The 49,410-nt window shown below is 73.6% G+C and carries 48 protein-coding genes and 1 tRNA gene (1 of these 49 cut by a window edge); 20 read left to right on the forward strand and 29 right to left on the reverse strand.

The genetic code is table 11. The features are described 5' to 3' along the window. On the forward strand, nt 1–1,240 hold the 3' portion of the coding sequence (locus ACILQ5_RS11875) for an amidohydrolase (RefSeq protein ID WP_395658206.1). The gene continues 275 nt to the left of window position 1, outside the view; only the last 1,240 of its 1,515 coding nucleotides appear in the window; the start codon falls outside the window, past its left edge; the stop codon is at nt 1,238–1,240. 201 nt (nt 1,241–1,441) lie between these two features. Here ACILQ5_RS11875 and ACILQ5_RS11880 read toward each other — a convergent pair whose 3' ends face one another. After that, nucleotides 1,442–2,341 carry an SGNH/GDSL hydrolase family protein gene (locus ACILQ5_RS11880; protein ID WP_395658207.1) on the reverse strand — a complete coding sequence of 300 codons (900 nt, stop codon included), beginning with the start codon at nt 2,339–2,341 and terminating at the stop codon, nt 1,442–1,444. Nucleotides 2,342–2,397: 56 nt separating this feature from the next. Here ACILQ5_RS11880 and ACILQ5_RS11885 point away from each other — a divergent pair, with 56 nt between their 5' ends. Continuing rightward, entirely contained in the window at nt 2,398–3,360 is a 963-nt protein-coding gene (locus ACILQ5_RS11885) for a cation diffusion facilitator family transporter (RefSeq protein WP_395658208.1), read from the forward strand. Nucleotides 3,361–3,385: 25 nt separating this feature from the next. On the opposite strand, the gene ACILQ5_RS11890 is transcribed toward ACILQ5_RS11885, so the two are convergent. Next, nucleotides 3,386–4,042, reverse strand: coding sequence for a response regulator (locus tag ACILQ5_RS11890; RefSeq protein ID WP_395658209.1), 657 nt, complete (start codon nt 4,040–4,042; stop codon nt 3,386–3,388). Continuing rightward, nucleotides 4,024–5,277 carry a sensor domain-containing protein gene (locus tag ACILQ5_RS11895; RefSeq protein WP_395658210.1) on the reverse strand — a complete coding sequence of 418 codons (1,254 nt, stop codon included), beginning with the start codon at nt 5,275–5,277 and terminating at the stop codon, nt 4,024–4,026. Before ACILQ5_RS11895 ends, ACILQ5_RS11890 begins: the two co-directional genes overlap by 19 nt. Nucleotides 5,278–5,384: 107 nt before the next feature. Here ACILQ5_RS11895 and ACILQ5_RS11900 point away from each other — a divergent pair, with 107 nt between their 5' ends. Next, nucleotides 5,385–6,128: an ABC transporter ATP-binding protein gene (locus ACILQ5_RS11900; RefSeq protein ID WP_395658211.1), complete on the forward strand. Its 744-nt coding sequence runs from the start codon at nt 5,385–5,387 to the stop codon at nt 6,126–6,128. Between the two features lie 2 nt (nt 6,129–6,130). Further along, nucleotides 6,131–7,978: an FtsX-like permease family protein gene (locus tag ACILQ5_RS11905; protein WP_395658212.1), complete on the forward strand. Its 1,848-nt coding sequence runs from the start codon at nt 6,131–6,133 to the stop codon at nt 7,976–7,978. Nucleotides 7,979–7,985: 7 nt separating this feature from the next. On the opposite strand, the gene ACILQ5_RS11910 is transcribed toward ACILQ5_RS11905, so the two are convergent. Genes ACILQ5_RS11910 through ACILQ5_RS11920 form a run of 3 tightly spaced genes read right to left on the reverse strand, consistent with a single transcriptional unit; the run spans nt 7,986 to nt 9,737 of the window. Then, nucleotides 7,986–8,507 carry a DinB family protein gene (locus tag ACILQ5_RS11910; protein WP_395658213.1) on the reverse strand — a complete coding sequence of 174 codons (522 nt, stop codon included), beginning with the start codon at nt 8,505–8,507 and terminating at the stop codon, nt 7,986–7,988. After that, nucleotides 8,497–8,757, reverse strand: coding sequence for a DUF3072 domain-containing protein (locus ACILQ5_RS11915; protein WP_395658214.1), 261 nt, complete (start codon nt 8,755–8,757; stop codon nt 8,497–8,499). The genes ACILQ5_RS11910 and ACILQ5_RS11915 overlap by 11 nt, the downstream gene beginning before the upstream one ends. Then, a complete protein-coding gene (locus ACILQ5_RS11920) occupies nt 8,754–9,737 on the reverse strand; it encodes a helix-turn-helix transcriptional regulator (protein WP_395658215.1) in 984 nt (327 codons plus the stop codon). The genes ACILQ5_RS11915 and ACILQ5_RS11920 overlap by 4 nt, the downstream gene beginning before the upstream one ends. Here ACILQ5_RS11920 and ACILQ5_RS11925 point away from each other — a divergent pair, their 5' ends adjacent. Beyond that, entirely contained in the window at nt 9,738–10,304 is a 567-nt protein-coding gene (locus tag ACILQ5_RS11925; protein ID WP_395658216.1) for a DUF664 domain-containing protein, read from the forward strand. 52 nt (nt 10,305–10,356) lie between these two features. Continuing rightward, nucleotides 10,357–12,507 (forward strand): RNA polymerase recycling motor ATPase HelR, encoded by a 2,151-nt coding sequence (gene helR, locus ACILQ5_RS11930; protein WP_395658217.1) that lies wholly within the window; start codon nt 10,357–10,359, stop codon nt 12,505–12,507. A 127-nt stretch (nt 12,508–12,634) separates the two neighbouring features. Here helR and ACILQ5_RS11935 read toward each other — a convergent pair whose 3' ends face one another. Beyond that, a complete protein-coding gene (locus ACILQ5_RS11935) occupies nt 12,635–13,276 on the reverse strand; it encodes a fasciclin domain-containing protein (protein ID WP_395658218.1) in 642 nt (213 codons plus the stop codon). Between the two features lie 145 nt (nt 13,277–13,421). After that, nucleotides 13,422–14,603, reverse strand: coding sequence for a PucR family transcriptional regulator (locus tag ACILQ5_RS11940; RefSeq protein WP_395658219.1), 1,182 nt, complete (start codon nt 14,601–14,603; stop codon nt 13,422–13,424). A 93-nt stretch (nt 14,604–14,696) separates the two neighbouring features. On the opposite strand from ACILQ5_RS11940, the gene ACILQ5_RS11945 reads away from it, so the two are divergent. Together ACILQ5_RS11945 and ACILQ5_RS11950 are read left to right on the forward strand one after the other, a co-directional pair. Beyond that, nucleotides 14,697–15,824, forward strand: a complete 1,128-nt coding sequence (locus tag ACILQ5_RS11945) for a ferredoxin reductase (RefSeq protein ID WP_395658220.1) — start codon at nt 14,697–14,699, stop codon at nt 15,822–15,824. Nucleotides 15,825–15,839: 15 nt separating this feature from the next. Further along, a complete protein-coding gene (locus tag ACILQ5_RS11950) occupies nt 15,840–17,081 on the forward strand; it encodes a fatty acid desaturase family protein (protein ID WP_395658221.1) in 1,242 nt (413 codons plus the stop codon). Between the two features lie 125 nt (nt 17,082–17,206). Here the strand turns inward: ACILQ5_RS11950 and ACILQ5_RS11955 are convergent, their stop codons facing one another. The 4 genes from ACILQ5_RS11955 to ACILQ5_RS11970 are packed head-to-tail and all read right to left on the reverse strand — an operon-like array spanning nt 17,207 to nt 20,681. Further along, nucleotides 17,207–17,926: an ABC transporter permease gene (locus tag ACILQ5_RS11955; RefSeq protein WP_395658222.1), complete on the reverse strand. Its 720-nt coding sequence runs from the start codon at nt 17,924–17,926 to the stop codon at nt 17,207–17,209. Next, nucleotides 17,923–18,837 (reverse strand): ABC transporter ATP-binding protein, encoded by a 915-nt coding sequence (locus ACILQ5_RS11960; protein WP_395658223.1) that lies wholly within the window; start codon nt 18,835–18,837, stop codon nt 17,923–17,925. The genes ACILQ5_RS11955 and ACILQ5_RS11960 overlap by 4 nt, the downstream gene beginning before the upstream one ends. Before the next feature lie 10 nt (nt 18,838–18,847). Beyond that, entirely contained in the window at nt 18,848–19,765 is a 918-nt protein-coding gene (locus tag ACILQ5_RS11965) for an ABC transporter permease subunit (RefSeq protein WP_395658224.1), read from the reverse strand. After that, entirely contained in the window at nt 19,749–20,681 is a 933-nt protein-coding gene (locus tag ACILQ5_RS11970; RefSeq protein WP_395658225.1) for an ABC transporter ATP-binding protein, read from the reverse strand. Before ACILQ5_RS11970 ends, ACILQ5_RS11965 begins: the two co-directional genes overlap by 17 nt. 69 nt (nt 20,682–20,750) lie before the next feature. Between ACILQ5_RS11970 and ACILQ5_RS11975 the strand changes: the two genes are divergently transcribed. Both ACILQ5_RS11975 and ACILQ5_RS11980 read left to right on the forward strand, forming a co-directional pair. Beyond that, nucleotides 20,751–21,146, forward strand: coding sequence for a hypothetical protein (locus ACILQ5_RS11975; protein WP_395658226.1), 396 nt, complete (start codon nt 20,751–20,753; stop codon nt 21,144–21,146). A gap of 82 nt (nt 21,147–21,228) precedes the next feature. After that, on the forward strand, nt 21,229–23,382 hold the full coding sequence (locus ACILQ5_RS11980) for a DUF4185 domain-containing protein (protein WP_395658227.1): 2,154 nt from the start codon (nt 21,229–21,231) through the stop codon (nt 23,380–23,382). 22 nt (nt 23,383–23,404) lie between these two features. Here ACILQ5_RS11980 and pgm read toward each other — a convergent pair whose 3' ends face one another. Continuing rightward, nucleotides 23,405–25,045: a phosphoglucomutase (alpha-D-glucose-1,6-bisphosphate-dependent) gene (gene pgm, locus ACILQ5_RS11985; RefSeq protein ID WP_395658228.1), complete on the reverse strand. Its 1,641-nt coding sequence runs from the start codon at nt 25,043–25,045 to the stop codon at nt 23,405–23,407. A gap of 129 nt (nt 25,046–25,174) precedes the next feature. On the opposite strand from pgm, the gene ACILQ5_RS11990 reads away from it, so the two are divergent. Further along, the gene (locus ACILQ5_RS11990; protein WP_395658229.1) at nt 25,175–25,873 is read left to right on the forward strand and encodes a VC0807 family protein; all 699 of its coding nucleotides are present in this window, start codon (nt 25,175–25,177) and stop codon (nt 25,871–25,873) included. A 230-nt stretch (nt 25,874–26,103) separates the two neighbouring features. On the opposite strand, the gene ACILQ5_RS11995 is transcribed toward ACILQ5_RS11990, so the two are convergent. Beyond that, a complete protein-coding gene (locus ACILQ5_RS11995) occupies nt 26,104–26,928 on the reverse strand; it encodes an oxidoreductase (protein ID WP_395658230.1) in 825 nt (274 codons plus the stop codon). A 68-nt stretch (nt 26,929–26,996) separates the two neighbouring features. On the opposite strand from ACILQ5_RS11995, the gene ACILQ5_RS12000 reads away from it, so the two are divergent. Next, on the forward strand, nt 26,997–28,415 hold the full coding sequence (locus ACILQ5_RS12000; protein ID WP_395658231.1) for a hypothetical protein: 1,419 nt from the start codon (nt 26,997–26,999) through the stop codon (nt 28,413–28,415). Between the two features lie 45 nt (nt 28,416–28,460). On the opposite strand, the gene ACILQ5_RS12005 is transcribed toward ACILQ5_RS12000, so the two are convergent. The 4 genes from ACILQ5_RS12005 to ACILQ5_RS12020 all read right to left on the reverse strand — a co-directional run bounded on the left by ACILQ5_RS12005 (nt 28,461) and on the right by ACILQ5_RS12020 (nt 32,658). Further along, complete coding sequence (locus ACILQ5_RS12005) at nt 28,461–29,402, reverse strand: oxidoreductase (protein WP_395658232.1); 942 nt, start codon at nt 29,400–29,402, stop codon at nt 28,461–28,463. Then, on the reverse strand, nt 29,399–30,214 hold the full coding sequence (locus tag ACILQ5_RS12010; protein ID WP_395658233.1) for a maleylpyruvate isomerase family mycothiol-dependent enzyme: 816 nt from the start codon (nt 30,212–30,214) through the stop codon (nt 29,399–29,401). Before ACILQ5_RS12010 ends, ACILQ5_RS12005 begins: the two co-directional genes overlap by 4 nt. Before the next feature lie 32 nt (nt 30,215–30,246). Then, entirely contained in the window at nt 30,247–31,965 is a 1,719-nt protein-coding gene (locus ACILQ5_RS12015) for a SpoIIE family protein phosphatase (RefSeq protein WP_395658234.1), read from the reverse strand. An 87-nt stretch (nt 31,966–32,052) separates the two neighbouring features. Continuing rightward, nucleotides 32,053–32,658 carry a LysE/ArgO family amino acid transporter gene (locus tag ACILQ5_RS12020; RefSeq protein ID WP_395658235.1) on the reverse strand — a complete coding sequence of 202 codons (606 nt, stop codon included), beginning with the start codon at nt 32,656–32,658 and terminating at the stop codon, nt 32,053–32,055. Nucleotides 32,659–32,728: 70 nt separating this feature from the next. Here ACILQ5_RS12020 and ACILQ5_RS12025 point away from each other — a divergent pair, with 70 nt between their 5' ends. Both ACILQ5_RS12025 and ACILQ5_RS12030 read left to right on the forward strand, forming a co-directional pair. Further along, complete coding sequence (locus ACILQ5_RS12025) at nt 32,729–33,592, forward strand: LysR family transcriptional regulator ArgP (RefSeq protein ID WP_395658236.1); 864 nt, start codon at nt 32,729–32,731, stop codon at nt 33,590–33,592. Between the two features lie 116 nt (nt 33,593–33,708). Beyond that, on the forward strand, nt 33,709–34,350 hold the full coding sequence (locus ACILQ5_RS12030; RefSeq protein ID WP_395658237.1) for a hypothetical protein: 642 nt from the start codon (nt 33,709–33,711) through the stop codon (nt 34,348–34,350). A gap of 53 nt (nt 34,351–34,403) precedes the next feature. On the opposite strand, the gene ACILQ5_RS12035 is transcribed toward ACILQ5_RS12030, so the two are convergent. Then, nucleotides 34,404–36,260, reverse strand: a complete 1,857-nt coding sequence (locus ACILQ5_RS12035) for an acyl-CoA dehydrogenase (RefSeq protein WP_395658238.1) — start codon at nt 36,258–36,260, stop codon at nt 34,404–34,406. A 167-nt stretch (nt 36,261–36,427) separates the two neighbouring features. Next, nucleotides 36,428–37,015 (reverse strand): DUF2231 domain-containing protein, encoded by a 588-nt coding sequence (locus tag ACILQ5_RS12040; RefSeq protein ID WP_395658239.1) that lies wholly within the window; start codon nt 37,013–37,015, stop codon nt 36,428–36,430. A gap of 199 nt (nt 37,016–37,214) precedes the next feature. Here ACILQ5_RS12040 and ACILQ5_RS12045 point away from each other — a divergent pair, with 199 nt between their 5' ends. The 3 genes from ACILQ5_RS12045 to ACILQ5_RS12055 are packed head-to-tail and all read left to right on the forward strand — an operon-like array spanning nt 37,215 to nt 39,115. Next, complete coding sequence (locus ACILQ5_RS12045; protein WP_395658240.1) at nt 37,215–38,117, forward strand: sulfite exporter TauE/SafE family protein; 903 nt, start codon at nt 37,215–37,217, stop codon at nt 38,115–38,117. Nucleotides 38,118–38,147: 30 nt separating this feature from the next. Continuing rightward, complete coding sequence (locus tag ACILQ5_RS12050) at nt 38,148–38,606, forward strand: RrF2 family transcriptional regulator (protein WP_395658241.1); 459 nt, start codon at nt 38,148–38,150, stop codon at nt 38,604–38,606. A gap of 50 nt (nt 38,607–38,656) precedes the next feature. Continuing rightward, nucleotides 38,657–39,115 carry a nuclear transport factor 2 family protein gene (locus ACILQ5_RS12055; protein ID WP_395658242.1) on the forward strand — a complete coding sequence of 153 codons (459 nt, stop codon included), beginning with the start codon at nt 38,657–38,659 and terminating at the stop codon, nt 39,113–39,115. A 67-nt stretch (nt 39,116–39,182) separates the two neighbouring features. On the opposite strand, the gene ACILQ5_RS12060 is transcribed toward ACILQ5_RS12055, so the two are convergent. From ACILQ5_RS12060 to ACILQ5_RS12080, 5 genes are all read right to left on the reverse strand, one after another. Next, nucleotides 39,183–39,827: a DUF2461 domain-containing protein gene (locus ACILQ5_RS12060; protein WP_395658259.1), complete on the reverse strand. Its 645-nt coding sequence runs from the start codon at nt 39,825–39,827 to the stop codon at nt 39,183–39,185. A gap of 162 nt (nt 39,828–39,989) precedes the next feature. After that, the gene (locus ACILQ5_RS12065) at nt 39,990–41,078 is read right to left on the reverse strand and encodes a hypothetical protein (protein WP_395658243.1); all 1,089 of its coding nucleotides are present in this window, start codon (nt 41,076–41,078) and stop codon (nt 39,990–39,992) included. After that, complete coding sequence (locus ACILQ5_RS12070) at nt 41,078–42,394, reverse strand: hypothetical protein (protein ID WP_395658244.1); 1,317 nt, start codon at nt 42,392–42,394, stop codon at nt 41,078–41,080. Before ACILQ5_RS12070 ends, ACILQ5_RS12065 begins: the two co-directional genes overlap by 1 nt. Nucleotides 42,395–42,900: 506 nt before the next feature. Further along, nucleotides 42,901–42,976, reverse strand: a tRNA-Gly gene (locus ACILQ5_RS12075). A gap of 14 nt (nt 42,977–42,990) precedes the next feature. Then, entirely contained in the window at nt 42,991–43,752 is a 762-nt protein-coding gene (locus tag ACILQ5_RS12080; RefSeq protein ID WP_395658245.1) for an SGNH/GDSL hydrolase family protein, read from the reverse strand. Nucleotides 43,753–43,814: 62 nt separating this feature from the next. Here ACILQ5_RS12080 and dcd point away from each other — a divergent pair, with 62 nt between their 5' ends. Next, nucleotides 43,815–44,390 carry a dCTP deaminase gene (gene dcd / locus ACILQ5_RS12085; RefSeq protein ID WP_395658246.1) on the forward strand — a complete coding sequence of 192 codons (576 nt, stop codon included), beginning with the start codon at nt 43,815–43,817 and terminating at the stop codon, nt 44,388–44,390. A gap of 36 nt (nt 44,391–44,426) precedes the next feature. Here dcd and ACILQ5_RS12090 read toward each other — a convergent pair whose 3' ends face one another. The 3 genes from ACILQ5_RS12090 to ACILQ5_RS12100 form a co-directional block, all read right to left on the reverse strand. After that, a complete protein-coding gene (locus tag ACILQ5_RS12090) occupies nt 44,427–44,582 on the reverse strand; it encodes a hypothetical protein (protein WP_395658247.1) in 156 nt (51 codons plus the stop codon). A gap of 41 nt (nt 44,583–44,623) precedes the next feature. Continuing rightward, nucleotides 44,624–45,445 carry a DUF4097 family beta strand repeat-containing protein gene (locus tag ACILQ5_RS12095; RefSeq protein WP_395658248.1) on the reverse strand — a complete coding sequence of 274 codons (822 nt, stop codon included), beginning with the start codon at nt 45,443–45,445 and terminating at the stop codon, nt 44,624–44,626. 180 nt (nt 45,446–45,625) lie between these two features. Further along, nucleotides 45,626–46,162: a pilus assembly protein HicB gene (locus tag ACILQ5_RS12100; RefSeq protein WP_395658249.1), complete on the reverse strand. Its 537-nt coding sequence runs from the start codon at nt 46,160–46,162 to the stop codon at nt 45,626–45,628. 163 nt (nt 46,163–46,325) lie between these two features. Here ACILQ5_RS12100 and ACILQ5_RS12105 point away from each other — a divergent pair, with 163 nt between their 5' ends. Both ACILQ5_RS12105 and ACILQ5_RS12110 read left to right on the forward strand, forming a co-directional pair. Next, entirely contained in the window at nt 46,326–48,071 is a 1,746-nt protein-coding gene (locus ACILQ5_RS12105; protein WP_395658250.1) for a sodium:solute symporter family protein, read from the forward strand. 10 nt (nt 48,072–48,081) lie between these two features. Then, nucleotides 48,082–48,345, forward strand: coding sequence for a hypothetical protein (locus ACILQ5_RS12110; RefSeq protein WP_395658251.1), 264 nt, complete (start codon nt 48,082–48,084; stop codon nt 48,343–48,345). On the opposite strand, the gene ACILQ5_RS12115 is transcribed toward ACILQ5_RS12110, so the two are convergent. Beyond that, nucleotides 48,342–49,298 (reverse strand): PASTA domain-containing protein, encoded by a 957-nt coding sequence (locus ACILQ5_RS12115; RefSeq protein WP_395658252.1) that lies wholly within the window; start codon nt 49,296–49,298, stop codon nt 48,342–48,344. The genes ACILQ5_RS12110 and ACILQ5_RS12115 overlap by 4 nt on opposite strands. Nucleotides 49,299–49,410: the final 112 nt, after the last annotated feature.

Here is a 49,410-nt window from a genome sequence, read left to right on the forward strand (position 1 = left end):
GGTCGCCGAGCGGATCGCCACCTTCCCCGACCTGCCGGTGATCGGCTGGGGCCACCGCTCCGGCGGCTGGGACCGGGAGGTGACCGTGTCCGAGCTGGACGCGGTCTCCGACGGCACGGCGGTCGTCCTGATCAGCGGGGACGGCCACCACGCGTGGCTGAACACGACCGCCCTCATGCACTTCGCCATGCCGGTGCGCGACTCGGTGGTGCGCGAGACCGAGTGGTTCGCGGCGTACCCGCGCCTGGTGACGCTCGTCGGCAACGACGGCACGTCGCCGGAGGCCTACCGCCGGATGCTCGAGGTGGCCGCGGCGCAGGGGATCACCGGGCTGGTCGACTTCGAGTTCGGCGCCAGCCGCGAGGAGTGGGCCGAGCGGTGGGCGCAGGGGTGCGACCTGCTGCGCGTGCGGTGGGCGACCTACGCCGACACCCTCGACGACGTGGTCGGCGCCGGCCTGCGGACCGGCGACCCGCTGGACGGCGACCCGCGGCTGACGATGGGCCCGCTGAAGATCATCAGCGACGGCTCGCTCAACACCCGGACCGCCTGGTGCTGCGAGCCGTACGGCGACGCGCACCGGCTGGAGTACCCCGCCGGCCAGGCCAACCTCTCCGGCGTCGAGCTCCGCGACCTGCTGGCCCGGGCGCACGCCGGCGGGCTCGAGGTCGCCACCCACGCGATCGGCGACGCTGCGGTGCGCGAGGCGCTGGCGGCGTACGCCGAGACCGGTGCGCGCGGGTCGGTCGAGCACGCCCAGATGGCGCGGCGCGAGGACGTGCGCCGGATGGCGGAGCTCGGGATCCGGGCCAGCGTGCAGCCCGCGCACCTGCTCGACGACCGGGACCTCACCGACCGGATCTGGGGGGAGCGGTCCGCGCGGTGCTTCGCGTTCCGCTGGATGCTCGAGGACGGCGTCGAGCTCGCCCTCGGCTCCGACGCCCCGGTGTCGCAGCTGGACCCGTGGCTGGCGATCGCCGCCGCGGTGCACCGCAGCGCGGACGACCGCGACCCGTGGCACGGGGAGCAGGCACTCACCGTGCGCGAGGCGCTGGCCGCGTCGGTCGACGGCCAGCCGACGGTCCGGGCGGGCTCGCGCGGCGACCTCGTGCTGCTCGACCGCGACCCGCTGCTCCGCGACCTCGACCCGGCCGACACCGCGACCCTCTCCACCGCGCTGCGTGCGATGCCGGTCGCTGGCACCGTCGTCGACGGCGTGCTGGTCCACGACGCCCGCTGACCGCCGTCCGCCCGGGGCGTCATACGAGGTGGCTGCGGGGGCGACCGGTTCGCATGACGTCGCGCGGTGGGCCCGGGGACGCCATACGAGGTGGCGGTGGCGGCGACCGGGTCGTATGACGTTGCGCGGTGGGCCCTGGGGACGTCATGCGAGGTGGCTGTGGGGGCGACCGGTTCGTATGACGCGGCGCGGCGCCGGCCGTCAGCCGCGGAGGGTGTCGAGCACCAGCTCGGCGACGGCCTGCTGCTCGACGGCGAGCGGGTGGTACGCGAGCGCGGTGTCGGCGCTGGTGACCCGGCCGTTGATCCAGGGCTCCTCGCCGCAGATGTCGTGGCCGGCGCTCGGCGTCCAGACGTCGACGTACTCGGCGTCGGACCGCTCCGCGCCGGTGCGGACCGCCTCGGTCAGCCGCTCGTTGATCTCGCGGGCGAAGGGGTAGTCGCCGGCGGCCAGCGGCAACAGGTCGCAGGTGCCGGACTCGGGGATGATCTGCGGGTAGCCGATGACGAGGACCCGCGCGTGCGGGGACCGCTCGCGCACCGCCCGGACCACCTCGGCGATGTTCGCAGCGATGTCGGTGAAGGTCGTCTCGATGCGGTCGCCGTCGCGCGACGCGAACGAGTCGCGGCACGGGCTGCCGGCGGGGTCGGTCGCCGCCACCTGCATGCAGCGCCCGAGCACGCCGCCGAACAGCCGGTCGTCGTTGCCGCCGAGCCCCACGGTGACCAGGTCGGTGCCGCGGTCCAGGGCGTCGAGCTGGGGTGGCACCGAGCCGGTCCGCCCGGTCTGCGGCGTCGTCGTGTTGCCCGTCGTCGCACCGCTGCAGCTGACGTCGGTGAGCGTCGTCCCGGGCATCGCCTCCGCGACCAGCGCGGGGTAGTTGACCCCCGAGCGCAGGCAGATCGTGCTGGTGTCCGTCGGCGGGACGAGGGGCGCAGCCGTGTAGGAGTCACCGAGGGCGACGTACTCGTCGTAGGCCGTCGGCGCGCCGGTGGGGGAGCCCGTGACGTGCGCGGGCGCCGCCTGCGGGCGGTCGGAGCCCGAAAAGCACCCCGCGAGCACGAGGACCAGCGCCGGGACGGCGAGCAGCAGCCGAGACATGCCGTCGACGGTACGTCGGTGGTGTGGCTCACCCCGGTACGGGTACGTGTGACCCCGTGACCGCGAGCGAGCCGATCCCGGAGGAGCCGGTCGAGGACCAGTCCCTGCTGACCGTCGTCGTGGCGCTGGTCGCCAACGGCCTGCTGGCCGTGGCGAAGTCGGTGGCCGCGCTGCTGACCGGATCGGCCTCGATGGTCGCCGAGGCGGCGCACTCCTGGGCCGACACCGGCAACGAGGTGTTCCTCCTGGTCGCCGAGCGCAAGGGCAGCCGGCCGCGGGACGCCGACCACCCGCGGGGCTACGGGCGAGAGACCTACATCTGGTCGCTGGTGGCGGCATTCGGGCTCTTCTCCGCCGGTGCCATCGTCTCGATCTGGCACGGCATCACCGAGCTGCTGGCCGAGCCGTCGGAGGAGACGAGCTTCCTGGTCAACTACGTCGTCCTCGGCATCGCGCTCGTCCTGGAGGGCAGCTCGTTCTTCCAGGCGAGCCGCCAGGTGCACGGCGCCGCGCAGCGGTTCGGGCTGCACCCGCTGCGGTACGTCGCCCGCACGTCGAACCCGACGCTGCGTGCGGTGTTCTTCGAGGACTTCGGCGCCCTGCTCGGCATCCTGATCGCCGCCGCCGCCATCGGCCTCCACCAGCTCACGGGCGACGCCGCCTGGGACGCGATCGGCTCCATCGCGATCGGCGTCCTGCTCGCCTTCGTCGCGGTCTACCTGATGCGCCGCAACATGGAGTACCTGCTCGGGGAGGGGCTCTCGCCCGAGCTCCAGTCGCGCGTGGTCGCCCACCTGCTCGAGCACCACGCTATCGACCGGATCACGTACCTCCACGTCGAGTACGTCGGCCCGCAGCGGCTGTTCGTCGTCGCCGCCGTCGACCTGACCGGGGACGACGCCGAGCCCGACCTCGCCGTCCGGCTGCGGCAGGTCGAGGCCGACATCGAGAAGGACGACCTCATCGAGGACGCGGTCCTCACCCTGGCGCTGCCCGACGAGCCGGCCCTGGTGCCGTAGCCCGTCCCCCGGACCGACCCGCTGGTCAGCCCCGCAGGTAGGTCAGCACAGCGGACACCCGGCGGTCCGAGCCCGGGTCGAGCCGGAGCTTGGCGAAGATGCTGCCCACGTGCTTGCGGACCGCGGCCTCGCTGACGACCAGCTCCTCGGCGATCGACCCGTTGGTGCGCCCCTCCGCCATCAGCGCGAGCACCTCACGCTCGCGGGCCGACAGCGACGCGAGCGGGCCGTCGTGCCGGCGCCGCCCGAGCAGCTGCCGCACCACCTGGGGGTCGACGACGGTCTCGCCGGCGGCGACCCGGTCGAGGCTGTCGAGGAACTCGCGGACGTGTCCGACCCGGTCCTTGAGCAGGTAGCCGACGCCGCCGCCCGGGGTCGAGTCGAGCAGCTCGGGCACGTACGCCTCGGCGACGTACGCCGACAGCACCATGATCGCGGTCTCCGGGTGCTCCGCGCGGATCCGGGCGGCGGCTCGCAGGCCCTCGGCGGTCTGGGTCGGCGGCATCCGGATGTCGGTGACCACCGCGGCGGGGCGCTCGCGGTCGACGTAGGCGAGCAGGGCGTCGGCGTCGCCGACCGCCGCCACGACGTCGTGCCCGGCGCGCTCGAGGATCCCGACCAGGCCCTCGCGCAGCAGCGCGGCGTCCTCGGCGAGCACGATCCTCAGTCGTCGCACGGGCACTCCATCCGCACCTCGGTCGGCCCGCCGTCCGGGCTGGTCACCGTGAGCTCGCCGCCGAGGGCGTCGAGCCGCACGCTCAGGCCGGCGAGGCCGGTGCCGGACGAGCGGTCGATGCGCGCGCCGCCGGTGCCGTCGTCGACGACCGTGACGACGAGGGTGTCCCCCTGCCGCCAGCCGTGCACCTCGGCGTGCCGGGCGCGGGCGTGCCGGGCGACGTTGGTGAGCGCCTCGCTGACGACGAAGTACGCCGCCGCCTCGACCGGCGCCGGCAGCCGGGCGTCGAGGTGGATGTCCACCGTCACCGGCACCGGCGAGCGGTCCGCGACCTCGTGGACCGCGGCCGCGAGACCGTGGTCGACGAGCACCCGCGGGTGGATCCCGCGCACCGTGCTCCGCAGGTCGTCGAGCGCCGCCTCCGCCTGGTGGTGCGCCTGCCGGACGAGGACCAGTCCCGGGCCGTCGGGGACGTCGAGCTCGGCACGGCCGAGCGTCATCGTGAGGGCGACCAGCTGCTGCTGGACGCCGTCGTGGAGGTCCCGCTCGATGCGCCGGCGCTCGGTCTCGAAGGCGTCGACCAGGTCGACCCGCGACCGCCGCAGGTCCGCCACGGCGGCGGCCAGCTCGGCCTCGCGCGGGTCGAGCAGCAGACGCGCGAGCGCCGCCTGCGCGACCGCCGCGATCCCCAGCAGGTAGGCCGCGAGCACCAGCGCGACGAGCCCGACGGGCACCGCGAGCCAGGCCTCGGCCCCGGGGTCGATCTGCCAGCCGAGCATCTCCAGCCGGTCGACCCGGGCGATCCAGGGCGCCAGGAGCAGCACGGCCGGCACCGTGAGGGCGAACATCAGCAGGAGCGCGTCCACCGGCCACAGCACGACGGACACCAGGAACGCGTAGCCGACCTCCCGCCACGACACCGGCAGCCGGCGACCGGCCCGCAGCCGCTCCCGCCAGGTCATCCCGGACGGCGCGGTGCCCTGCACCAGCCGCAGCCGCACCCGCTCCAGGACGCCGAGCAGGCCCGCGAGCACCGGCACGGTCGCCAGCACCAGCAGTCCCACGACGACCACGAGGGTCGCGACGCCGACGGCGAGCGTGAACCCCAGCACGAGCAGGGTCACCAGCCCGATCGGCACCGTGGTCAGCAGGTAGGCGAGGGCTCCCCACGGCCACCGCGACCCGAGGTAGTGCCGGGGCCGGCCGCGCAGGGCGGCCCAGGCGTCCGGCGTACGGGTCATGCCACCGACCCTAGGACGGCCGGGCCCGGGTCGGGGTAGCGCACGCGCTACCCCGGTGTCGCGCAGCGGCCACTGCGGTCCGGGCGGCGAGCGGCTGGAGTGGAGGCATGACCACCACCGCCCTCCGACCCGCCGCGGTCGCGCTCGACGGCATCACCCGCACCTACTCCTCCCGCGCCGGCGACGTGCACGCCCTGCGCGGGGTGACGCACGCGTTCTCGCGCGGCAGCTTCACCGCGATCATGGGGCCCTCGGGCTCCGGCAAGTCGACGCTCCTCCAGGTCGCGGCCGGCCTCGACCGTCCCACCCGTGGCGAGGTCGTCATCGGCGGCCTGCCGCTCGGCCCGATGAACCAGACCGGCCTCACGAAGCTGCGGCGCACGGCGATGGGCTTCGTCTTCCAGTCCTACAACCTGCTCGACGCGCTCACGGCGTACGAGAACGTCGCCCTGCCGGCGCGGCTGGCCGGGCAGCGCGTCGACCGCGCGGCGGTCCTGGGTGCTCTGCAGCGGGTCGGCCTCGAGGACAAGGCGAAGCGGCGGCCGCCCGAGCTCTCCGGTGGCCAGCAGCAGCGCGTCGCGATCGCGCGGGCGCTGCACCTGCGTCCGGAGGTGCTGTTCGCCGACGAGCCGACCGGGGCGCTCGACCGCGCCTCGGGACGCCAGGTGCTCGAGCTGCTGCGCGCCGCTGCCGACGAGCACGGCCGGACGGTGGTGATGGTGACCCACGACCCGCTCGCGGCGTCCTACGCCCACAGCACGCTGTTCCTGGCCGACGGCCTCGTCGTCGGCCGCCTCGACCGTGCCGACGCCACCAGCATCGCCGCCGCGATGAGCGAGCTCGAGTCATGATGATGCTGTCGCTCAGCCGCCGGACGGTGCGCCGCTCCTGGCCGCCGTACGTCGGAGCGTTCGTCGCCCTCGCCTGCGGCGTCGCCCTCATCACCACGACCGTCATGCTCATCGCGGCCGTCGACGTCTCGTCGCGGCGGGACGGGGTCTCCGCCGCCGAGCGGCTGCAGCTCGACGACCTCTCCGCGATGCTCGGGATGATGTCCGGCGTCTCGCTGTTCATGGCGGTCTTCGTGGTCGCCAGCACCTTCGGGTTCGTGGTCGCCGCTCGCCAGCGCGAGCTCGGGCTGCTCCGGCTGGTCGGCGCCACCCCGCGCCAGGTCCGGCGGATGGTGCTCGGCGAGGCGGGCGTGGTGGCCGCGATCGCGGTGGTCGCCGGATCGCTCCTGGGCACCCTCGCGACCCCCGCGTTCGTCGCCTTCCTGAACGCGAAGGGCCTGCTCGCGGTCGACCTGACCATGCCGACGCCGTGGCTCGCGTGGGGCGTGGCCGCCGGGTGCGGTGGGGGCGTCGCGCTGCTCGGCTCCTGGCGGGCGTCCCGACGGGCGGCCCGGGTGTCGCCGGTCGCCGCCCTCCGCGAGGCGGGCCTGGAGCGGCGCCGTCCGTCGGTGCTCGCGATGGTCGTCGGCACCGTGTGCCTGGCCGGCCCGGTCGTGCTGTTCGCCCTCGCCGACGAGATCAGCCCGCTGTTCGCGCTCGTCACCGGCATCCTGCTGCCCGAGGTCGTCGTCGTCGGCGTCGTCTGCTTCGGCCGCGTGGTCTTCCCGTGGCTGGCCGGCCAGCTCGCGCGGCCGTTCGCGCGCCGCGACGTCGCCGCCCGGCTCGCGGGCGACCACGTCCGGACCGGCGCGCGGGTCCCGGCCGCGCTGGCGGCCCCGATCCTCGCGATCTCGGCGATCGCGGGGTCGATGATCGTGACGCTGAGCTTCACCGCCGACTGGACCACGGCGCTCGACCGCGCCCACCTCCAGGCGCCGCTGGTCGTCGAGACCGGAGGCGACCGCGCAGTCGCGCAGCGCCTGACCGCCTCCGACGTCCGGTACGCCGACCCGCGGGTCGGTGTGGGTGAGCACGAGGTCGTCGACGTGCGGCTCGCGGAGCAGTCGCGCGGCCTCACCGCCGTCCGCGGCGACCTCGGCGACCTCGGCGACGACCGGGTCGCCGTCACCGAGACCTACGCGTCGGACTCGGGGCGCGGCCTGGGCGACGTGGTCCCGCTGCACGTCGACGGCCAGCGGGTGCGGGCCGAGGTCGCCGCCGTCGTGAGCGACGCGCCGGACCTGTACGCCGACGTGCTGGTGCCCCGCGCCCTGGCCGGTCACCGTGCCGACCGCGCGGTGCCCGACGTGGTCTTCGTCGACCCCGGCGGCGTCGACCTGGACGCGCTGCTGGCCGGCACCGACGCGACCGTCCTCACCGCCGACGCCTGGATCGACGGGGTCGACGAGCAGACCCGGGCCAACAACCGGCTCGGCCTGTGGGTGCTGCTCGGTCCCGCCGGTCTCTACGCCGCGATCGCCATCGTGAACGCGGTGCTCATCGGCGTCTCCCAACGACGCACCCAGCTGCGCACGATCGCCCTGCTCGGCGCGACCGACGACCAGCTGCGGCGCACCGCGCTCTGGGAGGCGGGCCTCGTCGGGGCCGCGGCGCTGCTGGTCGGCGGCGTGGTGACCGGGTCCGTGGCCTGGCTGATCCGCTACGCGACCACCCGCGACGTCGCCGACGTCGCGATGACGGTGCCGTGGCTCCCGTTGGCCGCCATCGGCGCGGTCTGCACCGCGCTCCTGGCCGCCCTGGTCGGGTCGGTCGCCGGACGCCGCGCCGGACCGGCCGGCGCGCCGACCTGACCGGGGGTCAGCGGCCGGTCACGCCGTCGACCTGCTCGCGCAGGATGTCGGCGTGCCCGACGTGGCGGGCCAGCTCGCTGGTCTTGTGCGCCAGGACCCAGCGCAGCGTCTTCCGCTCGCCGTCGACCGGGACGACCGTCAGCGTCTCGGGGGAGCCGGCGGCCGCGATGTACCGGTCCGCCTCCTCGACCGCCGCGCGGTAGTCGGCGACCACCTCGGCCGCGCTGCGCTCGGGCGGCACCACCATCGAGAAGTCGACGTCGGCGTACGCCGGGTCGCCGCCGACGTGGTGGGCGAACCACCAGCGCTCGCCGGCGGCGCAGTGCTGCACCAGCCCGAGCAGGGTCGTCTCCGAGACCACCAGCCGGCGGCGCAGCTGCTCCTCGTCGAGCCCCTCGACCTTCTTCAGCAGGCAGGCCCGGGCGAAGTCGAGGAAGGCCAGCGCCGTCGCGAGCTCCCCGTCGTCGGCCCGTGGGGTCGGCTGCCGCTGGCTCTCCAGTGCGGCACCGGCCGACGACTCAGGCGCCACGGCCGGTCGCCTGCTGGAGCCGGTCGATGTGCTCGGAGGCCTCGGCCTTGCTGAGGTCGGCGGGCAGCTGCTCGCCGGCCTCGCGGGCCAGGGTGTCGAGGTAGCTGCGCTGGGCGCCGGTCATCGGCTCGTCGCCGGTGACCCAGTCCTCGGGGTCCTTGGCGGTCCCGGCCGCCTGGTCGGGCTGCTCGGGCGTCGGGGCACCGAGGACCTCGACGGCCTCGTCGTTCGAATATGTGTTCGATGTCATGGCCCGCCCGTACCCGCCTCGTCCGTCGGCATGCGTGCCGGTCCGGCCGCGTCCCGGAGGCGCCGCGCGAGGTCGGTCACCGCCGCGGCCAGCTCGGGGGAGTCGACGACCTGGAAGGGGACGGGGATGGCAGCGAGCCGGCGGGCGTACCAGTCCGGGTCCTCGGTGGACGCGACCATCCGGGTGCGATCGACCGGCACCGCCTCGAGCCGGGCCAGGCTCGGTGGCACCCAGCGGCGCACCCAGCCCGGCGGCGCGTCCACGAGCACCTCGACCGGGAACCGCCAGCCCTGGGAGAGGTGCTCCTCGAGCACGCTGCGGGCGTCGAGGTCGGCGGGGGGCGCGAAGGTCTCCGGCAGCGACCAGACGTCGACGACCCGGTCGACGCGCAGCACCCGCCGGGCGTCCCGGCTGCGTGACCAGCACAGCAGGTACCACCGGCTGTGCCGCAGCACGACCGCCCACGGCTCGACGTCCATCTCCGAGGTGTGCTCGCCGGCCCGGTAGGACAGCCGGAGCAGCCGGCCCGAGGCGCACGCCGCCAGCAGCCGGTCCAGGTGCTGGTGTGTCGTGACCTCCGCGGCGGCGGGGGGCAGCCGCGGCGCGACCCGGTCCGGCAGCACCCGCAGGATCTTGGCGAGCGCGCCGCCGACCACGTCGGCCGGGTCGGCGGCGCCGCCGTGCCCCTCGAGCGTGGCCATCACCAGGCCCGCCGCCTCGGCCGCGGTGAACATCAGCGGCGGCAGCCGGAGCCCGCGGCCGATCCGGTAGCCGCCGTACGGCCCGCTGACCGACTCGATCGGCAGCTCGGCCTCGCGGAGGATCGCGACGTAGCGCCGCGCCGCCCGGCCGGTGACGCCGAGCGCGGCGCCGAGCTCGTCGGCGGTGATGCCCGGACGTGCCTGGATCAGCTCGAGAGCGGTCAGCGCTCGAGCGGTCGGGGAAGCAGATCGTCCGGGAATGCTCCTAGTGTCGCGCACATGGAGATCAGGATCGGACACGAACCCCCGCTCGCCGGCACCGAGGTCGAGGCCCTCGTCGGCTCGCTGAACCGGATGCGCGGCTACCTGCTGTGGAAGTGCGGCGGCCTCGACGCCGACGGCATCCGGGCGACCCTCGGCCCCTCGGCCCTGACCCTCGGCGGCCTGCTCAAGCACCTGGCGGTCGTCGAGGCGACGACCTTCGCCTGGAAGCTGCACGGCCGGCGGCCGTTCGCGCCCTTCGAGGACGCCGACTGGGACGACGAGGGCTGGCACCTCCGGGTCGAGGCCGACGACACCCCGGGGTCGCTGGAGGCGCTCTTCGTCGCGTCGGTGGCGCAGGGCCAGGCGCTCGTCGACGAGGCGCTCGCGACCGGCGGCCTCGACTTCGTCGCCGAGGTGCAGGACGAGGAGGGCCGGCACCCCAGCCTGCGCCGGGTCGTCCTCGACATCATCGAGGAGTACGGGCGGCACGTCGGCCATGCCGACCTGCTCCGCGAGTCCGTCGACGGACTCGTCGGCGAGGACCCCGCTCCGGGAACCTTCCCCGGCACCTACAACGTATAGCCGACCGGGGGGCTTGCGGCAAGACCCCGGTCCTGCCTCACCATGGCCCGTCGTGACCCCTCGGAACGCCCCACGGAACGCCCCCCGCGACCCCACCGTCTTCGACCTGTCCGCGCACCCGGCCAAGGCCGGGCCCGCCCGCCTTGCCGAGGACGAGCGGCACTTCGCGGCGCTGGCGGAGACCCTCGACGACGCGGTCACCGACCTCACCGAGCGGCTCGCCGCGGCCCGCCGGGCGCCGGGCGGGCAGTGGCAGCAGGCGCTCGAGAGGGACCAGGAGGTGCACCGGCTCTCGGCGCGGCTGCGGACGCTGCAGCGCTACGAGCTCGACCTCTGCCTGGGCCGGATGGTGCCGGCCGACGGGTCGGGCCCGGTGTACGTCGGTCGCCTCGGTCTCGCCGACCGCAGCGGGCACCGGCTCCTCGTCGACTGGCGCTCACCGGCGGCCGAGCCGTTCTTCGCCGCGACCCACGCCGACCCGCACGGGCTGGCCAGCCGGCGCCGGTACCGGTGGACCGGCGGGCGGATCACCGACTACTGGGACGAGGCGTTCACCGAGGACGCGGGCGACGGGCACCTCGCACTGGACGACGACACCGCGTTCCTGGCCGGCCTGGCGAGCAGCCGGTCGCCGCGGATGCGCGACGTGCTCGGCACCCTCCAGGCCGACCAGGACGCGATCATCCGCGCCGGGTCCCGCGGCGCGCTGGTCGTCGACGGCGGGCCGGGGACGGGCAAGACGGTCGTGGCGCTGCACCGCGCGGCGTACCTCCTGCACGCCGACCCGCGGTTGTCCGGGGGCCGCGGCGGCGTCCTGTTCGTCGGACCGCACCGGCCCTACCTGTCCTACGTCGCCGACGTCCTCCCGAGCCTGGGCGAGGAGGGGGTGCAGACGTGCACGCTGCGCGACCTGCTCCCGGAGGGCGCGACGGCCGGCCCCGAGCCGGACCCCGAGGTGGCGCGGCTGAAGTCGAGCGCCGCGATGGTCGGCGCGATCGAGCCCGCGGTCGCGCTCTACGAGGAGCCGCCGACCCGGGGGCTGGTGGTCGAGACCCCGTGGGCCGACCTCTGGCTCGGCGCCGAGGACTGGGCCGAGGCGTTCGCGGCCGCGGACCCGGGCACCCCGCACAACGAGGCCCGGGATGAGGTGTGGGAGGCGCTCGTGGCGATCCTGGTCGACCGGTGCGAGGCCGACGTCCCGCGCGACCAGCTCGCCCGCTCGCTCGCCGGCAACGCGGCGCTGGTCGACGCCTTCGGCGGCGCGTGGCCGCGGATCCACGCGAGCGACCTGGTCGGGGACCTGTGGTCGGTGCCGGCGTACCTGCGCCGGTGCGCGCCCTGGCTGGTGCCGGAGGAGGTGCGCCGGCTGCAGCGCGACGACCCGCAGGCGTGGACGGTGTCGGACCTGCCGCTGCTCGACGCGGCCCGGCTGCGGCTCGGCGACCCCGAGGCGTCGGGCCGCCGGCGCCGGCGGGAGGCGGCGCTCGCCGCGCAGCGCGAGGAGATGGCGGCGGTCGTGGACCACCTGGTCGCGACCGACGACTCCGAGATGATGGTGATGTCGATGCTGCGGCGCGACGACCTGGGGGCGGCGCTGGTCGACGACGCCGGCGTCGAGGTCGCGGACGTCGACGTGCTCGCCGGGCCGTTCGCCCACGTCGTGGTCGACGAGGCGCAGGAGCTCACGGACGCCGAGTGGCAGATGCTGCTGGTGCGCTGCCCGTCGCGCAGCCTCACCGTCGTGGGCGACCGGGCCCAGGCCCGGCACGGCTTCCGCGAGTCCTGGCAGGAGCGGCTGCGACGGGTCGGGGTCGACGAGGTCCGCGAGCGGACCCTGACCGTCAACTACCGCACGCCGGAGGAGGTGATGGCCGCCGCGGAGCCGGTCATCCGCGCGGCCGTCCCGGACGCGAACGTGCCGACGTCGGTCCGCAGCAGCGGGATCCCGGTCGGCCGCGGGTCGGTCGCCGACCTCGAGCACCTGGTCGCGACCTGGCTGGCGCAGGAGTCGGAAGGGACCGCCTGCGTCGTCGGCGCTCCCGGGTTCGCGGAGCGCCCGCGGGTGCGGTCGCTGGCGCCGGAGCTGGTGAAGGGCCTCGAGTTCGACCTCGTCGTGCTCGTCGAGCCCGAGCGGTGGTCGGCGGTGGACCGCTACGTCGCGATGACCCGCGCGACCCGGCAGCTGGTCCTGCTGGACCGCTGACCGGGGCCGGCCGAGGGGGCGAGGCTGGGGGCGACGCGCGGCCCACCCGCGCCGACGCCCCCGGGCCGCAGCTGCGACCCAGGGGCGCCGGTCGGTCGGTGCCGGTGCCGTGCCGGTCAGGTGCCGGTCAGAGGTCGACGGGCAGCAGCACCCGGTCGATCGCGTGCGCGATCTGCGGGTTCCCCTTGTTGATGTCGACGGCGATCACCCGCGGGTTGCGCAGGTCGGGGTCCTTGTCGACGAGCGTGACCTGCTTCTTCTTCACCTGCACGGTCACCTTCCCGCCCTGGGCGGTCGTCAGCTTGGCCCCGTCCGCCTTCAGCACCTTGGCGCTGCCGAGCGTCTTGCCCGGGACCACGTGGTAGAGCAGCACGGTCTCGACCGTGTCGACGCCGGCCGCGCCGGCGATGGCGTTGAACGTGTCCTCCTCGGTCGCCGGCGTCGAACCGGTGAGCGCCTTCGCGAGCCTCTGGAAGGCCCGGTCGGTCGGGGCGAACGCCGTGAGGCGGACGCTCCCGTCCGCGAGGACGGCCACCGGGCTGTCCGGCTTGGCGGTCAGCACCGTGGTGACCGCCGCGTCGAGGATGTCGAAGTCCTTCCAGTTGTCGTCGTAGTCGTGCCCGTCCGCCGCCAGCACGTCCGCGAGACTGGTGTTCCCGCGGTGGGGGGCTGGCGCGGCGTCGGCCGAGGTCGTGGCGCCGATGAGTCCTCCAGCGGCGAGGAGCGTGGTCGTGGCGAGTACGGCGATGCTGCGCGTGGTCGTGCTCATGGTGGTGTTCCCTCCCAGGGATCGTTCGCGACGCGGGCACGTCGTGGACATGTGGACGCCAGCCGTTCGGACCACGGCGGCCGAGGGATTGGTGGAACATTCAACCGTCTGGACCAGTGGGTCAATCGAACCCACCGGGCGCGGTTCAGCCCAGGGCGACCGTCAGGGCGAGCACCGTGTCGGGGTCGTCGAGCGCGTCGCCGTACCGCTCGCGCAGCTGGCCCATCCGGTAGCGCACCGTCTGCGGGTGCACGAAGAGCGCGGCCGCGACGTCGTCGCGCCGGCCCTGGTGCAGGAGCCAGCAGCGCAGCGTGTCGGTGAGCTTCTCGACCGTCGCCGGTCGCAGGCCGTCGAGCGGCGCGAGCACCTGGGCCCGCAGGTCGGCGCGGGCGTCCTCGTCCGCGTCCAGCACCAGCTCGACCAGGTGGGCCTCGGTGTCCAGCTCGAGGCCGGCCGCGCGGGCGCGGAGCGCCCGGTCGTACGACGCCCGCACCTCCAGCCACGGCCGGGGAGGTCCCGCGGTCGACCCCCGGTCCGCGAGCACGCGGAGCAGCGGGGCCCGGCGGTGCCCGTGCGCGTCCGGGACCAGCAGCAGCACCCCCTCGTCGAGCTCGGGCGGGTCCGCGGCCTGCAGCGTCCGCGGCGACACCGCGGCCAGCACCGGGCGGACCTGGGACTCCGGGACGATGACCGCGGTCAGGGTGCGAGGCGGCTCCCAGCCGGCGCGCTCGGTCGCCGCGAGCACCGCGTCCGCCGGCGACCCGGTCAGCAGGTGCTGGGTGACCCGTTCGAGCAGCCGCTGCCGCACCCGGCCGGTCGTCGTCAGCTCGTCGGTGTGCCCCGCGACGCTGGCCGCGGAGAGCTCGTCGATGTAGGCGAAGACCAGCTCCGCGAAGCCGACCAGCGTCTCCGCCTCCACCCCCGCGGCGACCGCGGTCGTCGACATGTCGCGCCACGCGACGCGGGCACCGATGCGGTACGCCGCCAGCAGCGCCTCGGTCGTCCGGCCGCTGCGGGCCTCGCCCCGGCCGAGCTGGTAGGCGCCCTCGACGGCCGGGGCGGTCGGCGTCCCGGGGTCGGAGCCGCGGCGCCCGCTGGCCAGCGCGAGGAACCCGCCGAGGGCGAGCTGCACGGCGTTGCGGATGGTCTCGCCCATGGGGCCGGCCAGTGCGTCCTCGTAGGAGGGCACCTCGGCGATGATCGCGGTGACGACGTCGTCGGCGACCTGGGGCAGCTGGTCGCGCATCTGCGAGAAGGCGCCGGCGGGCAGCCGGACGCCGTGACCGGCGGTCCGGCGGGTGGTCCGGCGGGTGGTGCTGCGGGCCATGCCGACTCCTTTTGTGCGTTGCGAACAAAGGTAGCGCTGATCTTCACGTCCCCTGGTCATGATGTCACCCCCGGGGAGCAGCACACTGGAAGCATGAGCATCGCTGTTCCGTCCCGCCGGGCCCCCGCCCGTGGCCCCGGCCTCGGGCACAACCTGCGGCAGAGCCTGCGCCGGTTCGCCGACGCGGCCGTCACGCCGCTCCAGCTCGACGACGTGCTCGACGTCTTCCACCCGCTGCGCCGCGGCGCCGAGCTCCGCGGCCGGATCGTCGACGTGCGGCCCGAGACGGTCGAGGCGACCACGCTCGTCGTCAAGCCCGGGCGTGACTGGGCGGGCCACGTGCCGGGCCAGTACGTCCGGATGGGTGTCGACGTCGAGGGCGTCCGGCTCTGGCGCACCTACTCCCTGACCCACGGCCCGCGCGCCGACGGCTGTATCAGCGTGACCGTCAAGGCGATCCCGGACGGCGTCGTCTCGAACCACCTCGTGCACCGCGCCCGCCCGGGCCAGATGCTGCAGCTCGCGCAGGCCCAGGGCGAGTTCGTGCTCCCGCAGCCGATCCCGCAGAAGCTGCTGCTGGTGACCGCCGGCTCCGGCATCACCCCGGTGATCGGGATGCTGCGCAACCTGTTCTCCCGCGCCACGCCGTACGCCGGCGACATCGTGCTGCTGCACTCCGCGATGACCCGAGACGCGGTGATCTTCGGCCCCGAGCTGCGCTCCTACGCCGCCCGCGGCCTGCTCCGGCTGGTCGAGATGCACACCGACACCCACGGCCTGCTCGACGTCGCCGAGCTCGACGCCGTGGTCCCCGACCTCGACGAGCGCACGGCGTACGCCTGCGGGCCGGCCGGCCTGCTCGACGCCCTCCAGGACCACTACGACGAGCTCGGGCTGGTGCTCACGACCGAGCGCTTCCGCCCGGCCGCCCCCGTCGTCGCCGGCGAGGGGGGGACCGTCACGTTCGCGGACGGCACCGTCGTCGAGGGCGACGGCGCGACCCCGATCCTGGACGCCGCGGAGAACGCCGGCGTCCTCATGCCCAGCGGCTGCCGGATGGGCATCTGCATGAGCTGCGTGCTGCCGATGAAGGAGGGCGCCGTGCGCGACCTCCGCAACGGCGCGCTCACCGTCGCCGTGCCGGGCGAGACCGGCCCCAGCGGCGTACCGATCCAGACCTGCATCAACGCGGCCGCCGGGCCGTGCCACCTCGATCACTGACCGCGAGGAGACACCATGACCGCCATCACCAAGAAGCCCGAGAACCCGACCGCCCACCTGACCCCCGAGGACGTCGAGCAGCTCGGCATCGAGCTGGACGCGATCCGCCAGGACGTCCTCGACGACCGCGGCGAGCGCGACGCCGCCTACATCCGCCGCGTCGTCGACGTGCAGCGCCGCCTCGACCTGGCCTCCCGCGCGGTGCTGCTCGGCTCCGCGCTGCCGCCGCTGTGGGTGCTCGGCACCGTCGGCCTGTCCGTGGCCAAGATCCTCGAGAACATGGAGATCGGCCACAACGTCATGCACGGCCAGTGGGACTGGATGCGCGACCCCAAGATCCACTCGACCACCTGGGAGTGGGACAACGCGTCGACGGCCGAGGGCTGGAAGCACGCGCACAACGAGATCCACCACACCTATACGAACATCGTCGGCAAGGACAACGACCTCGGCTACGGCATCATGCGCGTCGACGAGGACCAGCGCTGGGTCCCCGCCTACCTGCTGCAGCCGGTCTGGAACTTCATCAACGCCTGCTTCTTCGAGTACGGCATCGCGGCGTACGACCTCGAGCTCGGCCGCAACCTGCGGCTGCCGAAGGAGAAGCGCTCGGAGGAGTTCAAGTCCTCGGTGCGCAAGACGCTCGGCAAGATCCGCAAGCAGGCCACCAAGGACTACGTCGTCAACCCGGCGCTCGCGATCCCCTTCGGCGGGTTCCTGCCGACGCTCGCCGCGAACTTCACCGCCAACCTGGTGCGCAACGTCTGGTCGCACTCGGTGATCATGTGCGGCCACTTCCCCGAGGGCGTCGAGACCTTCGAGAAGCGGGCGATCCCGGAGAAGGAGACCCGCGGCGAGTGGTACCTGCGCCAGATGCTCGGCTCGGCGAACATCTCCGGCTCGAAGGCGATGCACCTGATGAGCGGCAACCTGTCGCACCAGATCGAGCACCACCTGTTCCCGGACCTCCCGTCGAACCGGTACGCCGAGGTCGCCCCGCGCGTCCAGGCGCTGTTCGAGAAGTACGACCTGAACTACCACTCGGCCCCGCTGCCGCAGCAGGTCTACTCGGCCTGGCACAAGGTGGTCCGGCTCTCGCTCCCCAACGGCTGGCTCCCGACGACCACCGTCAAGAACCTGCCCTCGCAGACCAAGCTGCTCTGGGCGATGTCGACCAAGGGCCCCAAGGTCCGCCGGGCCGCCCAGGCACGGCTGCAGCAGCAGGCCCGTCGGCAGGCGGCGGCCGCGGCTGCCTGAGACACGCCGGGTCTCACCGGCTGACCGGTGACTCCCGCACGACTCGCCGCAGCACACCGGCGTGTCCTGCGGGTTCGCCCGGGCAGCTTCGGCGATGGTCTGCCGCGACAGGTCCGCCGAGGCTCCTACTCGTCGCCGGTGAGGTTGAACGACCGCAGCCGGTGGCCGGTGAGCCAGGTGCCACCGACGATAGCGACCAGGCCGGCGACCAGCGCGTAGGTCAGCGGCAGCCCGGAGACCAGCGAGGTGCCGGCGACCCGGTCGACGACCTCGGCCGACCAGCGGGTGACGCTGAGCCAGCGCACGCCGTCGAGCAGCCCGCCGAGGAGCCCCTCCCACACCAGCAGGTAGACCAGCCCGATCACGACGGCATGCCGGGTGAGCACCGACAGCAGCGCGAACAGCGCGCAGTACGCCGCGCCGCCGAGCGCCGAGCCGAGCGCGAAGCCGATCGCCAGGGACGGCTCGGAGGTCCGCACCACGAGCCCGGCGACCAGGAGCGGCAGCGTCCCGAAGGCGAGCACGCACGCGACCGCGACCACGAGCTTGCTGACGACGATCGTGGAGCGGGGCACCGGCTTGGCGAGCAGGTAGGAGATCGAGCCGTCGTCGATCTCCGGAGCGAGCAGCCCGGAGGTCGCGAGCAGCGCCACGAGCGGCACCACCACGACCAGGCCGAGCCCGTAGAGCGTGTGCCGGGCGCCCTCGTCGTCCTGCCCGACCAGCGCCCGGGCGAGCACCGAGAGCCCGAGCAGGATCAGCGGCAGCACGAACAGCAGCACCCCGCGCCAGCGGCCGAAGATGCTGCGCACGCCCAGCCGCACGATGGTCCGCGACACGATCACGGCGCCACCAGGTAGGAGAAGACGCTCTCGAGCGACTCGTCGGCCGGGGTCACCTCGTGCAGGCGTACGCCGTGGTCGCGGGCCAGCCGCGGCAGCACCTCGCTGAACCGGCCGAAGTCGGAGGCCTCGAGCTCGATGCCGCCCTCGGCCCGCAGCCGGGCGCCCCGCACCGAGCGGTCGGCGAGCAGCACGGACGCCATCAGCCGGTCGTCCGCGGTGCGCAGCACGAAGCGGTTCGGCCGGTCGGTCATCAGCCGCCGGATCGCGCCGAAGTCGCCCGAGGCCGCGTGCCGGCCGGCGACCACGACCTCGATCTGGCGGGCGACCTGCTCGACCTCCTCGAGGATGTGGGAGCTGAAGAGCACCGTGCGGCCCTCGGCGCCCATGGTCCGGATCAGCTCCATCAGGTGGATCCGCTGCCGCGGGTCCATCCCGTTGAACGGCTCGTCGAGCAGCAGCACCCCGGGGTCGTGGACCAGCGCCGAGGCCATCTTGATCCGCTGCCGCATCCCCTTGGAGTAGGTCGAGATCTCCCGGTCCTGGGCGTCGGTCATCTCGATCATCGCGATGGCGCGCTGGGACGCGGCGCCCGGGTCGGGCAGCCCCTGGAGCTCGGCGTTGGCGACGACGAACTCCCGGCCGGTGAGGTAGTCGAAGAGCGCCTCGCGCTCGGGGACCAGGCCGACCTTGCGGTAGACCTGCTCGTTGCGCCACAGCGGGTCACCGTCCAGGGTCACCGACCCGGCCGAGGGCGCCAGGAACCCCGACATCAGCGCGATCAGGGTGGACTTGCCGGCGCCGTTCGGGCCGAGCAGGCCGGTCACGCCGGGCCCGATCGTCATCGTCACGTCGTTGACGGCGACGACGTTGCGGAACCAGCGCGAGACGTGGTCGATGCGGATCTCGCTCATCGGGCGGACCTCACGGCGAGACCCTGCGGTAGCGGGCCATCAGCGCGGCGACCGAGCCGGCGACCACCAGCACCGTCGCGACGACGTACAGCAGCCCCATGGCGGTGCCCTCGGGTGGCGTCGCGGTGGCGGCGGGGGAGTCGAAGAGGAAGACCTGCACGCCGTTGACGAGCGTGTACGGCGAGAAGATCCCGGCCACCTGGCCGACGGTCGCGTGGCCGGCGTCGTAGGAGATGCCCTGGACCGCGACGACGACGGTGTAGCTGACCAGCAGCACGACGATCACCGCGGTGACCGCGAGCCCGCGCCGCACCGTCAGCGCCGAGACCAGCGCCGCGAGCCCGGCCAGGCAGGCGGCGAGCAGGGCCGCGCCGACGACCGCGCCCAGGAACCGGCCGGTCTCCCGGCCGATCGGCAGGTCGGCGAGCAACCCGCCCACGTAGAGCAGCAGCAGCGGCGCGGCGACGAGCACGAAGGTGGCGACGGCGAGCGAGGCGAAGCGGACCAGGACGTAGACCCACCGCCGCATCGGCCGCGCCAGGTAGAGCGTGATGGTCCGGAACCGGAGGTCCCGCGAGACCAGCGCCGGCGCCTGCGCAGCCACGAAGACCGAGATCAGCAGCTGCGTCGTGAGCGGGTAGGTCGAGTAGGGCACGATCTGCTCGTCGAGCCCGAGCAGGTTCTTCGCCTGCACGAGGACCCCGACCAGGATCAGCGCCGGCAGCAGCATCAGCCCGAGCAGCACCATCGGCAGGACCTTCGAGCGCGCCGAGCGGCCGAGCCCGTAGGTGTTGCGCAGCCCGGTCGTGAAGAAGGACCGCGCGACCGCCCGCTCGCCGAGCCGCGGGCCGCCGTACGGCCGGTAGCCGAGGTCGTGGATGACACCGGTGGGCGCGCCGGTCGTCGTCGGCTCAGACGGGCTGGACATGGCCGGCACCCCCCTCGCGGAAGACGTCCTCGATGCGGTGGTGCCGCTCCTGCATCCGCACCAGCCCGAGGCCGAGGTCGACGGTGAGGTCGCGGACGACGTCGGGTGTGGTCTCGTCGCGGACCTCGACCTCGATCAGCGTGCCGCCGGCCGGGCGGGCGGTGAGCCCGGCGTCGACGAGCGCCTGGCCGAGCAGCCGGTCGGCGTCGGGACGGCCCTGCACCTCGACGAGCAGGCTGCCGGTCGCGTGCAGGAAGTCGGTGGTCGCCGAGGAGCGCAGCAGCCGGCCGGCGTCGAGGACCACCACGTGGTCGCTCACCCGCTCGAGCTCGCCCAGGAGGTGGGAGGTGACCAGCACCGCGATGCCGAACTCCTCGCCGATCCGGCGCACCAGGGCGAGCATGTCGTCGCGCGCGGAGGGGTCGAGCCCGTTCGTCGGCTCGTCGAGCAGCACCAGCCGCGGGTCGTGGACCAGCGCCTGGGCCAGCTTGACCCGCTGCTTCATGCCGGTGGAGTAGCCGCCGATCGGACGGTAGCGCTCCTCGGCGAGCCCGACGTGGCGCAGCACGTCGGAGGTGCGCTCCCGCGCCGCGGAGTAGGGCAGCCCGGACATCTGGCCGAGGTGGACGACCAGGTCGCTGGCCGACACGTCGGCGGGCAGGCAGTCGTGCTCGGGCATGTAGCCGACCACCGCCCGGATCTGGGCGCCCTCGGTCGCGACGTCGTGGCCGAGCACGGTCGCGCTGCCGCTGGTGGCCGGCACCAGCCCGAGCAGGATCTTGATCAGGGTGGACTTGCCGGCGCCGTTCGCGCCCACGAGTCCTGTCACGCCCTCGCCGACGGACACATCGAGGTGGTCCAGCGCCGTGACGCGCGGGTAGGCCTTCGTCAGCCCCGCGGTCTCGATGACGGCCACGCCCCCAACCTAGGCCGTGGCACCCAGCCGCCGCGGCGGGCGCGCGCGGGTCTCCGGCATCCTGGACCCATGCGATTCACCGAGCACGAGCTGACCGTCGCGCTGACCGGGGTCGCCAAGAGCGTGCTCGCGACCCAGGACAAGGACGTCAAGAAGGGCCGGCGCACCGAGGACGAGGCGTGGGAGGCGCTCACCCGCTACCAGCGGTTCCAGCTGCTCGACGGCCTCGGCTCCCAGCTGCTGCCGGCACTCGTCTCGCTGCCCGACGTGCCGGTCGAGCCGGGCACCCGGCCGACGTACACGGACGAGGAGGTCACCGCGGCCGTCGAGGAGCGGCTGGCCGACGAGCGCGGGCTGCGTCGCACGGCGCTGCTCGCCGCGCGGGTCGCACTGGTCAGGCTGGCGCTCGAGTGCCTGCCGCCGCGCACCGACCCCGACGCCCTCACCGTGCCGGACCACCTCTGAGCGTTTTCCCACACCTCGGCGCTTCGTGGGTGCCCGCGACCGGGACGCGAGAGACTGCCGTCGGGCGAGGGGAGGAGGGCCGGTGGCCGGACCGCGGGGAGCAGGTCGCTGGACCCTGCTCGTCTGCCTGGGCGTCGCGCTGGTCCACGTCGTCGTCCTCGTGACGCTGACCGCCCGCTCGGGTGACGGCCCGCATCAGGCTCCGGTCCTCGTCGCCGCTCCCGCCGTCGTGGCGGAGGCGCTCGCGAACGAGGCGTCGGCGTTCCCGGGTGACCCGTTCGACGCGGACTGGACGGCCGACACCGACCGCGCGAAGGAGGCCGTCCGGGACGGCGACGCGGTCGCCTCCGTCGTCGTCGACCTCCCGGGGACCGACGACGTGGTCATGGTCAACGGCGGCGCTGACCCCGCCCTCAACGACGCGCTCGTCGAGCGGATCACCTCGATCGAGAAGTCCCGCGGCCGCACCGTCGAGGTCCGCGAGCTGACCCGCCCGGGCACGGCGGGGGCCGAGGACGACATCCGGACCTACGTGCTCCTGTGCGGGCTCCTCGGCTTCGGCTTCGTGCTGGCGGTCTCGATGGTCCGCGGACCGGTCGCGGGCTCGGCCACGGCCGGCGCCCGGCGGCTGCTCGCGCTGGCCGGGGTCTCGGTCGGTGGCGCCACCGTGCTCCAGCTGCTCCCGGCGGTGCAGCTCCCCGGCGACTCGGTGTCGGTGGTGGCGATCGGGGCCGGCTACGCGTTCACCCTCGGCGCGATCACGCTGGCGGTCGAGGCGCTCGCCGGCCTGGTCGGGCTGGCGATCGTCGCGGCGACGTACTTCGTCCTGGCGACGCCGCTGCTCACCGACACCAGTCCCTACCTGCTCCCCCCGCCGTGGCCGACCGTCACCCCGTGGCTGATGACCGGGGCGACCCAGCAGGCGCTGGCCGGGGTGACCTACCTCGACCCGAGCCACGCCGTGCGACCCGTCCTCGAGCTCGCCGCGATCGCGCTGGTCGCCCTGGTCGCGGTCGTCATCGCCTGGGTGCTGCGCCGGCGCGCCGATCCGGCGACGGATCCCGCCGACATGCCGGTGCGGCACTGGCGGCTGTGGGTGGTCGGGTCGATCCTGCCGCTGGCGGCCGCGATGGCGCTGGTCGTCGCGCTGGTGCCGACCGGAGCCACCGGGGCCCGGCCGGTCCCCAGCGTGGCGTCGCAGACGACCTGCATCGCGGACGCCGCGCCCACGGTCAGCGTGGACGAGCTGAACCAGCAGATCGCGACCCTGCAGGGCAGCCCCGCGTTCCGGGGCGCCGACGTGGGGGCCGACGTCCACCTCCAGGACGGCCGGTTCCTGCTGGTGTTCGGCGACACCCTGCGCAGCTCGACCTTCGACGGCCCGCGGTTCGTGCGGAACTCGATGATGCTCTGGGACGTCGACTGCGTCTCGGTCGTGCTGCCGCCGTCGAAGGGCGCGCTGATCCCCGACCGCCTCGACGGCGTCGGCTACTGGCCGATGTCGTCGGCCGTGATCCACCGGCCCGGCTACGACCTGGTCCTGGTGTCGACGCAGCGGGTGGCCACCACCGGATCGGGCTCCTTCGACTTCGCCAACCTCGGCCCGTCCCTCGCGGTCTTCGTGGTGCCCGTCGGCGAGACCCCGCAGCTGATCGGCACCAAGGACTTCGGCCGGGACGACGTCAACAGCGCGCGTCCCGAGTGGGGCGCCGCGCTCGCTCTCGACGACGGCTGGCTCTACGCCTACGGGACGGCCCGGCCCGCCGACGGCAGCACCCTGGGCTTCTCGCTCCGGGTCGCCCGGGTCCGCCCCGACGACGCCCTCGACCAGTCGAAGTGGCGCTACTGGGACGGCTCGAGCTGGCACGCCGACGCCGACTACGCGGTGGACGTCATCCCCGCCTCCGTCGGTGTCTCCCAGACCCTGAGCGTCTTCCACCAGGACGACCGGTGGTACGCCGTCAGCAAGCTCGGCGGGGACCTCGGGGACCAGCTGGCGTTCTGGACGGCGCCCGGGCCCACCGGACCCTTCACGCTGGCCGGCCCGGTCGCCACCCTCCCGTCGGACCCGGCGTCGGGCGAGGTCACCTACATGCCGCTCGCCCACCCCGAGCTGCTCCCGCTGCCGGGGACGATGGTCGTCTCCTACAGCCGCAACAACACCGACTTCTCGAAGATCCAGGCGGACCCGACCCTCTACCGGCCCACGCTGATCCGGGTGCCGATGCCCGAGTGACCCGACAGTCGGACGTCCCGACTCAGCCGAGCGCCGCGCCGACGACCGCCCGGGCCTCCTCCTGCACCTGGGCGAGGTGCTCGGGCCCGCGGAACGACTCCGCGTAGATCTTGTAGACGTCCTCGGTGCCGGAGGGCCGGGCGGCGAACCACGCCGACGCGGTGACGACCTTGAGCCCGCCGATCTTCGCGCCGTTGCCGGGCGCCTCGGTCAGCTTGGCGGTGATCTCCTCGCCGGCCAGCGAGGTCGCGGCGACGTCGTCCGGCGAGAGGGCCGCCAGCTTCGCCTTCTCCTCCCGCGAGGCGGGGGCGTCGATCCGGGCGTAGGCCGGCTCGCCGTGCTCGGCCACCAGGTCGGCGTACCGCGCGCTCGGCGAGGAGCCCGTGGTCGCCAGGATCTCCGAGGCGAGCAGCGCCAGGATGATCCCGTCCTTGTCGGTCGTCCAGACCGAGCCGTCGCGGCGCAGGAACGACGCGCCCGCCGACTCCTCGCCGCCGAAGCCGAACGAGCCGTCGATCAGGCCGGGCACGAACCACTTGAAGCCGACCGGGACCTCGACCATCTCGCGGCCGATCGCCTGCGCGACCCGGTCGATCATCGAGGACGAGACCAGCGTCTTGCCGATCTGCGCGCCCGCCGGCCAGTCCGGGCGGGCCCCGCCGAAGAGGTAGCCGATCGCGACGGCGAGGTAGTGGTTGGGGTTCATCAGCCCGGCGTCGGGGGTGACGACGCCGTGCCGGTCGGAGTCGGCGTCGTTGCCGGTCGCGATGTCGTAGCGGTCCCGCTGCGCGATCAGCGAGGCCATCGCGGACGGCGAGGAGCAGTCCATCCGGATCTTGCCGTCCCAGTCGAGGGTCATGAACCGCCAGGTCGGGTCGACCAACGGGTTGACGACGGTCAGGTCGAGGCCGTGCCGGTCGGCGATCTCGCCCCAGTAGGCCACGGACGCGCCACCGAGCGGGTCCGCCCCGATCCGCACGCCGGCGGACCGGATCGCGTCGATGTCGACGACGTTCGGCAGGTCGTCGACGTAGGTCCCGAGGAAGTCGTACGGCTGCGCGGCGGCCCGGGCGCGTGCGAACGGGACCCGCTGCACGCCCGCCAGACCACCGCGGATCAGCTCGTTGGCCCGGGCCGCGATCACCGAGGTCGCGTCGGTGTCGGCCGGTCCGCCGTGGGGCGGGTTGTACTTGAAGCCGCCGTCGCTCGGCGGGTTGTGCGAGGGCGTGACCACGATGCCGTCGGCGAGCCCGGCGCCGGTGGTGCGGCCGCCGTTGGCGCGCAGGATGGCGTGCGAGACGGCCGGGGTCGGCGTGTAGCCGTCCCGGTCGTCGACCAGCACCGTCACGTCGTTCGCGGCCAGCACCTCGAGCGCGGTCGACCAGGCCGGCTCCGAGAGCCCGTGGGTGTCACGGCCGACGAACAGCGGGCCGTCGTACCCCTGCTCGCGGCGGTAGTCGACGATCGCCTGGGTGGTGGCCAGGATGTGGGTCTCGTTGAAGGCCGTGCGCAGCGACGACCCGCGGTGCCCGCTCGTCCCGAACGCGACCTGCTGGTCCACGTCGTCGGGGTCCGGGACCCCGGTGTAGTAGGCCGTGACGAGGTGCGCGACGTCGACGAGGTCCGAGGGGGCGGCCGGCTGACCGGCGCGGGGGTCGCTCATACGGACCATCATGCCGCGAGACGTTCGTCACCAGGGTTCGGGACCGACGACACGGGGAAGGCTCAGGGAAGCGATCTACAGTCGAGGCAGAGCGGGGCTCCCTCGCGACCTCCACGCCGACAGGACCCCATGACCTCCACCGTCAGCCTCACCGGACCCACCGGCGCTGAGAACGACGTCCCGCCCCACCCGTCGCTGCGTGCCGTGGTCCGCCGGGTCAGCCTGAGCCTGCTGGTCGCCTGCGCCGTCCCGGCCGCCCTCTTCTACACCTGCTTCCGCCTGTACGGCGTGTGGACCGCGATCGCCGTCGCGCTCGGCTGGTCCTACGGCGCGATCGCCTGGCGCGCGGTGACCGGCCGCCGGCCGTCGGGTCTGCTGCTGCTGACCGCGCTGCTGCTGACCGCGCGGACGGTGATCTCGTTCGCGGCGGGCAGCACGTTCCTCTACTTCCTCCAGCCGATCATCAGCGACGGCGTCGTCGCGACGGCGTTCCTGGTGTCCCTCCTGACGGCCCGGCCGATGGTGGCCCGGCTGGCCGGCGACTTCTACCCGATGGACGACGAGCTGCACCTGCGGCCGCGGATCCAGCGGCTGTTCCGCAACCTGACCGTGCTGTGGGCCGTGCTCTGCCTCACCAAGGCGCTGCTCACCCTGTGGCTGCTCCAGTCGACGTCGCTCCAGACGTTCGTGCTGGTCAAGAGCGTCTCGGCGCTGAGCATCAACATGCTCGCCGCCGGTGGGACGATCAGCCTGGCCGTGCTCGTCGCCCGCAAGGAGGGGCTGCTGCCCGGCGCCGTCGTCCCGGTGCCCGTCCCTGTCCCCGCCTGACCCCTGGCCGCTGACCCCTGGCCGCCGGCTGATCCGGGCCGCCGCAGGTTCACCACGGGATGCAGGCGAACCTGCACTTCCCACGGTGGGCAGAGCCAGGGAGGTGCGGGTTCGACCACAGACCATGGTGAACCTGAGTCGACCTGAGTCGACCTGAGTCGACCTGAGTCGACCTGAGTCGACCTGAGTCGACCTGCGCCGACCTGCGCCGACCTGCGCCGCGGCCCACCTCAGGCGGCGATGGCGTCCAGCTCGGCCAGGTCGGCCTCGTCGAGCCGGAGCCGGGCGGCGGCGAGGTTCTCCTCGAGGTGGGCGACCGAGCTGGTGCCGGGGATCAGCAGGATGTTCGGCGACCGCTGCAGCAGCCAGGCCAGTGCGACCTGCATGTGGGTGGCCCCGTGCTTGGCCGCGACCTCGTCGACCGTGCCGAGCTGCAGCGGGCTGAACCCGCCGAGCGGGAAGAACGGCACGTAGTAGATGCCCTGGTCGTCGAGGGCGTCGATCAGGTCGTCGTCCTCGCGGTGCGCGACGTTGTAGGCGTTCTGCACCATCGACACCGGTGCGATGTCCTGGGCGATCTTGACCTGCTCGGGCGTGCAGTTGCTGAGCCCGAGCTCGCACACCAGCCCCTGCGAGCGCAGGTCGGCGAGCACCGTCCACTGGTCCTCGAACGAGCCCTCGTGGCCGTCCATGAACCGCAGGTTGACCCCGCCGAGCCGCTCGACGCCGAGACGGCCGAGGTTGTCGTGCACGGCCTCCTTGATCTCGTCCGGTGAGAACGCCGGCAGCCAGGCGCCCGCGTCGTCGCGCCGGGCACCGACCTTGGTGACCAGCACCAGCTCCGGCGGGTAGGGGTGCAGCGCCTCGCGGATCAGGTCGTTGACGACGTAGGGGCCGTAGTAGTCGCTGGTGTCGATGTGGTCGACGCCGAGGTCGATCGCGCGTCGCAGCACCCGCACCGCCTCGTCGGGGTCGGCCGGCGGGCCGATGATGCCGGGTCCGGTGAGCCGCATCGCGCCGTAGCCGATCCGCTTGACGTCCGAGAGTCGCTTCATGTCGTCCCACTGTGCGTCGTCGCGCCTCGCGAACCAAGGGCGCCGGGTTCCCTAGCCTGGACCCCACGATGAAGCTCGCGCGCACCGCCGCCCTGGTGGGCGTCGCCCTCCTGTGCTGGGCGTTCGGGCCGGTCGTCCTGCTGCTGGCGGCCGGCTCGCTGTGCTTCCGCCGGGTCCGGGCCTGGCTGCGGCCGAGCCGTCGGGTGCTCGGGTGGTGGGTGGTCGCGGTCCTCGTCGTCGCCGGTCTCGCCTACGTTCTGCCCGACGGCTGGGTGCGGATGCCGCCCGGCGCGGGCGCGCTGGTCACGCCGGCGTACGTCGGCCGCCCGGCCATCGTGACCGCCGACCGGGTCACCGCGCCCCTGGGCGAGTCGCCGCGGGTGACCAGCCGGTCCTACCGCACCCCCGGGTGCCGCGAGCTCGCCTTCGACGACGCCGAGCGGGTCGTGACGGCGTGCGGCGGCGCGGATGCCCCCGTGCTCCGGCTCCTCGACGCCGACAGCCTGCGGCAGCAGGACGTCAAGACGCTGCCGGGCGGGTGCGCGCCGGTCTTCGACGTGGCCGGCGACCGGACGGTGGTCGCGGCCGGCGGCCGGCGGCTCCTGGTGATGACGACCGCGGACGCCGAGGGCCGCGCGGACCTGACCACGGTCGCGACCGTCGACCTGCCCGACGCCGGCTGCCCGACCGGCGTGGCGGTCGACGGGGACGGGCACGTGTGGTTCGCCACCGCGGACGGCCGTGTGGGCGTCGTCGCCGACGGTCGCGCGCGGACCGTGGACCTCCACGACCGGGTCGAGCGGCCGCTCGCGGCGGTCCCGGGCGCGGCGTACGTCGCCGGGGCCGGCGCCCTCCACCAGCTGGTGCTGACGCGGGGGCGGCCGGTGGTCGCCTGGTCCTCGGCGTACGACGACGGCGGCAGCCGGGGCGCGGCACCGGTGGTGCTCCCGACCGGGCTGGTCGCGGTGGCCGACGACCGCAGCCCTCGGATGCAGGTGGTGGTGCACCGCACCGACACCGGCGACGTGGTGTGCCGGACCGAGCTCTTCGAGGACGACCGCAGCTCGACCGACGGCGGGATGGTCGCGGCCGGGAACAGCGTCCTGGTGCTCGACCAGCACGGGTACGCCGGCCCGCTCTCGACCGCGCTCGGCCGGACCACCACCGGCGGCCTCGCCCGGGTCGACGTGGTCGCCGGCGAGTGCCGGGTCGGCTGGGAGTCCGACCTGGACGCGCCCAGCGGGGCGCCGGCGGTCTCGACGAGGGCCGGGCTGGCCTACGTCTACACGAAGCGGCACAGCTGGCTCGGCGCCGACGCGTGGTACCTCAGCGCGGTCGAGCTCGACTCCGGCCGCGCGGTGTGGGCCCGGCGCACCGGGCTCGGCGTGCTCGCGGACAACCACCACGGCCGGGTCGCTCTCGGCCCGGACGGCGCGGCGTACGTGCCCGTCCTCGGCGGGTTCGTCCGTGTCGCGGACCGGGACTGACCGGCCCCGCTCCACGACCGGCGCCCGGCGCTCGACGCCCGGCACTCACGGGTAGCGGACGCCGGTGACCTCCTCGCTCAGCTGCCACAGGCGGCGCTGGGCGGTCTCGTCGTGGGAGAGCCGGTTGCTGGTCGTGACCCGGGGCGAGCCGCCCCACTCGAAGAGGCCGTCGGGCCCGACGTACGTCCCGCCCGGCAGGTCGGCGGTCGCCGCCACCAGGGTGGGCCACGCGCCGGTCGCGGGGGTGCTGGGCGAGACCGCCTTGATCGCGGCGTCCAGGATCGTGGCCCGGCCGCCGGCGGCGCGGCCGTACTGGCCGTTGGCCGCCAGGTGGGTCGAGGCGAAGCCGGGGTGCGCGGCGAGCGCCCGGACCGGCAGCCCGGCCCGGCGCAGCCGCCGCTCGAGCTCGTAGGTGAAGAGCAGGTTCGCGAGCTTGGTCTGCCCGTACGTCGGCCACCGCTGGTAGCGCCCGTGCTGCTGCCGGGGGTCGTCGGTGGGCGCCCGCCGCGCGACCCGGTGCATCTGCGAGGACACCGCCACCACCCGGCCGTCCTCGCTCGCGACCAGCTGCGGCAGCAGCAGCCCGGTGAGCAGGAACGGGCCGAAGTGGTTGGTCGCCATCTGCAGCTCGAGACCGTCGCCGGTGCGGTGGTACGGCGTGCCCATCACGCCGGCGTTGTTCACCAGGACGTCGATCGGTCCGAGCCCGGCCAGGCCGGCCGCGGCGCGGCGTACCGACCCGAGGTCCGCGAGGTCGACGACCACCTCCTCGAGCTCCGCCGCCGGGACCTCCTCCAGGATCGCGGCGCGGGTCTCGGCGAGCCGCTCGGCCCGGCGCCCGGCGAGCACCACCCGGGCGCGGCGCCGGGCCAGCTCCAGGGCAGTGAACTGCCCGAGCCCGCCCCTGCTCGGCCCCGTCACGACGACGGTGCGGCCGGCCAGGTCGGGCAGGTCGGCCGGCGACCAGCGGTCGACGGCCGACCTCACGGGGTGGTGGCGAGCGCGTCGAGCACGCGCTGCCCGAGGTCCTGGTCGCCGTCGACGTGGACGGTCCCCGGCTCCGGGTCGCACCGGCCGCCGGCGAGCCGGATGAAGGCCTCGCGGTCCATCCGCAGCCGCACGGTCGGGTCCTCGGGGACGGCGGCCAGCCGCTCGCCCCGGCCCGACTCGTTGACGACGAAGGCGTAGGGGTCGCTGCCCTCCATCTCCAGCACTGCGCTGGTCCCGGCCGGCGCGCCGACCCGCTTGGCGAGCACGTAGCCGAGGCTCTCCGCGAGGTACTCGGCGGTGTGCCGGGCCGCGGGGGAGTCCATCCCGCCGGGGCGGTCGACCGCGCGCCGCACGTCCTGCTCGTGCATCCACACGTCGAGCGGGCGGTTGCGCAGCAGGGTGCGCCAGTCCCACCCGATGCCGCCGAAGACCGCCTCGGGCTTCGCGGCGGCGTCCGTGGGCGGTTCGGCGAGGAGCCGGGTGTGCCGGGCGGTCGCCGCCGCGCGGATCTCGTTGATGATGGCGTCCGGGCTGGCGTCCCGACGGGTGACCACGCCGACCTCGGTGTAGAGCCCCATGAACCCCGTGACGTGGTCCGGGTCGCCGACGTCGGCGGTCTCCTCGGGGTTGCCGGCGAGGACCGACTCGAGGTGGGCGACGTGGGAGGCGACGGCCTTCACGTCCCAGCCGGGCAGGTCGGTGGGGCGTGCCCAGTCGTCCTCGTCGAGCTCCTCGAGGAGGTCGGTGAAGTCGTTGACGGCCTGCCACCACACGTCGACGTAACCGCTGAGCAGCTCCTGGTCGGTCATGGCCAGCACCCTAGCCAGGGTCCACCGACGACTCAGCCCGGGTGCTGGTCGTGGAAGCGCACCGCCAGCACGGCGACGTCGTCGTCGAGCCGCTCCGGCGCCAGCTCGGCGAGGACCGCGTCGAGGAACTCGCCGACCGGCAGCCCGTGGTGCCGGCCGGCCACCGACGCCAGCCGGTGCAGCCCGTCGTCGATGTCCTCGCCGCGCCGCTCGACGAGACCGTCGGTGTAGAGCAGGAGGAGCGAGCCGGACGCGATCGTCGTGCGGCGGTCGTCGCGTTCGCCGTCGGGGTCGACGCCCAGCATCAGGTCGGGCACCCCGTCCGCCAGCAGGGTCACGGTGCCCCCGGCGGTGACGACGAGCGGCGGCGGGTGGCCGGCGTTGGTCCAGCGCAACGTGCGCTCACCCGTCGTCCGCTGCTGCGCCGACTGCTCGATCCGGGCGTAGACCAGGCTCGCCATCCCGTCGACCGTGAGGTCCTGCATCGCCTGGTCGAGCCGGGTGACGTTCCGCGAGGGCGCGTCGTCGACCGCCCAGGCGATCGCCCGGAGCATCGTGCGGAGCTGGCCCATGATCGCCGCGGCACCGATGTCGTGCCCGACCACGTCACCGACCATGAGGCAGGTGAGCCCGGACGGCATCACCACGGCGTCGTACCAGTCGCCGCCCACCTGGTCGCGCGAGGCCGCCGGCCGGTAGCGCGCGGCGAGCTCGAGGTCCGCCGGCTCGGGGAGCCGCGGCAGCAGCGAGTTCTGGAGGGTCACCAGCGCGTCGAGCCGCTCCTGGACGAGCAGTGCGCGCTGGAGGGCCTGGGCGGCGTACGACGTCAGCGCCTCGATCGTGACTCGGTCCTCGTCCGACAGCCGACGGTCGGTCTCCCACAGCAGCGCCAGCGTGCCGAGGACGCGGTCGCGGCTGACCAGGGGCACGAACGAGCGGGCGTCTCCGACCTGCTGGCTGGTGTCGAGGTGCGGGTAGAGCCGGTTCTGCAGGTCCTTGTCGCCGAAGTGGAGCGGGTGCCGCCGCACGATCGCGGAGCCCAGGGGGTTCGTCTCGTCGAGCGGCAGCACCCGGTTGTTGTGGGCCGAGGCCCAGCCGGCGCCGGGGTAGTCGACGTAGGAGAGCACCTCGCCGTGCTCGCCGCCGGCGCGCAGCCAGATGCCGGCGCGCAGGCAGCCGAGGTGCACCAGTGCCGTCTGCTCGACCGCCCGTGCGACGTCGGCCAGGTCGCGGGTGCTCGAGAGGGCCTCGCTGAGCGCCAGCAGCACCCGGCTGCGGTAGGACAGGTCCTGCTCCGCGCTGCGCATCGCCCGCTCCGAGAGCTCGGTCGAGCACGCCGCGGCGAGGTCCGCGAGCATCTCGAGGTCGCCGTCCGACCAGGACCGGGGCTCGTGCGCGATCGCGCAGAGGGACCCCACGACCGTGCCGGTGTGGTCGGTGATCGGCCAGCCGGCGTACGCGATCACCGCGAGGTCGCGGATCGCGGGGTTGTCGCGGACCCGCGGGTGCGTGCGGGCGTCGTCGACGACGAGCGGCGCGCGGTCCGCCACCACGTGCTGGCAGAAGGAGTGGGAGAGCGGGGTCTGGCGCTCGGCGTCGACCTCGGGCGGCAGCCCGCACGCCCCGGTGAGGACCTGGCGGTCCGGCTCGACGAGCGAGACCAGGGCGACCGGGACGTCGAGGGCCCGGCAGACCATGCGGGCGTACCGGTCGAACGACGGGTCGGCGCGGACCGCGCCGGCGGGACTCATGGGTGGGGGTCTCCTCGTGGTTGCCCGCCCCGAACCTATCGGTCGGGCGAAGCCACCGCTTCACCCTCGTGGGCGCTCGAGGTCGGGTCAGCCGAGGGCGAGGCTGGCCGCGATCGCCAGCATCACCAGCCCGATGAGGACGTCGAGCACCCGCCAGGCGCGCGGGCTGGCGAGCAGCGGGGCCGCGAGCCGGGCGCCGTAGCCGAGCGAGGTGAACCACACGATGCTGCCCAGGCAGGCGCCGACCGCGAACCACCAGCGCCCGGTCACCCCGTGGTGGTTGGCCACGGTGCCGAGCAGCAGCACCGTGTCCAGGTAGACGTGCGGGTTGAGCCAGGTCAGCGCGAGCATCCGCACCGCGACGGTACGGCGGCGACTGGTCGCCCCCGCCGCCGACGTCTGGAGCGACTCGGCCCGGCGCGCGCGGAGGAGCGAGCTGACGCCGTACCACCCGAGGAAGGCGACGCCGAGCCAGCGCACGACCACCAGCGCCCAGCCGGCGCGCTCGACGACCGTGCCGATGCCGGCCACACCGGCGACGATGAGGACCACGTCGGAGAAAGCGCAGATCGCGACCACAAGTCCGACGTGCTCACGGGCCAGACCCTGGCGCAGGACGAACGCGTTCTGCGCGCCGATCGCCACGATCAGGGAGAGGCCGGTGAGCAGGCCGGCGACCAGGGGGTCGATCACCCGGCCACGGTAGGTGCGAGGGACAGGTGAAGGCCAACGAAAGAATCTTCACAACCATTAGCATCACTTCATGAATCTCGTCCCTTCGCAGCTGGCGGCGCTGGTGGCGATCGCGGACCACGGGACGTTCGACGCGGCCGCCCGCCACCTGCACGTGACGCCCTCGGCCGTGAGCCAGCGGATCCGGGCGCTGGAGTCCCAGCTCGGGCGGGTGGTCGTCCAGCGGACCACGCCGTGCCGGCCGACCGCGGACGGCGAGGTGGTGCTCCGGCTGGCCCGGCAGGTCCAGCTGCTCCACGACGAGCTGGGGGAGTCGCTCGCCCACGGCGGCACGCCCACCGTCGACCTGCCGGTCGCGGTGAACGCCGACTCGCTCGCCACCTGGTTCCGGGCCGCGATCGGCGAGGTGGCCGGGTGGGCGGACGTGGCGCTGCGCCTGCACGTCGAGGACCAGGCGTTCTCGGCCGGGCTGCTGCGCAGCGGGGACGTGCTGGCGGCGGTCACCAGCGAGCCGACCGCGGTCCAGGGCTGCTCGGTCGAGCGGCTCGGCGCGCTGCGCTACGTGCCGGCCGCCACGCCCGCGTTCGCCGACCGCTGGCGGCGCGGGCGCGGCCCGGACTGGGCGGCGATGCCGGTGGTGGTCTTCAACGAGAAGGACGGCCTCCAGCACCACGTGCTGGCGGGCCGGGGGGTCGCGGGGCCGCCGGTCGTGCACCGGGTGCCCACGTCCGCCGACTTCGCGGAGGCGGTCCGGCTCGGCCTGGGCTGGGGGATGATCCCCGAGCCTCAGCTCGACGCGTCCCTGGTCCCGCTCGTCCGCCGGCTGCACGTCGACGTCGCGCTCCACTGGCAGCGCTGGCGCCTCGACTCACCCGTCCTGGACCGGCTCACCGACGCCGTACGCCGGCACGCGCGGCGCGCGCTGCGACCCTGAACCTGCCACCGGCGCCGCCCTCGTCGTGGCCTCCCGCCGCCGCCCCTGATCGCCGACGCGCGGAGGGGCCCGGCGGGGGACTGCCGGACCCTCCGTTCCTGGCCTACGCTGCGGAGATGAGCGTGCGGCACGTCCTCGTGGCCCTCCTGCTGGCCGGTGGCCTGGTGGCGTGCGGGGACGAGGGGTCGGAGCCGTCCTCGACCGCGGGCTCGTCGCCGAGCGCCTCGCCGGGTACGTCGGCGGCCGAGCCGCTGCCGACCGGGAAGAGCGACCTCGTCGTGGACGCCGGCACCTACGGCTCGCCGGAGGGGTTCCGCCCGGCCCTGGAGCTGCAGGTGCCCGCCGGGTGGACCAGCGTCCACCGCGGCGCGGACGCCTTCGACCTCGGCAAGCCCGACCCCAGCCGCGACGCACCGCTCGTCGCGGTCGTCGTGATGCGCCCGCCGCAGGCGAACGCCGCCGAGGCCCTGGCCGCCGCCCGGGACGCCGCGACCGGTGCCGTGGCGCCCGTCGACGGGGTGGACCTCGTCGGCCTGCCGGCGGAGGGGGTGGACCTGCTCGGTGGCCACGGCCAGGTGGTGGAGAGCGCGGACGGCGGCATCGCCCTGGACGCGGGTCCGGACCAGCGGCTGCGGCTGCTCGCCGTCGACGTCGGGGACGACCCCCTGCTCGTGGCGGTCCTGGTCCCCGACGGGGCCCACTTCTACGCCGCCTGGCAGCAGGTCAAGCCCCTGCTCGCCGGGATCACCGCCGCCTGACGGCCGGCGCGACCGGGCCGTCGTCGACCAGCGGCCGTGCCGCTGCGCGTGGATCAGAAGGCGCTCTCGTCGAGCTCCATCAGCTCCATGTCGACGGCCTCGGCGATCGCGCGCTCCGCGGCGATCTTGGGGAGGACGGTGCGGGCGAAGAACTGCGCACCCGCGACCTTGCCCTCGTAGAAGGCCTGGTCCTTGCCCGGGTCGCCGCCGAGCTTGTCCAGGGCGACCTCGGCCTGACGCAGCAGCAGCCAGCCGCACACGACGTCGCCGAGCACCATGAGCAGGCGGCTCGTGTTGAGCCCGACCTTGTAGATGTTGCGGACCTCGTCCTGGGCCGACATCAGGTCGTTGATGAGGTGGCCGACGATCGCCTGGGCGTCGTCGAGGGCGCGGGCCAGCAGCTCGCGCTCGTTCTTCAGCCGTCCGTTGCCGGCTCCGCTCTCGATGAACGCGGTGATCTCGCCGGCGAGGTGGCCGAGCGCCTGGCCCTGGTCCTTGACGATCTTGCGGAAGAACAGGTCCTGGCCCTGGATCGCGGTCGTGCCCTCGTACAGCGTGTCGATCTTCGCGTCGCGGACGTACTGCTCGATCGGGTACTCCTGCAGGAAGCCGGAGCCGCCGAAGGTCTGCAGCGACTCGGTGCCCAGCAGCACCCACGAGCGCTCGGAGCCGTAGCCCTTGACGATCGGGAGCAGCAGGTCGTTGACCTTCTCGGCCAGCTCGTCACGCTCCCCGGCGTGCTCGGCGAGCATCACCTTGTCCTGCCAGGTCGCGGTGTAGAGCACCAGGGCGCGCATCGCCTCGGCGTACGACTTCTGGGTCATCAGCGAGCGGCGCACGTCGGGGTGGTGGGTGATCGTGACGCGCGGTGCGGTCTTGTCGGCCGACCGGGTCAGGTCGGCGCCCTGCACGCGCTCCTTGGCGAACTCGAGCGCGTTGAGGTAGCCGGTCGAGAGCGTCGCGATCGCCTTGGTGCCGACCATCATCCGGGCGTTCTCGATGACCTGGAACATCTGCGCGATGCCCTGGTGCACCTCGCCGAGGAGGTAGCCGCGGGCGGGCTCGCCGCCACCGACCGACGGGTCGCCGAAGGTGACCTCACAGGTGTTGGAGACCTTGATGCCCATCTTGTGCTCGACGTTGGTGACGTAGACGCCGTTGCGCTCGCCGAGCTCACCGGTCTCGAGGTCGAAGTGGTACTTCGGCACGATGAACAGCGACAGGCCCTTGGTGCCCGGCCCGCCGACGCCCTCGACGCCCTGCGGACGCGCGAGCACCAGGTGCACGATGTTGTCGGAGAGGTCGCTCTCGCCCGAGGTGATGAACCGCTTGACGCCCTCGATGTTCCAGGTGCCGTCCTCGTTCGCCGTGGCCTTGGCCCGACCGGCGCCGACGTCGGAGCCCGCGTCGGGCTCGGTGAGGACCATCGTCGCCACCCAGCCCTTGTCGATCATCAGCTGGGCGATCTTCTTGTCCCGCTCGGTGCCGTTGCGGAAGAGCACGCCCGCGAACATCGGGCCGGCGCCGTACATCCAGATCGCCGGGTTGGCGCCGAGCACGAGCTCGCCCATCGCCCAGCAGACGCTGGCCGGGGCCGGGGTGCCGCCGAGCTCGGCGAAGGTGTTGAGCCGCCAGAACTCCGCGCCCATCCACGCGTCGTAGCTCTTCTTGAAGGCCGCGGGGACCGGAGCGGTGTTGGTCTGCGGGTCGAAGACCGGCGGCGTGCGGTCGGACTCGACGAACGACTCGGCGAGCTCCTCGCGCGCCAGCCGGTCCACCTCGGCGAGGACCTCGCGGGCGGTGTCGGTGTCGACCTCGCTGAAGGGTCCGGTGCCCAGGACCTCGTCGCGGCCGAGCACCTCGAACAGGTTGAACTCGATGTCGCGGATGTTGCTCTTGTAGTGGCTCACGGCTCTACCTTCGCTGTGCGTGCGTGGACGATACTCGTCAGTAACTTCATGGTACGTACCCGTCAGTAACCCCGCAACCGGGGTCCGTCAAACCTGTCCGGGACGTGGCGTCGCCGACACCCGGCCGACGACGGGTCGGCCGGGTGGCGTGCGGACGGGTCGGCTGCTCAGCGCACGATCGCCGAGGAGGCGTCCGACCAGGCGGCCTTGGCGCCGCTGTGGCCGATCCGCGCGACCTGGATGCCGGTGCCGACCGCGGCCAGGACGGCGAGCACGCCGACCACCGCGGTCGCCGTGCGGAACTTCCCGGGCGCCTGGGACGACGTCGCGTGCGGTGCCGGCGCCGGGGCCGTCAGGGTCGCCGTGCCTCCGCCGGAGGTCGTCTCGGCCGACGGGGCCGTCACCGGCTCGACCTCGAGCAGGCTGCGCTGGCGCTGGCGGTCCAGCCACCAGAAGCCCGCCGAGAACACGAACAGCGCGATCGTGAAGGGCAGCAGCTGGTCGCCGAGCTCGGCGTGCTTCTCGACCAGGGAGCTCTCGCCGACCTTCTCCTCCAGGCTCTCGCCCGTGGAGGTCGACAGTGGGGTCAGGATCAGGGCGACGGCGCTCAGGCACATCGGCAGCGGCCCGGCCCAGGCCCGGAACCGCGGCCAGCACACGGCCAGGATCACGAGCAGGGCGGCCAGCGGCACCAGCACGGAGGTGGCGTGGACGATCAACGGATGCAGCGGCAAGCCGCCGATGCTGTCAGGCATGACGTGCCCCTTCCAGGTTTCGTCGCCCCGGCGTCGCTCGCCGGGGTTGGATCCAGCCAACCTCCGGAGCCGGCCGCGCCCCAGATGCGGAGGTCCCGAACCGCTCGGGACGTGGGCCCGAGGACCCGGGGCCCTTGACAAGGAGGCGGTCTGCTAAAGACCATAAAGAAGATCGACTTACTTCCCCGAAGGTTGTCCCATGCGCAAGCTCGTGCTCCTGGCCCTGGTCGGCTTCGCCGCCCAGCTGGTCGACGGGTCGCTCGGCATGGGGTACGGCGTCACCTCGGCCACGCTGCTCCTCGCCGGCGGCCTCGGCCCCGCCGCGGCCTCGGCGGCGATCCACTTCTCCGAGATCGGCACCTCGCTGGTCTCCGGCGCCTCCCACCACGCCCTCGGGAACGTCGACTGGCGCACGGTCGGCATCCTCGCGGCGCCGGGCTTCGTCGGCGCCTTCGTCGGCGCGACGCTCCTCGCGCACGCCGACGCGACCACGGCGCGGGTCGGGGTGGCCGCCATCCTCCTCGTCCTGGGCGGCTACGTGACCTGGCGCTTCCTCGTGCCGCAGCGGCTGCGGTTCGAGGGCCGGCTGTCGGTGCGCTTCCTGGCCCCCGTCGGCCTGGTCGCCGGCCTGGTCGACGCGGTCGGGGGCGGCGGCTGGGGGCCGGTGGGGACCACCACGATGCTCTCGTCGGGGCGCCTCGAGCCGCGCAAGGTCGTCGGGTCGGTGGACGCCGCCGAGTTCGTCGTCACGATCGGCGCCTCCCTCGGCTTCCTGCTGGCGCTCGGCACCCAGGGGGTCGACTGGGCGTTCGCCGCGGCCCTGCTCGTCGGCGGGGTGATCGCCGCGCCGCTCGCCGCGGTCGTCGTGCGCTACCTGCCGGCCCGGGTGCTCGGGGTGACCGCCGGCGGCCTGATCGTGCTGACCAACCTCAAGACGCTGGCCGACGCCGCCGGCGTACCGGGGGTCACCACCGGGCTGCTGGCCTCGGTCACCGTGACCATGTGGGTGCTGTGGATCTCCTGGGCCGTCAAGCTGGACCAGGCCGAGCGCGAGGGAGGTGCGCTGCGCCCCGGTGACCTGGTAGCAGCCAAGATCGACTGAACAAGTCGAGACATCTGACACACTTGCTCCATGCGAGTGTCCGCGAAGTCCGACTACGCCCTCCGAGCGCTGATCGAGATGACCTCGCGGGAGGACGCTCGCGCCATCAGCGCCGAGGAGCTCGGCCGCCTGCAGGAGATCCCCCACGGGTTCCTCCAGGCGATCCTCGCCGACCTGCGCCGGGCGGGCATCGTGATGTCCCAGCGCGGCCAGTCCGGTGGGTGGCGGATGGGCCGCCCGGCCGCCGACGTGTCCGTGGCCGACGTCATCCGCGCCGTGGACGGCCCGCTGGTCTCGGTCTACGGGCTGCGCCCGGAGGCGGTCACCTACAACGAGACGGCCGACGTGCTCCAGCACGTCTGGATCGCGGCCCGCCGCTCGCTGCGGGACGTCTTCGAGAGCGTCTCCATCCAGCAGCTGGCCGACGGCCGCCTTCCGGACTCGGTCACCTCCCGGACGGCCGACGAGGACGCCTGGCAGCCCCACTAGCCCGGACCCGGTCCCGGCCAGCCAACTGGAACGTGTTCTAGCATGCCGGCATGATCACGTCGGATGCCATCACCTGGACCGCGCCGGACGACGACCACCCGGCCCGTGCGGCCTCCCAGCGCTCCTACTCGGCCGTCGCCAAGGGCGACCTCGCCGAGTGGCTGACGGTGTACGCCGAGGACGCGGTGCTCGAGGACCCGGTCGGCCCGTCGATGTTCGACCCCGAGGGCCGGGGCCACCACGGGCACGCCGGGATCGCGGCCTTCTGGGAGAAGGCGATCGCGCCGATCCACCGCTTCGAGTTCGAGATCTACGAGTCCTTCGCGAACCCCGGGAGCAACACCTGCGCCAACATCGGCCGGATCCGGACCTCGTTCCCCGACGGCAGCCACACCACCACCGAGCTGATCATGGTCTACGTCGTCGACGACGACGGCCGGGTCACCTCGATGAAGGCCTACTGGGAGCCCGAGCGCACGATGGCCAGCTTCACCCCCGCCGACGGTTGAGTCGAGACTTCTGACCTGTCGAGTCGAGACTTCTGACCTGTCGAGTCGAGACTCCTGACCACCGGTCTCAGTCGCGCACGTGCTCGGCGGCCCAGTCGACCAGCGGGCGGAGCGCGCGCCAGTCGTCGCGGACCAGCTCCAGCAGCTCCGGGGTGTGGACGACCGGCTCGAAGCCCAGCGGGTGCCCGACGACCAGCGACCGGTGGCGGAGCAGCTCGATGCGCGGGTGCCCGGCGTCGTACCCGCGCGGCGTCGTCTTGAGGCGGTCGCCGCCGACCTCGAAACCCTGCCCCTCGAGCCCGCGCAGGATGCCCTCGAGCTCGGGGCCGAACCGGTCGTGCGCGACCGCGTCGCGGTACGCGGCCAGCCGCGGGCCGCTCGCCTCGTAGAACCCGGCGCCGGTGCGGACGCCGCGCGGGGAGAGCTCGACGTACCAGCCGGTCGCCTCGCCGACCCGCACGAACGCGCCCTGGTGGGTCTTGTACGGCGTCTTGTCCTTCGCGAACCGCACGTCCCGGTAGGGGCGGAACACCTTGGCCGTGCCGAACTCGGGCTCGAGGGCGGCGCAGAGCGCGGTCATCGGCGCGCGGACGGCGTCGGCGTACACCTGCTTGTGCTTCTCCCAGAACGCCTTGGTGTTGTCGACCTCGAGGTCGTCGTAGAAGTCGAGCGCGGCGACGGGGAAGCCGGTGAACGGCGGCAGGTCGGTCACGGGCACGCCAGTCAGCCTAACGAGCCGGGTGAGGCAGGACGGGGCGAGACGGGGTGGCGGCGCCCGCTGCGACGCCACCACCACCGACTGTCGGACCCCCATGTGCCGACACAGGTCCAACGGAGGCGGTGGCGATCCGTGACGCCGAACCGCGGGACTTTCTCAGGACAGCGCGGCGGACACCTGTTCGTCGCCGGACTCGGCCATCGTCGTGACCGTGATCGCGTCGCCCCCGCAGCGCGGCGCGGTGAGGAACGCGCGGCCGGCGGGTGACTCGTAGGCCACGGAGAGCCCGGCGTCCGGGGACCACCGCATCAGCGCGGCCGGGTCGCCGTCGCGCTGCGGGTCCCGGACGAACCAGGCGGACCCGCCGCACCAGGTCAGGGTGCCGGCCGTGCCCGGGCCCAGGTCGGACTGCTGGCCACCGGCGGTGGCGTAGAGGTGCGCCTCCTCGATCCGGTGCTCGTCGGGGATCACCGACCAGACCGCCCCGTCCTCGGTGCGCAGCCCGTCCCACGCGCTGCAGTCGGGGACGCCCTCGAAGGGCGTGGCGTCGGCGCCGTCGAGGGCCATCAGCGTGCGGCAGGCCGGCCGACCGGAGTCGAAGCTGAGCACGGACGGCCCGCCCGGCGCCAGCTGCGCGCCGTTGAAGCCGTGCCGCTTCGGGGCGCACCAGCCCACGGTCGACGTCCGGGCCGCGAGGTCGACGTCCGCCGTGCAGTAGGCGCCCTTGCTGACGGTGGCGTGCAGGAGGTGCCCGCCGCCGAGCGCCCACGTGCCGCCGTTGGTGGTCGGTACGTCGGAGCGCCCGTCGACCACGAAGGTCTTCCCGGTCGCCAGGTCGGTGACCTCGGCGCGGCTGGGCTGCTGCTCGGTGCGGTCCTGCAGCACCACGACCGCCCAGTCCCCGTCGAGCAGGGCATCGCTGACCCGGTAGCCGGGTGCGCCGCCCCCGGTCGATCCCTTCGGGCCGGTGAGCAGCCAGCTCGCGCCGTTGCCCTTGACGGTGATCGTCCAGCCGCCACCCCGGGTGACGGTGTCCTTCACCGGGCCGGGGACCGGCTCCCAGTCCAGGCTCGCGGGGTCGGCCGACGTCGGGGGCGGGGTCGACGACGTCGGGCTGCTCGGGGTCGAGGCCGGGCTGTCGCTGCTCGGCGACGGGCTCGGGTCCCCGCCGCCGTCACCGTCGCTGCCGGTGCAGCCGGCGAGGGCGAGGGCGAGCACCACGACGGCGTACCGCGTGGCGCGCATCAGACCCCGACGTTGTGGGCGTAGTGCGCCTGGTTGGCGCGGTAGCTCTTGTAGGCGTCGCGCCACTGCACCCGGTCGATGTACGGCTCGGACGGGTCGAAGCGCTGCTGGTTCCAGGGCTCGAAGTAGCCGAGCTCGTCGGGCTTGCTGCCGCGCTTCGCATAGCCCCGGCCGACCTGGTAGTGCCCGGACGCGTCGTCGTCGAGGTAGGGGTAGTAGCGCTTGAGCAGGATCGGGTGCAGCACCACCGGCGCCCGGTAGTCGTGGATGTGGCGCATCATCAGCAGCATCCACTTGGAGAAGCTGTAGTGGCCGATGTCGAGGACGATGTAGGGCCCCGCGTGCGACGGCTTGTCCCAGCCGGTCGACTGGTTGACGACGCGGACCATGTCGTAGACCGACGTGCCGCTCGTCGTGGTGTTCAGCCGGTGCGCCCACCAGGACTGCTTCTGGCGCTTGTGCCGCCAGCCCCAGACGATCATCTGCATCGACGTCGGGCCGCACCAGTAGTACTCGGTCTGCTCCGCGACGTCGTCGGGGTCGAGCACCGTGTCGCGCGCCGGGTAGTCCGCGGCGGTCTTGACCGGCGAGTCTGACGGGTGGGGGGTCGGGCTCGGCGTCCTCGTCGGGGACTTGGTCGGGGACTTGGTCGGCGACTTGGTGGGCGACTTGGTCGGGGAGGCGGTGTTCGGGGTCGCACCGACCTGGGTCGTGGCGGGCACGTCCGCCCGGGCCTCGGGGTGGTTCTCGAGGAAGTCCGGCGGCAGCGGGACGCCCTCGATCTCGTGACGCAGCAGCCACACCTTGGCGACCGAGCGTGCCGCCATGGTCAGCTCGGCCCGGTCGGCCTCGGCGCGGGCGGCGGGGCTCATCCGGGCCTCGCGCAGGAGCGCCGCGGCGGGGTCGAGGTCACCGGTGTTGACGACACCGTCGCCCGCGCGGGCGACGGCGATCCGGGCCGCGGTCGCGACCCTGGCCTGCACCTGGGCCTCGGAGTCCTCGGTCCAGCCGGTGCCGAGGCAGTAGCGCTGGCCCTCGAACTCGGCGCACCGCACCAGCGAGGCGGCGAGCTGGTCCGGGGCGACCTTGCCCGAGACCCGCCCGACGGTCCGGCCGGCGGCGACGACCCGCTCGATCTCGGCGCGCGCCGCCGGCGTGACCTGGGAGAAGCCTGCGGTCCGGGCGGCCCGGAGCTGCCCCTCCTTGGTGCCGGAGGGTCGCAACCCGGCGTCGTCGCTGCCGTGCGGGACGAAGGGGGTCAGCGCCAGTAGCAGCGCCAGGGAGCCGACGACGATGACGAGGGTGCGGCGGGACATCAGGCGGTACCTCGAGACACACAGGGAAAGCGTCAGCCTCCACTGTCACCTCTCGTCACTCCCGTCGTCAAGCGCAACACCAGTCACACGGGGTCCGGTCTGGCGGGGTGGCGCCGCGAGTTTCGTCGGCCGGCCGACAAAACTCGCGCTGGGACGACAAAGCTTCATCGTCCAACCGCGAGTTTCATCGGCCGGGCGAGGTATCTCGACGGTGGGCAGAGCGTCGCGCTCGGGGAGCGCGGCGGCCAGATGACCGCGACGGCCGGAACGCACGAAACGGCCCGCCGAGGGCGGGCCGTCCGGTGACGTCCGGAACGCACGAACGGCCCGCCGGGGGCGGGCCGTCCGGTGACGTGGAGCGGATGACGGGACTCGAGCTCGCGACATCGACGGTGGGCAGAGTGTCACGCTCGGGGAGCGCGACCTCCAGCTGGCCGCGACCTCCAGCTGAGCGCGACCTCCGGAACGCACGAAACGGCCCGCCGAGGGCGGGCCGTTCGGTGACGTGGAGCGGATGACGAGACTCGAACTCGCGACATCGACCTTGGGAAGGTCGCGCTCTACCAACTGAGCTACATCCGCGGGACGCGCAGATACTAGTCGATGGCGGCGAGCGCCGGACGCTTCGGGTCGAGGCCGTCGCCGGAGGAGCGGCCGGTGAGCCGCCGGTGCACCCACGGCGCCAGGAACTCGCGGGTCCAGCGCGCGTTCTCGGCCAGCTTCTCGCGGCGGCTGAGCACCGGGATCGGTGCCAGCGGCGGCGCGGTCAGGTCGTGCCCGACCCCGAGGGCGTCCAGGACCCGCATCGCCATCATCGTGTGGCCGGCGGTGTTGAGGTGCATCCGGTCGGTGTCCATGACGGCAGGCAGCTCGACGTCGCGCATGCGCCACTGGTCGACGACGATCGCGTCGTGCCGGTCGGCGATCTCGCGGACCCACTCGTTGAACACCGCGAACCGGCCGCGCATCGCGGCGAAGACACCGGTCGTGCCCGGGTCGAACAGGGTGAACACGACGACCTGTGCGCCGCTCGCGGTGATCCGGCCGATCGCCGCGTCGTAGCGGGCCGCCAGGGCGTCGAGGTCGACGCGCGGGCGGAGCACGTCGTTGCCACCGCCGTGGATCGTCACCAGGTCGGGGTCGAGGGCCAGCCCCGGCGCCAGCTGCTCGTCGAGGATCGCGGGCAGCTTGCGACCGCGGATCGCCAGGTTGGCGTACCGGAAGTCCGGTTCGAGCGTGGCGAGGTGCTCCGCGACGCGGTCGGCCCAGCCGCGTACGCCGTTGGGCCGGGTCGGGTCGGGGTCGCCGACGCCCTCGGTGAACGAGTCGCCGAGGGCGACGTACCGCTGGAAGGTCACGGTCCCATTGTCGGTCCCGGCGGCCGGGCCCGCGGCGGCGGGGCCACCGGTAGGGTGCGAGCGTGCTGCTGTCAGACCGCGACATCGTCGCCGAGATCGACGCCGGTCGGATCGCGCTGGAGCCCTACGAGCCCGGCATGCTCCAGCCCTCCTCCATCGACGTGCGGCTCGACCGCTACTTCCGGGTCTTCGAGAACCACAAGTACCCGCACATCGACCCGGCCGCCGACCAGTCCGACCTGACCCGGGTGGTCGAGCCGGAGGGCGAGGACCCCTTCATCCTGCACCCGGGGGAGTTCGTGCTGGGGTCGACCTACGAGGTCGTGACGCTGCCGGACGACATCGCCGCCCGGGTCGAGGGCAAGTCCTCCCTGGGCCGCCTCGGGCTGCTGACGCACGCGACGGCGGGCTTCGTCGACCCCGGGTTCAGCGGCCACGTGACCCTCGAGCTCGCGAACGTCGCGACCCTCCCGATCAAGCTCTACCCGGGCATGAAGATCGGGCAGTTCTGCTTCTTCCGGCTGTCCTCGCCCTCGGAGCACCCCTACGGCTCGGCCAAGTACGGCTCGCGCTACCAGGGCCAGCGGGGTCCGACGCCGTCGCGGTCGTTCCAGAACTTCCACCGCACGTCGATCTGAGCCGGCAGCCCGGCAGGCGCGGCCCGGGCCGGGGACTCAGTCCTCGATCCGGTCGGCGAACCGGCGCAGACGCTGCGCGAGCAGGTGCCGGTGGGTGGTGGCGGGCATCTTCGGGGAGCTCGCGCGGGCGATCCGCTCGGCGAGCTGCTGACGGTTGGCCTCGGACTGCAGGACCAGGTTGGTGTGCTCCATGACGTGCTCCTCGGTCGTCGGGTGGTGGGGGGTGGTGGGGCTCAGACCTGGGTCAGGACGACGTCGCCGCTGACGACCTTCGCCCGGATCTCGACGTGGTCGGCCCCGTCCTCGGGGGCGCCGGTGCCCTGGAGGCCCGAGCGGATCGAGCCGGAGACCGTCGAGATGTCGGTCCAGACGGGGACGCCGGCGGGCACGCCCACCCGGACGTCGCCCGAGGCGCCCTTGGCGGTCAGCCGGCCCCGGTGGGCGGTGTCGACGACAAGGTCGCCGCTGCCGGTGGTCATGGTGACGTCGGTCTCGGCGCTGCCGACCTTGACGTCGCCGGACCCGGTCTTGACGACGACCGGTCCCCGGGTGGTCCACAGCTGGACGTCGCCGGAGCCGGTGGACGCCACGACGGAGGAGTCGGCGTCGACGACGAGGACGTCGCCCGAGCCGCTCTTGGTGCGGAGCTCGCCGCGCGCGGCCTCGACCCGGATCGCACCCGACCCGGTCTCGACGACCAGGGGGCCCTCGGCCGTGTCGACCTCGACGTCGCCGGAGCCGCTCTTGACCTGGCCCCGGCCGATCGTGCCGGTCACGGTGACGTCCGCGCTGCCGGTCTTCACCGCGAGCGCGCTGCCGGTGGGGAGCGTGACGACCACGTCGAGACGGCTGTCGCCGCCGAGGAGGCCCCACTGCTTGGGCGCGACGACGCTCACCTGCTCGCCGTTCTGCCGTACGTCGACCTGGTCGGCGTCCCGGCCGGTGATCTCGACCACGGTCTCGGCGGTCGCGGTGGCGACCACCTGCACCGAGCCCTTGCCGATCTCGGCGACGAGCTGGACGGGGTCGGGTGTCGTGAAGCGGTGCTCGGTCATGGTGCCTCTCCTGGATGTGGGTGTGCTCGTCCGCGGGGCCGGCGTGGTGCCGGACCCGGGTGGATCTGGGGTTCAGGTGTTGCTGGAAGGTCCGTGCGGTCTCGACCCGCCGGCCGCGACCTCGTTCCTCGGTCGCGCGGCTCGCTCGACCACCATCGGCGGATCCGCTGCGCGTCTCCGCTACACCCAGCCGGTCATCCGGCGGCCGCCGCCGCGCTTGCCGCCGAACGGGTCGGTGCCGCCGACGAACGGGATGCTGGACAGGTCGATGTCGACGTTGATCGCGCCCTCGCGGGTCGCGGCCCGCACGACGTTGACCAGCCAGGTGTTGAGCGAGTGCCCGGACCGGGCCGCGAGCTCCTCGGCCCGGGTCTTGACCGACTCGGGGATGCGGAGCGTGATCCGGGCGACGGTGCCCTCGTCGTCGGCCTCCTCGGCCGCGGGCGGCGGCCCGGCGGGCGCCTCCGCCGACGGGGCGGGGGCGTGCACCACGAACGCGAGCTCGCGGCCGTCGAGCCGGACGTCGACGCCACCGTCGGGCATCTCGGCGGTGATCTCGGCGGCGGCCTGGCTGACCGCCTCCATCAGGGCCAGCCGGGCGGCCGGGTCGAGGGCGAACGCGAGCCGCTCGGTGACCTCGCGGGCGTCGGGGCCCACGGCCTCGGCGGCGGCCACGAGGTCGCGGCGGAGGCTGTCGACGTAGGGCGTGATGTCCATGTGCACCACAGTGACATCATCATGACGTCATGTCAACACCCCAATGACGTCACAGCGTGGCACCGTGACGTCAACGACCCCGCCGCGGATCGACCAGGTTTGTGGGGACCGGCGAGGGGGCACTCGTCCCCGTGGTCCACATCCGGGTGTGAAAGGGGCACCGATGCCCAGTCCGACGGTCCTGGCGAGCACGCTCATCGACGCGAAGCCGGTCGACTACGTGATCGTCTTCGCCTACTTCGCCGTGGTCCTCGGCATCGGGCTGCTGGCCCGCCGATCGATCTCGGACTCGCTCGACTTCTTCCTCTCCGGGCGATCCCTGCCGGCGTGGGTGACCGGTCTGGCGTTCATCTCCGCCAACCTCGGCGCGGTCGAGATCATGGGCATGTCCGCCAACGGCGCCCAGTTCGGCATCCCGACGGTCCACTACTTCTGGATCGGTGCGATCCCGGCGATGCTCTTCCTGGGCGTCGTGATGATGCCCTTCTACTACGGCTCGAAGGTGCGCTCGGTCCCCGAGTTCATGTTCCGCCGGTTCGGCACCGGGGCGCACCTGGTCAACGCGATCTCGTTCGCCGTCGCCCAGCTGCTGATCGCCGGCATCAACCTGTTCCTGCTCGCGAGCATCGTGCACGCGCTGCTGGGCTGGTCGCTGTGGATCGCGCTCGTCGTCGCCGCCGCGGTCGTGCTCTCCTACATCACCCTCGGCGGGCTGAGCGCGGCGATCTACAACGAGGTGCTCCAGTTCTTCGTGATCGTCGCCGCCCTGCTGCCGCTGACCCTCATCGGCCTGCACCGTGTCGGTGGCTGGAACGGGCTGACGGACGGCATCACGAAGGCCGCCGACGCCCACCCGGACACGGTCGCCTCGGCGAGCGACCAGCTCAACTCCTGGCCCGGCACCGCCCTGACGGCGTTCAGCTCGGACTTCCTGTCGATCGTCGGGATCGTCTTCGGCCTCGGGTTCGTGCTGTCCTTCGGCTACTGGACGACGAACTTCGTCGAGGTGCAGCGCGCGATGGCGTCGGACTCGCTCTCCTCCGCGCGCAAGGCGCCGATCATCGGCTCCTTCCCGAAGATGTTCGTCCCGTTCATCACCATCATCCCGGGCATGATCGCCGCCGTGCTCGTCAGCGAGGTCGCGAGCGTCAAGGCCGGGGAGTCGGTGGCCGGCGGGTCGACCGGCGACGGCGTGACCTTCAACGACTCGCTGCTCTACCTGATGCGCGACGTGCTGCCCAACGGCCTGCTCGGCGTCGCGATCACCGGGCTGCTGGCGGCGTTCATGGCCGGCATGGCCGCCAACGTCTCCGCCTTCAACACCGTCTTCAGCTACGACCTGTGGCAGCGCTACATCGTCAAGGAGCGTGACGACAGCTACTACCTGGCGGTCGGGCGGATCGCCACGGTGGCCGCGGTCGTGGTCGCGATCTTCACCGCGCTCTTCGCGAAGAACTACACGAACATCATGACCTACCTGCAGACGCTGTTCGGGTTCTTCAACGCGCCGCTGTTCGCCACCTTCATCGTCGGCATGTTCTGGAAGCGGATGACGCCGACGGCCGGCTGGGTCGGGCTGGTCAGCGGGACCCTCGCCGCCGTGGCCGTCGGGATCGCGAGCGAGGACGCCCTCGGGTCGCTGAGCCAGGGCTGGATCGGGATCGGCGGCCAGGGAGCGTCGTTCGCGGCGGCGGGTGCCGCGTTCGTGGTGGACGTCGTGGTCAGCGTCGCCGTCTCGGTCGTGACCGAGCCGAAGCCGGCAGCCGAGCTGCGGGGCCTGGTCTACTCGGAGACACCGCGCGAGGACCTCGTGGACCCGCACGAGAAGTCGCACCCGTGGTACCAGCGCACCCTGCCGCTCGCCGGGGTCTCGCTGGGCCTGGTCATCATCTTGAACGTGATCTTCTAGAGGGGCTGACATGGCACAGAAGCAGACGGCGGGCGCCTTCGACATCCGCAACGTGATCGCCGGCCTGATCGGCCTCTACGGCATCATCCTCACGTTCCTCGGGCTCTTCGGCGACGAGGAGGGCGACAAGACCGGCGACGTCAACGCCAACTTGTGGGCCGGCCTCGCGATGATCGTCTTCGCGCTCTCGTTCGCGCTCTGGGCGCGGCTGCGTCCGGTCCGGGTCGCGACCGAGGACACGGACGCCGAGCCCGAGTCCCGCGGGACCGCCTAGCCCGAGCCCGGGTCGTAGGCGATCGCGACGATCGCGCCGTCCTCCCGGTAGACCTCCACCCGCAGCGGACAGCCGGTGCGCTCGGGGGGCTGGATGGTGAGCGCGAAGACGTCGGCGGTCCCGGCCACGGCCGGCGTCGGTACGCCGCAGCCTCCGGCACCCTGCCCCACCGGCACGACGTGGACGGCCGGGATGGCGTACGACAGCGGGTGCTCGCTCACGAGCGAGACGCGCCCCGACGCGGCCCGGAGGGCGTCCAGCACCCCGGTCGTCGCCCAGCCGTCGGGGTCCTCGGCGTGCGCGTGGTCCAGGATCAGCGGGGGTCCGTCCCCGGGGTAGACGAAGACCCGGTCGGCGAACGTCGGGGCCGGTCCGCGGTGGTTGGCGAAGTCGAGCAGCTGCCAGGAGGCGGCGCGGTCCTGGTAGTCGGTGAGGCAGGCGACGTCGGCCGGCAGCGAGGTGTAGAGCGTGATCGGGTCGCCGGCGTCGTACGGCGTGCCGGCCGGCGGGTCGCTGCCGACCGCCCGGCCGTAGACCTCGCAGGCCCGGAACGGCTGCACCGTGACGCGCAGGCCGCGGTCCTCCAGCAGTGCCCGGGCGTCGCTGCCGTCGTACCCGAACAGCGACGGCACCTGGTCGCCGCGCAGCCGGTCCGGAGGCGGCGGGTCCGGCCGGGTCACCGCGACGACGACCCCGATCCCGACCAGGGCGGCGGCCAGGGCGACGACGCCCACCCAGCGCCTGCTCGGGGCCTGCGGCGGTGGTCCGAGGACGGCGTCCCGCAGCGCGTCGTGCACGAGCGGGTCGGGGTCCTCGGCACGCTTGATGCTGCGCCGGTTCGCCGCCAGCACCTGCGCGACGAGCGCGGGGGCGTCCTCGTCGGGCACCCCGAGGTCGGCCGCCGCGCGCAGCAGGGCGTACCAGCGCGCGTCGCGGTACTCGTGCGGATCCATCTCACGTCCTGTTCGGAGCCGACGGTACGCGCGGATGGTGAGAGAGCGACAGGCCGCCGAACGACGACGGGTCGTGTGCCCCAGGATCGCGCCGTCACGCGTCCTGAGGCAC

The sequence above is a fragment of the Nocardioides sp. genome, from assembly GCF_044226305.1.
Classification (GTDB): domain Bacteria; phylum Actinomycetota; class Actinomycetes; order Propionibacteriales; family Nocardioidaceae; genus Nocardioides.

Excerpts from the sequence above, each read along its gene's own strand:
- ACILQ5_RS11880 (WP_395658207.1), bottom strand. The coding sequence starts at position 2,341 with ATGTCTCGGCTGCTGCTCGCCGTCCCGGCGCTGGTCCTCGTGCTCGCG.
- ACILQ5_RS11895 (WP_395658210.1), bottom strand. The coding sequence starts at position 5,277 with ATGACCCGTACGCCGGACGCCTGGGCCGCCCTGCGCGGCCGGCCCCGG.
- ACILQ5_RS11900 (WP_395658211.1), top strand. The coding sequence starts at position 5,385 with ATGACCACCACCGCCCTCCGACCCGCCGCGGTCGCGCTCGACGGCATC.
- ACILQ5_RS11905 (WP_395658212.1), top strand. The coding sequence starts at position 6,131 with ATGCTGTCGCTCAGCCGCCGGACGGTGCGCCGCTCCTGGCCGCCGTAC.
- ACILQ5_RS11915 (WP_395658214.1), bottom strand. The coding sequence starts at position 8,757 with ATGACATCGAACACATATTCGAACGACGAGGCCGTCGAGGTCCTCGGT.
- ACILQ5_RS11925 (WP_395658216.1), top strand. The coding sequence starts at position 9,738 with ATGGAGATCAGGATCGGACACGAACCCCCGCTCGCCGGCACCGAGGTC.
- ACILQ5_RS11935 (WP_395658218.1), bottom strand. The coding sequence starts at position 13,276 with ATGAGCACGACCACGCGCAGCATCGCCGTACTCGCCACGACCACGCTC.
- ACILQ5_RS11940 (WP_395658219.1), bottom strand. The coding sequence starts at position 14,603 with ATGGCCCGCAGCACCACCCGCCGGACCACCCGCCGGACCGCCGGTCAC.
- ACILQ5_RS11945 (WP_395658220.1), top strand. The coding sequence starts at position 14,697 with ATGAGCATCGCTGTTCCGTCCCGCCGGGCCCCCGCCCGTGGCCCCGGC.
- ACILQ5_RS11950 (WP_395658221.1), top strand. The coding sequence starts at position 15,840 with ATGACCGCCATCACCAAGAAGCCCGAGAACCCGACCGCCCACCTGACC.
- ACILQ5_RS11960 (WP_395658223.1), bottom strand. The coding sequence starts at position 18,837 with ATGAGCGAGATCCGCATCGACCACGTCTCGCGCTGGTTCCGCAACGTC.
- ACILQ5_RS11965 (WP_395658224.1), bottom strand. The coding sequence starts at position 19,765 with ATGTCCAGCCCGTCTGAGCCGACGACGACCGGCGCGCCCACCGGTGTC.
- ACILQ5_RS11975 (WP_395658226.1), top strand. The coding sequence starts at position 20,751 with ATGCGATTCACCGAGCACGAGCTGACCGTCGCGCTGACCGGGGTCGCC.
- pgm (WP_395658228.1), bottom strand. The coding sequence starts at position 25,045 with ATGAGCGACCCCCGCGCCGGTCAGCCGGCCGCCCCCTCGGACCTCGTC.
- ACILQ5_RS11990 (WP_395658229.1), top strand. The coding sequence starts at position 25,175 with ATGACCTCCACCGTCAGCCTCACCGGACCCACCGGCGCTGAGAACGAC.
- ACILQ5_RS11995 (WP_395658230.1), bottom strand. The coding sequence starts at position 26,928 with ATGAAGCGACTCTCGGACGTCAAGCGGATCGGCTACGGCGCGATGCGG.
- ACILQ5_RS12000 (WP_395658231.1), top strand. The coding sequence starts at position 26,997 with ATGAAGCTCGCGCGCACCGCCGCCCTGGTGGGCGTCGCCCTCCTGTGC.
- ACILQ5_RS12010 (WP_395658233.1), bottom strand. The coding sequence starts at position 30,214 with ATGACCGACCAGGAGCTGCTCAGCGGTTACGTCGACGTGTGGTGGCAG.
- ACILQ5_RS12015 (WP_395658234.1), bottom strand. The coding sequence starts at position 31,965 with ATGAGTCCCGCCGGCGCGGTCCGCGCCGACCCGTCGTTCGACCGGTAC.
- ACILQ5_RS12025 (WP_395658236.1), top strand. The coding sequence starts at position 32,729 with ATGAATCTCGTCCCTTCGCAGCTGGCGGCGCTGGTGGCGATCGCGGAC.
- ACILQ5_RS12030 (WP_395658237.1), top strand. The coding sequence starts at position 33,709 with ATGAGCGTGCGGCACGTCCTCGTGGCCCTCCTGCTGGCCGGTGGCCTG.
- ACILQ5_RS12040 (WP_395658239.1), bottom strand. The coding sequence starts at position 37,015 with ATGCCTGACAGCATCGGCGGCTTGCCGCTGCATCCGTTGATCGTCCAC.
- ACILQ5_RS12045 (WP_395658240.1), top strand. The coding sequence starts at position 37,215 with ATGCGCAAGCTCGTGCTCCTGGCCCTGGTCGGCTTCGCCGCCCAGCTG.
- ACILQ5_RS12050 (WP_395658241.1), top strand. The coding sequence starts at position 38,148 with ATGCGAGTGTCCGCGAAGTCCGACTACGCCCTCCGAGCGCTGATCGAG.
- ACILQ5_RS12055 (WP_395658242.1), top strand. The coding sequence starts at position 38,657 with ATGATCACGTCGGATGCCATCACCTGGACCGCGCCGGACGACGACCAC.
- ACILQ5_RS12065 (WP_395658243.1), bottom strand. The coding sequence starts at position 41,078 with ATGCGCGCCACGCGGTACGCCGTCGTGGTGCTCGCCCTCGCCCTCGCC.
- ACILQ5_RS12070 (WP_395658244.1), bottom strand. The coding sequence starts at position 42,394 with ATGTCCCGCCGCACCCTCGTCATCGTCGTCGGCTCCCTGGCGCTGCTA.
- ACILQ5_RS12090 (WP_395658247.1), bottom strand. The coding sequence starts at position 44,582 with ATGGAGCACACCAACCTGGTCCTGCAGTCCGAGGCCAACCGTCAGCAG.
- ACILQ5_RS12095 (WP_395658248.1), bottom strand. The coding sequence starts at position 45,445 with ATGACCGAGCACCGCTTCACGACACCCGACCCCGTCCAGCTCGTCGCC.
- ACILQ5_RS12100 (WP_395658249.1), bottom strand. The coding sequence starts at position 46,162 with ATGGACATCACGCCCTACGTCGACAGCCTCCGCCGCGACCTCGTGGCC.
- ACILQ5_RS12105 (WP_395658250.1), top strand. The coding sequence starts at position 46,326 with ATGCCCAGTCCGACGGTCCTGGCGAGCACGCTCATCGACGCGAAGCCG.
- ACILQ5_RS12110 (WP_395658251.1), top strand. The coding sequence starts at position 48,082 with ATGGCACAGAAGCAGACGGCGGGCGCCTTCGACATCCGCAACGTGATC.
- ACILQ5_RS12115 (WP_395658252.1), bottom strand. The coding sequence starts at position 49,298 with ATGGATCCGCACGAGTACCGCGACGCGCGCTGGTACGCCCTGCTGCGC.